Origin of the sequence: Fischerella sp. (assembly GCF_013388695.1) — a bacterium.
In the GTDB taxonomy this organism is placed as follows: Bacteria; Cyanobacteriota; Cyanobacteriia; order Cyanobacteriales; family Nostocaceae; genus PCC9605.
Genome location: NZ_JACAEU010000132.1, coordinates 1 through 41,614, shown reverse-complemented (window position 1 = coordinate 41,614; position 41,614 = coordinate 1). Strand labels below are relative to the sequence as shown.

Sequence of the window (41,614 nt, the reverse complement as noted above, 5' to 3'; positions counted from 1 at the left end):
GCTGAGATTTATATTTTGGATGAAAATTTACAGCCAGTTGCAGATGGTGACTGTGGAGAGTTATACATCGGTGGCGTGGGTCTGGCGCGAGGCTATTTCAACCGTCCGGATTTGACTAAAGAGCGGTTTATCCAGCATCCCTTTGATTCAGATTCTAGTGCACGATTATACAAAACTGGCGACTTGGCACGATACTTGCCAGATGGAAACATCCAGTTTCTTGGCCGCGTTGATGAGCAAGTCAAAATTCGTGGTTTCCGCATAGAGTTAGGAGAAATTGCCGCTGTACTTAATCAACATTCGCTCCTGCAACAAGCGATCGCCATTGTCCGCGAAGACGTTCCTGGAGACAAACGACTTGTAGCATACATCGTGGCGAACTCAGAGCAAATTCCCACTCAAGGCGAATTGCGCCGCTTTTTACAAGAGCAGTTACCCGATTACATGGTGCCTAGTGCCTTTGTATTCATGGATGCCTTGCCATTAAATCCCAATGGTAAAATCGATCATCGTGCTTTACCTGTACCCGATGCTTCGTGTTTTAATCGCTCAACCAGTTTCCTTGCACCCCGCACTCACACCGAGAAAGTCTTAGCTAGCGTCTGGGTTGAAATCTTAGGGGTTGAAGTTGGCATTAACGATAACTTCTTTGAACTAGGTGGAGATTCACTGTTGGCAGCCAAAGTGATTTCTCGGGTGCGTGACATTCTGCAAGTGGACTTGCCTGTGAGTGCTTGCTTTGAGTACCCTACAGTAGCTGATTTGGCAAAGAGCGTTGAAGCCACTTGTCAGAAACAGCAGGGATTACAAGCACTGTCCATACAACCAATTTCACGCAACCAAACCTTGCCTCTCTCTTTTACTGAGGAACTATATTGGTTTCTCACGCAATTGCATCCAGAGGAACCTATCTATAACGAAACCTGCACCATTCGCTTAGGGGGAGGCATTAATTTTGCTGCCTTAGAAAAGAGTCTTACAGAGTTCGTGCGGCGTCACGAAATTTTGCGAACCACCTTTGCAACAGCAGACGGGAAAACCATTCAGGTAATTCATCCTGCTTTTCCTGTCACATTGCCAATAGTGGATCTGCGCCAATTCCCCGATCGGAAACGAGAAGCAGAAGCCCTACGGTTAGCCACAGAATATTTAACGCAACCCTTTGATCTTGCTCAAGGGCCACTTCTGCGCCCGATGTTGATACAGCTGGATGAGGCAGACAACAGGCTATATTTAGCTATACATCATTTGGTGATGGATGGAGTATCAGTGTATAGCATTCTTCTGCCAGAATTGCAAGCACTATACACCGCCTTCGCTAGTAATCAACCTTCACCTCTACCGGAGTTAACGCTCCAGTACGCAGATTTTGCGGCTTGGCAACGGCAATGGCTTCAAGAAGAAATTTTGTTGACTCAGCTAGCCTACTGGCAGCAAAAGCTAGCTAATCTACCCACGTTGCAGTTACCTACTAACCGTCCACAGCTAACAGAGTTAACGTTTCAGGGATCGCAGCAAAGTTTCGCACTGTCCAAGAGCTTAACAGAAAAGCTCAAGATACTAAGTCGTCAAGAGGGAACAACACTCTTCATGACGCTGGCGACGGCGATTAAAACCTTACTTTATCGTTATTCAAACCAAGAAGACATTGCGATCGGCACGGTGACAGCAGGACGGAACCGACCGGAAGTGGAAGGGGTAATGGGAAATTTCCTCAATAATTTAGTTCTGCGTACCGATCTCTCTGGCAATCCCACTTTTCGAGAGCTATTGAAGCGCATACGAGAGGTAACTCTAGAGGCTTATGCTCACCAAGACTTGCCTTTTCAGAAATTAGTAGAAGTACTCCAACCAGAACGTCAATTGGGTCAAAACCCTCTTTTTCAAGTAGCGTTTGTCCTTGAGCCTCCTTTGCCAGAATGTCACGATCTGGGGTGGACAATTAGCCAGATGGATATTCATTCGGGTACAGCCAAGTTCCATTTATGCATTGAAATGGATGAAAGACCCGAAGGTATGATTGGCCGGATAGAATACCGTACCGATCTGTTTGATGCGGATACAATTACCCGCATGATTGGTCATCTCCAGACTTTGCTAGAAGGTATTGTAGCTAATCCCGCACAGCCTATTTCCCAATTGCCTCTACTGACAGCAGCAGAACAACAGCAATTGCTGTTTGAATGGAACAATACTCAAACCGAGTATCCCCAACACAAGTGTATTCATCAGTTATTTGAGGAGCAGGTGGAACGCACCCCTGATGCAGTAGCGGTGGTGTTTGAGGATAAACAACTCACTTACAGGCAACTAAATCAACGAGCGAATCAACTCGCGCACTACTTACGTGGTTTGGGAGTAGGGCCAGAAGTACTGGTGGGTATTTGTGTAGAACGCGACCTAGAAATAATCGTAGGACTACTGGGGATTCTTAAAGCAGGTGGGGCTTATGTACCCGTTGACCCCAATTATCCGATTGAGCGCCTCGCCTCTATGCTGGAGGATGCCGGTGTATCGGTGTTGCTGACTCAAGAAAAATTGCTGTCCAAGTTACCTCAAATCCCCAGGTGCGTATGCATTGATACAGAATGGACTGTAATTTCTGCTGAAAGTGAGGAGAATGTTGTCAGTGGTGTCACCTCTGGTAATTTAGCTTACGTCATTTATACTTCCGGTTCTACAGGTAAGCCGAAGGGAGTTTTGATCGAACATAAGTGTGTTGTAAATCTTTTGGAGGGTCTGCACAAAGCGGTCTATGCCGAATTTCAGGATTCACAACTGCGAGTCAGTTTAAATGGGTCTTTGAGTTTTGATACTTCGGTTAAACAATTTATTCAGTTACTCAAAGGCCATACTCTCTACATAGTGCCGGAAATGGTGCGATTTGATGGGGATGCCTCGTTATCTTACCTGCAAGACCACAAAATCGACGTATTTGACTGCACGCCATCGCAATTGGAACTGTTAATAAGGGCAGGGTTGCTTGGGGGTGATGTACCTAAGTGCGTACTGGTTGGAGGAGAAGCGATCGCCCCTTCTACTTGGCAAACTTTAACCCAAGCTCAAAACATTAATTTTTACAACGTTTACGGCCCAACAGAATGCACTGTCGATGCGACGCTTTGCAAGTTGCAAATGTCTCAAATCAAGCCAATCATCGGTCGCGCGATCGCCAACACCCAAGTGTATATTCTCGACTCTCATTTACAACCTGTGCCAATTGGCGTACCTGGCGAATTGCACATTAGTGGTGTGGGATTAGCACGGGGATACCTTAACAGCCCAGATTTGACAACTGAAAAATTCATCTCCAATCCCTTTAGCCAGCAAGCAGGAGCACGCTTGTACAAAACTGGCGATTTAGTCCGCTACACGAGCGATGGCAACATCGAATACCTCGGTCGCATTGACGACCAAATCAAGATGCGTGGCTTCCGCATTGAGTTGGGAGAGATTGAAGCTACCCTTAATCAAAATCCTGCTGTACAACAGGCACTGGTAACTGTACGCGAAGATGTTCCTGGTGACAAATGCTTGGTTGCCTATGTCGTCCTCAAGCCTCAGCAAAATGCTACAGCGAATCAACTACGGCATTTCCTGCGTGAAAAGCTGCCTAATTACATGATTCCCTCAGCCTTTGTAGTGCTAGAGGCTTTACCTTTAAATCCCAATGGTAAAGTAGATTGTCGAGCCTTACCCGCACCTGAGCGAATCAGACAAGAGGACGCAAAAACCTTTGTTGCCCCCCGAAATCAAATAGAATACCAACTAACCCAGATTTGGGAAGAAGTATTAGGCATTCAAGCCATTGGTATTAAAGATAACTTCTTTGATTTAGGTGGACATTCATTCCTGGCTTTAAACTTATTCGCGAAAATCGAGACGCAATTTGGTAAAAAACTTCCCTTAGCTATCCTGTTTCAATCTGGAACTATTGAGGCTCTTGCTCAAATTATTCACCCAAAAGAGGAATTAGCAACTAGCCAAAGTCAAACTCCAGAAAATTGGTCATCTCTAGTCGCAATTAATCCCAATGGCTCAAAGCCGCCGTTATTCTGTGTTCATGGTCTAGCTGGAGAAGTTCTCTGCTACCGGAATTTGTCATTGCATTTGGGGACGGATCAACCGATATACGGATTGCAACCACAAGGACTTGATGGCAAACGACCCCCCTTAACACGGATTGAAGATATGGCGTCGTACTATATTCAACAAATCCGAACGGTTCAACCTCATGGCCCTTATTTTCTGAGTGGGTACTCCTTTGGCGGGTTAGTCGCCTTCGAGATGGCGCAGCAACTCCACAAGCAAGGTGAGAGGATCGGAATTTTAGTTTTATTTGATTCTTTTCTTCCCAATGTGAAGACGCGCTTACCATTCTTGAAGCGAATTCCGCTGCATTTAAATAATATTCTTCGCGGAGGGTCTGCCTACATTTGGGAAAGAATTCAGCTATGGTATCAGTGGTTAAAGTGTTATATAGAATATGATCTTCTCAAGTTGCATGTGGAAGAAAACCCTCTATCTTCTACACCTGAGCATCTAAAGATTATCGATGCTAACACGCAGGCAAAGAAAGAATATGTTGTCCAAGTCTACCCAGGTCAAATGGTTCTCTTGCTGACTGAGCAAATGAAACGTTACTTTCAACAAACTGTAGGTCTACAATGTGGCCCGGTATATGGCTGGGGTAATTTCGTCACAGGACGACTAGATGTTCTTTCCGTTCCTGGTTTGCATCTAACTTGTCTAGAAGAACCTCATGTACAAGTGCTGGCAGAAAAATTACAGGCTTGTTTAGATCGGGCTTTCGTTGAAACAAGCGGAAGTTAACAACGGCAAAACCCAATACTTAAAGCTAAAGTGTGAAGTATGAAGGGTGAAGATTTACCCTTTTGCCTTCAAACTTTATCTTTTATCCTTCCTATGTTGCGGAAACCGAAAAAGCGTTGGACACCCTCTAACTGGGCAAGTTGGAAGCCTTTTGGTATCGGGGAGCAGTACCCTAACAATTATTGGGAAGTCTTTCGTGCTATTTGGCTGTCGCGCGATCGCCTGCCTTATGCATGGAATATCCTCAACAAGGGAGTTTGTGACGGTTGTGCTTTAGGTACAACCGGGATGAAAGATTGGACTTTAGACGGAATTCATCTATGCAATGTCCGGTTACGGTTGTTGCGGATGAACACCATGCCAGCTTTTGATCCCCAACTGTTAGAAGATGTAGAACAGTTACAAAAGCAAAAAAGTGTGGCATTACGAGAATTGGGACGCCTTCCCTACCCCATGATCCGCCGATGTGGGGAAAAGGGTTTTCGTCGAGTAAGCTGGGATGAAGCTTTAGACGTAATTGCTGCACGCATTCGTGCCACTACACCAGACCGCCTCAGTTTTTACATTACCAGTCGCGGCACTGTCAACGAAACTTACTACGCCACCCAAAAAGCTGTACGGGCAATGGGGACAAATAATATTGATAATGCTGCCCGTATTTGCCATTCTCCCAGTACCGCCGGACTCAAAGCCGCCCTTGGTGTCGGCGCTACTACCTGTTCTTATAAAGACTGGGTGGGTACTGACTTATTAGTCTTCATTGGCTCGAATGTAGCCAATAACCAGCCTGTCACCGTCAAATATCTGCATTACGCCAAAAAAGCTGGGACAAAGATTGTAGTCATTAACACCTATCGCGAACCAGGAATGGAACGCTACTGGGTGCCTTCCATACCTGAAAGCGCCTTGTTTGGTACCAAGTTTGCCGAAGATTTCTTCTTAGTGAACATGGGCGGCGACATAGCATTTTTAAATGGCACAATCAAGCATATGATTGCTAATGATTGGGTAGACCAGTCGTTTAGCGATCGCTACACTACTGGTTTTGCAGAACTAAAAGCCGCACTATCAAATCAATCTTGGGAAGAATTAGAGCAACTTTCTGGCAGCACTCGCGAACAAATGTACACTTTTGCCAAAATGGTTGCAGAAGCCCAAAAAGCCGTGTTTGTCTGGAGTATGGGCATTACCCAGCACGAATGCGGCGAAGATAATGTGAGAGCCATCATCAATTTAGCACTCACCAAAGGTTTTGTTGGTCGCGAAGGATGCGGCTTAATGCCAATTCGCGGACATTCTGGCGTGCAGGGTGGTGCGGAGATGGGTTGTTACGCAACAGTGTTTCCTGGTGGTAAGCCGATCACCCCTGAAAATGCTGCACAGTTAAGCCAGCTTTGGGGGTTTGAAGTACCTGCGAGTAAGGGTTTAATTGCTGCCGAAATGATTGATGCAGCCTACCAAGGACAATTAGATGTGTTGTTCTCCGTTGGGGGCAATTTCTTGGAAGTGCTACCAGAACCCGACTACGTAGAAGATGCTTTAAAGCGCGTTCCTTTGCGGATACACATGGATATTGTGCTTTCCAGTCAGATGTTAGTAGAACCAAGCGATACCGTGGTGCTGTTACCCGCCACAACTCGCTACGAAATACCTGGCGGAGTCACCGAGACTAGCACCGAACGCCGAGTCATTTTTAGCCCAGAAATTCCCGGCCCTAGGGTAGGTGAGGCGCGTCCGGAATGGGAAGTATTCATGGAATTGGCAAGGCGCGTGCGTGTAGAGACGTTGCATGCAACGTCTCTACATTTTGAAAATACATCTATGATGCGACAAGAAATTGCCCGAGTCATTCCGCAGTACGCAGGTATTCAACATTTGCAATCAGCAGGAGATCAATTTCAATATGGCGGTTCTCATCTGTGCTTTGGTTGGAACTTTCCGACAGCAGATGGTAAAGCACACTTTACGGTATTATCTCCACCTCAAAAGGAATTACCAGAAGGCTGCTTTTTAGTAGCAACGCGCCGTGGTAAACAATTCAACAGCATGGTGCAAGAAAGCAAAGATACTATTACTGGCGCAGTACGCGAAGCAGTGTTAATGAATGCCTCGGATGCAGCCAAGCTAGAGTTAAAAGATGGGGATGCAGTAATTCTCAAGAATGAATTGGGACAGTTCAAAGGACGAGTATATATTGCACCCATTCAACCAAGAAATTTACAGGTACACTGGCCTGAGGGGAATGTGTTGCTAGATAAAAGTAAGCGTTCTACAGAAGGTGTACCTGATTACAATGCTGTAGTGCGGTTGGAAAAAATTTGAATAAGTAAATAGACATAATTAAATGTAAGATGAAAGCCTTGTTCGTAGTGAGCGATTTATCGCTCTCTGTAAGAATTTTAAGAGCTAAAGCTCTTACTACAAGCTTTTTGTTTAATTTAGTCTTCCTACGTGATCAAAGCACTCAAGAAAAAGATATTGCGAGAGCAAAAGAATATTGGGAAGACTATAGGAGTAGAGATGACAGGGGATTTATATAGTGACGAGCCGCCGTTGGAAAGTGATTTACATCTACGCCAGATCATTCTGCTATTACAGTGTTTAGAATTGTGGTGGCAAAACCGCAATGACTTTTACGCTGGCGGTAATTTAACGATTTACTACAGTCCACGCCAGCGTAAGTCAGAGGACTTCCGGGGGCCAGATTTTTTTGTCGTGCTGGGAACTGAACGCAAGCCGCGTAAAAGTTGGGTGGTTTGGGAAGAAGAAGGCAAATATCCGAACTTAATTATAGAACTACTATCAAATTCAACAGCAGCGACAGATAAAGGTTTAAAAAAACAGATATATCAAGATATCTTTCGTACACCCGAATACTTTTGGTTTGACCCGAATAATTTAGAATTTGCTGGGTTTATTTTGCTTGGTGGTACTTATCAGCCTATAGAACCCAATCCCCAAGGTTGGTTGTGGAGTCAGCAGCTAAGTTTGTACTTGGGTGTTCATGAAAATAAATTGCGTTATTTTACTGCGGAAGGACAACTAGTTCCTACGCCGGAAGAAGTTGCTGAACGAGAAACACAAAAAGCTGAACGCCTAGCAGCGAAACTGCGAGAATTGGGTATTGATCCAGAGAATTTATGAAACAAAGATAAAATTCATGTAGGGTGCGTTAGACGCACGAGTGTATATGATTTTGACGAAAAACTTTAATGCGTCTAACGCACCGTTCAATTATGGTGCGTTACGGCACAAGCTTCTGAATCATCGCTCAAATCCGATTTTAGCCGTAACACACCCTACTTAACTATGGGGGCTAGGGGGCTAGGCGAGAATGAAATAACCCTAATTTAAGGAGTAATTTAAGGAATTACCTCAAATGCCTTCTTTCCCTGTAAACGATAAATATAAAAATCGCTGTCCAGCGAAAAAATCCGACTGATATTTAATGTCTCGGCAGCAGAGACAAGAGAAGCATCTGCCAAATCCATCGGCACGTCCTGATACTGCTTCATCAGTTCTCGAATTCTTTGCTGCTCATCAATGCCTGATGTATGCAAATAAAGTGCTTTCCGTTCAACAAATTGCCACAGGATATCCTGGGCAAACCAACCTCGTAACTGATGCAAGAAATACATGGCTTCTGTAAAACAGCACCATGTTGTTATCAGGGGATTGGTTATCTTTTGATAGGCTTCGACACAACGATGATGCGCTTCTCCCTGTCCCGCATCAATCAAAGCAATCAACGGTGCAGTATCAGCCAGAATCACGGTCTGCGAATACCCTGCTTGGCAAGCTTAGTGGCGATCGCTTCACCAAAGACAGTTTTCTGGTAGGTCTGAGGAGGTTCAACCTGACTGTTAATAGATCCAATTAGATCTGACAAGGAAGTTGCCAGCGGTTTTTGCTGGTCAACATCTGGCGGCAGCTGTGATGCAATCCAATCAGCAGGTGTCATTCCCTGTGATTGGGCAACAGCTAGCAGGTGACGGTAAACATTCTCTGGCAGGGCAATGAAATGCTCACTCATACGATAAAAGCTTTCTTTGATTCTTCTCTTTTACCATATTTACTCGCTAACCTGAACAGATGAGTTTATTGTTCATACACTCAAGAAGTCGTTTATCTTCCCGTTTGTCTTTTTTTGGCAATAGCCAAGGGAAGAATTAAAAGAAAACAGCCCATTCAAAGGCTTGTTTTCAAAACCTAAAAATCCCCCTTAGTTTCCCATTTCAGGGCATTAAGGGGGATTTTCAAAATCATGAGCGCACAGAGAATAGTCCCTAATTTCACATCTCGCACGCCGATGCAATAACTCGGAGGCTGAGCCTCCAAACCCTCGTTACTAGGTTCAACCTAGTAACGAGAATTCCTGGTAACGAGAATTAAGAGCTTTTGGCTGTCCCAACTACTCGACTACTTCATTTACCGGGAATCTATCAATCAACTGTATGGCACGGTAAGTATTGCGCCGCAAAGATTCTGACAAATACGGTACGTGGGGAATTTGCGATAACAAATCTAAGGTTCGGCGTAAAATCCTTACAACATCACCTTCATCCAAACTGGTGTTATCGCACAGTTCAATCCAATCCATCCCTAGCGCCCATTGTTCCACTAAGGAAATTAACTCAAATTCCAACCAGATAGGTAAAGCCACATTATATCGACGTTGCAGCTGGAACATCTTGCGGCGAATTCCGCGTAGTTTTGCTAAAGCTTCTGCAACTTCGTTGCTGACATCAAAGCGTACTTTGCTGTCTGGACGCGGAGTTTCTGTGACTAAAGCCGCAGCCGCAGCTGCTAAATGGTGTGGATCGAGGTTGTCAAGTTCTCCACTGGCAAGCACTAAACCCAGCCATAATTCATTTTCACCTCGAATTGCTGCCGCTATTTGTCCTAATTGGGTAGGGACTAAATTATCTAAACATTCAAAGTACTGCAAAATTTCAATTAGGTTAAGAAACTCTTCCCAATGTCGCTGGGATTGTTGCTCTATCTGTGCTTGTAACTCTTGAATTTCTGCTTCTAATTCAAAGGCCCGTACCTTGCCTTTAAAAATACTACCGACATTGCCGGCTTTACGTAGGGGGTGAGCCTCAAATTCCTCTTGCAAAGCAGCAACGTGCCGGAGTTGTTCTGCTACCTCTGGTGCTATATGCAGAGAATCATCTGGTTCGGGTATTTGTGAGGCGATCGCGAAATTTTCCTCGTTACCAGGATATGACTGTCCTGGCTTCAATGGCATTTCTGCTGGTGGTAGCAACTCAGGAGGCACATCAATTCGCGGTAATTCTGCATACAAATTTACTACATCTGCCGTTGTGGCCACATACCAACGGTTATCTTTCCCCAAACATACTAAGTAGGGGTTCTGCCCGGAAACTTGAGCTTTTCCTACTAACACCGCAGTGATCGGCGACGATACTGTAATATTTTTGCCCTTCAAGCTTAGTAATGTTCCCGACACGGCAAAGTTTAACATCATTGCTAATTCTTCTTGCCGGGCTTCTAATGCTTGCTCTTGCAGCGTCTTTAACAGTTTTTGTTCTACTTTCAGGCGTTGTCGCAATTTTTCATAGCTAGCAAGTTCGCTTTCCTCCACAGCAGCAATTTGCGTCTGAATTTGGGCTAGTTCTGCTTGTAGTTCAGCAATATGCTGCTGTCTTGGCCGTAAGTGCAAATTCGCCAAATACTGCCCAAAGCTACGTTCTACTAATTCTCTAGCTTCTTCTAAGGTGTGAATCTGCAACAAGTTTAACACCATGCCATAACTAGGCGTAAAATGGCTGACCAAGGGGTCTGGTTTTTTGATTGCCAAAGCTGCTGCATGTTCTGCTCCCTCAAAAGGAGTTTGCAGTGTCACCACATGACCCACTTCATCCATACCACGACGACCAGCCCTACCCGCCATTTGTAGGAACTCAGAAGCTGTCAACATGCGGTGTCCGGTGTCGGTGCGCTTGGAAATACTGGAAATGACTGTTGTCCGAGCAGGCATATTAATTCCTGCTGCCAGTGTCTCAGTTGCGAATACTACCTTAATCAGCCCCTGCTGAAATAGTTCTTCTACCAAAACTTTCCAAGCGGGCAAAATCCCCGCATGGTGTGCGGCTATACCTCGGTACAGAGGGGCAATATGTCCAGAACGCCCTGCTTCTGGGTTGCGGGTTAAAAATTCGTCAATTTGCAGCCGTAATTGCTGTGCCTCTTGCTCATTGACTAGCCACAGATCGCCCACTTCTGCCACAGCTTTATCGCATCCCCGACGGCTAAAAATAAAGTAAATCGCCGGTAGCATGTCCCGTTGTTGGAGATGGCTGAGGATAAAATTTATGCTAGGGGCTTCTGGTTTGCGATTGCCCTTGCCTTTTTCATACTCTTTCCTTCTCCCCTTTTTGAGTAGGCGGGGATTGATTTGAGTATTGTCCTCATTCAATAGCGGAAATACTCCCTTGATATTGCCAAAATGGAATTCCAAGGGAACAGGGCGAAAATCTGAATAAATCAAGTCTGTAGGGCCGTGAACTTGATTTAGCCAATCTGTGAGTTGTTCGCTGTTAGCAACTGTGGCCGACAATGCTACTAGTTGAACTTCACGGGGACAATAAATAATTGATTCTTCCCAAACAGTCCCCCGTTGGCGATCGTTCATGTAGTGGCACTCATCTAGCACCACTGCCTCCACATCTGTTAAGGAGATACCGACCTGCCCAATGGGTGTGCCGTAAAGCATGTTCCGGAAAATTTCTGTAGTCATCACTACAATCGGCGCATCCCGGTTGATGCTGGCATCTCCAGTTAACAATCCAACGAAATCAAAACCAAATTGTTCGCGAAAGTCGCGTAGCTTTTGATTGGAAAGTGCTTTTAGAGGGGTAGTATAAAACACTCGCTTTCCTCGCGCCAAAGCACGATAGATGGCATATTCCCCCACTAACGTTTTGCCCGAACCCGTGGGCGCACACACAACGACAGACCTTCCAGCATTTAGAGAAGCGATCGCATCTAGCTGGAATTTATCCAGTTCAAAAGGAAATATAGAACTGGGATCAACTTCTGGAGACAGGGCAGAATAATTCACTCAATCACAATTGCAACCAGACTGTTTACTATATTATTTCAATCTCTCATGGCGATTCATCCAGAATCACCTCAACAAATCAAACCTTCATAGGTAGTAGCTAAATTATAAATTGTACCATTACTTAGGAAATAGTTGGTGGTTGGTGGTTGGTTGTTGGTGGTTAGTGGTTGTAGAGACGTGCCATGGCACGTCTGTACATTGGTTAGTGGTTATTCCCCCACTCTCCCCATCACCCCATCTCCCCATCTCCCACTCCCCTCACTTCCCCAATTCCTGGGAGCGAATCGTAGCTGCTTTGACTGCCTCAATTAAAGCTGAGCGAAATGCTGAGCGTTCTAATTGGGCAATGCCAGCAATTGTTGTCCCGCCAGGACTGGTAACGCGGTCTTTGAGTTCTGCTGGGTGGATTTTGGTGTCGTGCAATAACTGCGCTGTTCCCAAGACGGTTTGTAAAGCTAGTCGATAAGCGATCGCTCTGGATAAACCTGCGGCAACTCCGCCATCAGCAAGTGCTTCTACCATTAACGCTACGTAAGCAGGGCCACTACCCGATAGTCCAGTGACTGCATCCATCAGCGATTCGGGAACTTCTACTACTTCCCCTACCGCAGAAAACAGCTGCCGTGCTATTTCCAGATGATTGGCATGGGTATAAGCGCCAGGGGTGATGGCGGTGATGCCTGCACCTACTGTTGCGGGTGTATTGGGCATGGCGCGAATGACTGGCAATTGGGGAAAAGCTGCTTCGAGATGAGTTAGAGGTACACCTGCCAACACAGAAACTACTAGCGGCGAATATCCTTTATCGATGACATCTGCTAACTCTTGGGCGATCGCACTGAATACCTGAGGTTTAACCGCCAAACACACCACTTCTGTTGCTTGTTTGAAAACCAGGCAGTTATCAGCTGTCACAGCCACATTGTACTGATGCGCTAGAAAATCCTGACGTGCAGACTGCGGTTCACTAACCATCACTTCTGATGGTTGATAAATTGAACGAGCAATAAGGCGGGATAATAAAGCTTCTCCCATTACCCCGCCACCAATTAAACTAAATTTGATTGTCATTGGTCAATGGTCATTGGTCATTGGTGAGCCAGCGCGGTCTTGGGGGTCTCCCCCATGAGCGACTGGTGAACCCGTAAGGATCATTGGTCATTAGATTTTGAACTAATGACTCATGACTCATGACTAATTCTAGTTCATTGCACCATGCGATTAGGTTCATTTCCCCAAGTCGGATTTGGAGTTGTTGCAGGGCGTGGGGTACGCACTGGTGGTTGAGGTACTTCGTGAAGAACTCCGCCTTGAGTGCTAACTTGCACACAGCTGGGTGTAAACAAAAAGATGCTTTCGCCAATGCGCTCTTGATGTCCATCAAGAGCATAAGTGCCACCCGCAACAAAATCAACCGCTCGCTGCGCTTGATCTGGGTCCATAATCGTCAAATTTAATACAATTGATTTCCGCTCTCGCAATGCTTGAATAGCTTGCGGCATTTCTTCAAATGTACGCGGTTCTAGGACTAAAACTTCTGAAATACCATTAATTGCACCTGGCATACCAATCACATTGCTCATCGTCTTTGAAGAAGCTGTTGCTACATCTGGATTCATTGTAGGCACTGGTTCGCGCCAACGTCGATTTGCAGAGGTAGGTTCTTGTGGGGGTATTGGTTGCTGATTTTGTTCCTGATAAAGATTCTGGTAGCTTTCTGTATCAGGTTCTTCTTCATAGTACTCGTATTCTACTTGCTCATTTAAACCAACAAAATCTCTCAGTTTAGAGAAAATATTGTTCATAGTGTACGCTCCTGGTGCAAATCACCCTTATTGATATGGCAACAATTGATGCAGCCGAGTTACGCCGCTACAGAGGGCGGACAGTTTAGCAATTCTATAGTTGTTTGTAGCATATACTACGGCTTTTGCTGATGAACGGACGCCCCCCAGAACGTCTATGCATAGCTTGCACGCAATAATGAGTCCAGATTATAGCCTAACTATTTTTGTATGCAAAGTTGCCTACACATTATATTTTCTGTGTGTTTGCCTTTGTCAATCCTCAATCCTTTGTACGCTCGCCAACCAGCGTTTTCTAATTTTTTTTACATGCAGGAAAAAAGTAATTTCGTTTGCATACTTTTCTTAACCAAAGTTTATTGGGGATTGGGAATCGGGCCGAAGTGAATTGGGATTTAACGTTATCTTTGCCCTATGCCCCATGCCCCTTGCCACTTGCCCCTTGCCCATCACCTCATGTCCTCCTTTCCTTGTCACTTACTAACCAAGTTTAAATACTCAAAAAAATGTAGAGATGCTTCAAATAGAGCATCTCTACAACGGTCAACAATTATTCTCTGCGATACTGTGCGTTTGTGCGAGGATCTCAAATGTGCGATCGCTTACGGGGTACGCTCTCCAAACAAAATAGTTCCCAAGCGCACCATCGTTGCACCTGCTTGTACTGCCAGTTGGTAATCACTAGACATTCCCATTGACAAATGCCGCACTTGAATGTGAGGCCAGTTTTGTTCGCGGATTTCTTGTGCTAGTTCGTGCGTACGATTAAATACATCAAGGATTTCCGCATCATTCAACCCTAAGGGCGGAATTGTCATCAAACCTTGAATTTGTAAATTTTTGCATTGATTAAGTGTTGGTAGGTCAGCTAAAAGTTGAGGTACACTCCAGCCCGATTTACTGGGATCGGGGAGAATTTTTACTTGCAAGCACACATAAGGACTTACTCCTAATTGTTGTGCCAATTGGTCTAAGCGCTGTGCAAGCTTCAAATTATCTATTGAGTGAATCCACTGAAAGTTTTCTAAGGCCTTTTTGGCTTTATTGCTTTGCAAATGTCCAATAAAGTGCCAAGTAATATCTGATAAGTCTTGTAACTCTGCTTGCTTGCCAATCGCTTCTTGAATGCGATTTTCACCAAAATCCCGAATTCCTGCTGCATAGGCAGCGCGAATCACATCAGTTGGTACTTGCTTAGTGACAGCTATTAACCGAACCGAAGCTGGTAGGTGTGCGCGCACGGTGGCAATACGTTCGCTAATCGAACTGCTCATTGGAATGTGCGTTGGAAAATACTCTGCAATTGATCGTAATCTTGAGCTTGTCCACTGCGACGCAGATTACGCAAGCGATTTTCTAGTAACATTCTCGCCTCAGTACGTCCTATCGGCTGAAACTTGAGACCTTTAGCATCAGTTGTTACCAAAAAAAATAGACGTTGAGCATACAGTGTAGTGAATAATTCTTGGTTTTCATCCACCATACAGATCCTATAAAGCAAACCCCAAGTTGGATGATTTATGTAAGTTTCTGAGCTTTCTGGATTCATTTAATACTTGAAGGTAAGAATAGATAGTATGTTTTCGCAGTTGAATGCCAACATTGGTGAGGGTGATACTTCCATTGAACTGGAATATTTACTCCAAATGCGAAATCAGCCAACTTTTGGCACAATAGCGTTGGTAAAGATGTCGATGTAATTGGCAACAGACAGCGAAAATGGCAGCAGCTAAGGCATATTGCCGTCCTAACTAAATTACAACTGCCATTTGGGGCAACAACAGGGGACATTAAGAGTTAGAGACACAGAAATAGAGTTTCCCCATTCTCCCCTCTTGTTGATTTTATTCTCTCCTTGTTTCCCCTCTACCCATGCTGCCATAATTGCCGCCGTTTGTTGTACAAATTCACAAACAGCTTACCAATAGACTTAGGGCAAGGGTCAAGGGGAAAAAGTACGGGAAAAAATAAAAGAGATAGTAGACTTCTTGCGTAAGAACATCCCTCTTTGCCTATTCCCCATTACCCGTTATCCTTCGGAGGAAACGCCGAGTTCCCCATTCTCAAGATAGATCCTATTTCAGTTCCCAGTTGCATCATTAGATTTCGCTATTACGTCATAAGTCCATAGTTAATACTTAATACTTAATAATCAAGAGCCAACAGTCAAGGTTTGCTGAGTTGGAATAATTTGGTGGGTATTGGTGATTGGGGATTGGGGATTGATGATTGGGGATTGGTGATTGGGGATTGGTGATTGGTGATTGGGGATTGGGAGAAGATTCTTCTTATTTCCTAATACCTAGTCCCCAGTCCCTAGTCCCTAGTCCCTAATCCCCAGTCCCCAGTAGTGCTTTTAGTTGTGCCTGAGCTTTGTGCAGAGATTCATGCCATTCTCGCTCGGGATCGCTGTCTGCCACAATTCCTGCTCCAACTTGTCCCCAGACGGTGTTGAGTGAGGGAGTGGGGGAGTGCAGGAGTGCAGGAGTGCAGGAGTGGGGGAGTTGTTTTAACACTTCCCCCCCTTTCCCTCTCGCTCCTAATCCCCACTCCCTCTCCTTCGGTAGAGAGGGAGCTAATAGCAGGGTGCGAATTAAGATATTTAAGTCTAAGTTACCCCGCCAATCTAAATAGCCGCAGGAACCATAGAACAGGCTACGCCGTACAGGTTCTAGTTCCTCAATGATTTCCATACAACGGACTTTTGGGCAACCTGTGATTGTGCCACCGGGGAACATGGCGCGAATTAAATCAATGGTACTAAGATCGCTTCTTAAGATACCTTTGATATTGCTGACAAGATGCATGACGTGACTATATCGCTCAATCGTCAGCAATTCATCAACTTCCACACTTCCCCATTCACATACACGCCCTAGATCGTTGCGCTCTAAGTCCACGAGCATGATGTGTTCAGCACGTTCTTTGGTGTTGCTAAGTAAATCTGCTGCGAGTTGTTGGTCTTTTTCTGGCGCGATCGCACGCGATCGCGTCCCAGCGATCGGTCTAGTAGAGACGCGAAATTTCGCGTCTCTACATCTTTGTGACTGTACCAATCTTTCTGGCGAACAGCTAATAACTTCTCCCCAAGGTGTTCGGAAATAGCAAGCAAAAGGAGAAGGATTGATCTGCTGCAAAACACGGTAAATTTCCCAACCAGAAGCGGTTGTTTGTGCTTCAAACCGCAGCGAGAGATTGGCCTGAAAAATGTCTCCAGCCTGAATGTATTTTTTTGCAAGGTTGACTGTTGCTTCGTATTCTTCTTGAGAAGTTTGGAAATGGGGAGTAACTGTGATGGGGTGATGGGGTGGTGGGGTGGTGGGGTGGATTTTCTTCATCTCCCCATCTCCCTGTTCGAGTTTCCTCTCTAACTCATCCAACCCACTTGTACTACTGGCAGCTAACCACAAAACTTGTTCCCAGCGATCCAAAACCGCAAAACACTCTGGTTCGTACCAAAAAGCTACTGGAAATGGCAAGGAATCAGATTTTGTGTAAGGTAGCTGTTCAATTTCCCAGGCAATGTCGTAGCCCAACCAACCCAGCCAACCGCCTGTGAAAGGGAGAGAGGAGGAGGGGGTGAGAGGGAGAGGGAGAGTGTTTTCTTTTCTTGCCAGTAACTGTTCAAGAAAGGGAAGAACTTTTCCTAGTGGTGGAGTCCATATTTGGGGGTGTCCATCCACATACCGAGGAGCGCCTGCACAGATAGAATAACGAGCGAGTTGAGAATTATTTGTTGATGCTAGATAGGGGCTTTCTAGTAGAGTAGCAATTGTAGATGTGTGGTTGTAACCAAATAATGCGGCGAAAATATCAGAACCAGTACGCTTTTCTAAAGGGAGCGATCGCCAATACCAACATTGCGTCATATTCTTGCAATTTAAATTAAAAATAACATAGAAAATAATTTATGATTAATATTGCTTTCATTGTTTAGTTTTTGCTAGCAAATTAGTCATTTTAGAAACTAACAAAGTAGTAAATCCCCAAGCAGCATGAAGATTATTTCTACTGAAATTCCTGAGGTTCTCATCATTGAACCTCAAGTCTTCCAAGATGATCGCGGGTTTTTCTTTGAAAGCTACAATTATCAAAAGTTTACTGATATAACTGGTAATTTAATTAACTTTGTTCAAGACAACCATTCTTGCTCCAAACAAAACGTCTTGCGTGGTTTACACTACCAAATTCAACAACCACAAGGCAAGCTAGTCCGAGTCGTGATTGGTAGTATATTTGATGTTGCCGTAGATATTAGAAAAAGTTCCTTAACTTTTGGTAAGTGGATGGGTTGTGAACTCAGCGCCGAAAACAAACGCCAAATTTGGATACCGCCAGGCTTTGCTCATGGCTTTGTTGTCCTTTCAGAATTTGCTGAAGTCCTCTATAAGACTACAGACTATTATGCTCCTCAATATGAACGGTGCATCCTCTGGAATGACCCCAATTTATCGATAGATTGGCATTTGTCTGGACAACCAATCTTATCTGCCAAAGACCAAGCAGGTAAATTTTTTAATGAAGCAGAGCTTTATACTTAACCGTAAAAATAGTCATTCTTTTAGCTTGAGCTTAAAGAGATATAAAATGGGAACACACATGGCATATTGTATCAGAAAAATACAAAATTTTTTCTAAGAAACGTCTTAAAAATCTGAAGAAAAAAGCGCCTTTGTTGTAACAAAGGCGATCGCTAAACGCTGATGCCCAGAAGGTAAATTAAATACCAAAAAACGCCAAACTAATGATATGGTTTTCATAAAGCCTCTTGGAGGTGCAAAAATCCACAAGCACAAGTAGGCTAATGAGTAAATCAATTCTGCTAATCGGCAGTAACGGTCAAGTAGGCAAAGAATTACAACAAAACCTCATCACCTATGGAAAAGTCATCACTCTTGCACGCCCCACCATAGATCTTGCCCAACCCGATACTCTCCGCAGCGCGATTAGAGAAAACAAACCCCAAGTCATCATCAACGCCGCTGCTTATACCGCTGTTGACAAAGCTGAAAGTGAACCGGAATTGGCAAAAGCCATTAACGCGACAGCACCTGAAATCCTCGCTGAAGAAGCTAAAAAACAGCAAGCTTTCCTAATTCACATATCTACTGATTACGTTTTTGATGGCAATAGCTGTCATCCCTATCAGGAAACCGACGCGACTAATCCCTTAAGTGTTTACGGTCAAACTAAACTGGCAGGAGAAGAGGCTATTCGCCAGACATACGCTCATCACCTTATTCTTCGCACAGCTTGGGTATATGGGACTTTTGGCAAAAGTAACTTTGTCAAAACTATGCTGCGGCTAGGAGGAGAAAGAGAAGAAATTCGTGTAGTCACCGATCAAATTGGTAGTCCAACTTGGGCAAGAGACATAGCAGCAACCATCGCCCAATTAATACCCCTATTGAGTTCAGAAATTGCTGGAACCTATCACTACACTAATAGCGGTGTAGCTAGCTGGTACGACTTTGCCATTGCCATTTTTGAAGAAGCCCAACAGCTAGGCTACCCTGTGAAAGTGGAACGAATTATTCCTATCACTACCTCTGAATATCCTACACCCGCTCGCCGCCCTAGTTACTCTGTTCTTGTTTGTGCCAAAATAGCGGCGGTTCTGGGAAATCATGCGCCCCATTGGCGAGAAAGACTCAGAAGAATGTTGAGAGAGTTAGTAGTTAGTGGTTAGTAGTTAGTAGTTAGTAGTTAGTTGGTTATTGACCACTATCTACTAAGCTGATGTGCATTTAAGTTGCATAATCAGGGCGGGCGAGACGCCCACCCCACAAGAGTTTGATTTTTTTGAGAATGCAAATTAAATGCCTTTTAGCTTATCTACTATCCACCACCCACTATCCACTAACCACTATCCACTAACCACTATCCACTAACCACCAACCAAGTTTATGAAAGCACTGATCCTTTCTGGCGGTAAAGGCACTCGTCTGCGCCCTCTCACCTACACGGGGGCAAAACAACTTGTACCTGTTGCCAATAAACCTATTTTGTGGTATGGCATTGAAGAGATGGTTGCCGCTGGGATTACTGATATTGGTATTATTATTAGTCCGGAAACAGGGTCAGAAGTAAAAGCTAAAACAGGAAATGGCGATCGCTTTGGGGCAAAAATTACATATATATTGCAAGATCAACCAGCAGGACTTGCCCACGCCGTGAAAGTTGCCCTTCCCTTCCTTGGCGATTCGCCTTTTGTAATGTACTTGGGCGATAACCTCATTCAACAAGGTGACTTAAGTTATTTTCTCAAAAAATTTACTGCTCAACAGCAAGATGCCCTGATTCTTTTGCGTCAAGTTAGCAATCCTAGTGCTTTTGGTGTGGCTAAGGTAGATGAGACAGGGCGAGTATTGCAGTTAATCGAAAAACCCAAACAACCGCCTTCTAATTTGGCATTGGTAGGAGTTTATTTCTTTTCTCATATTATTCATGATGCGATCGCCTGTATCCAACCTTCTCTTCGGGGTGAGTTGGAAATCACCGATGCTATTCAATGCCTTATAGATCAACAAAAGCAAGTTTTAGCCTGCCAACTAGAAGGGTGGTGGCTAGATACTGGTAAAAAAGATGACTTATTAGAAGCGAACCGTCTCATTCTTGATACTTACTTAAACACAGAAATTTTAGGAGAAATTGATGCTCAAAGTCAGGTAATTGGGCGAGTCCAGATTGGGGCTGGATCTAAAGTAGTTAACTGTACTGTTCGCGGGCCAATTGTAATTGGTAGCAATTGTTATTTAGAAAACTGCTTCATCGGCCCTTACACTAGCATTGCCAATAATACCAGGCTCATCGACACTGATATAGAACATAGTGTGGTTTTAGAAGGTGCTAGAATAGCTGGAATTCATCAACGTATTATTGATAGCGTGATTGGACAAAGAGCGCAATTGACAGTTGCCCCCCGCCGTCCTAAAGCTTTGCGATTTATGATTGGTGATGACTGTCAAATTGAACTGACGTGATTTACTTTTTAACAGTTAACTATTATTCAACTAATCTTGTTGCTAAATTAATTTCTTCTCTACCAAATAGCAAAAATCCAGATTACAAAATAGTTATCATCAATAACTCTCCTGATGATGATTCTATTTATCAACTCAAAAATGAATCTGTACTTATTCTTAACGCTACTAGTAATTTAGGTTTTGGTAGCGCCTGCAATTTAGGACTAAAATTTATTTATGCAGAAGATCCACAAGCAATTGTCTGGATAATTAATCCAGATGCTTATTTATTAGAAAATACATTAGATAAAGTTCAACCATTTTTTGATTCGCATCCTGAAATTTCGATTCTCGGTACAATTGTTCATACTCCTGTGGGTGAAGTTTGGTTTGCAGGTGGTCGCTTTATTGACAATACAGGGGCGATTTTGACTCAAGATTTGTTAACAAATACAAATACAGATTATGTTTTATGTGATTGGATTACAGGCTGTAGTCTGATAATTAATCTCAGCAATTTTCATGAATGTCCTTTGTTCGATTCTGCTTATTTTCTTTACTATGAAGATTTTGATTTTTGTCAAAGATATGCTCAGCAAGGACATTTAATAGCTGTTACCAAGCAGTTTGGTGTTTTACATCAGCCTTCTTCAATTACTAATAAGTATGTTTTCATAAAAATTAAACACAGTACCTATAGTTATTTATTAACTTTAGAGAGGTACACAAGTAAATTGGTTTTTAGCTTGAGATTAACTCGGCTGATTTGCCACGCCTTTGTCTTGATGTTTATTAAACCTCAGTTTGGATTGGGAAAATTTTACGGCGTGTTTATGTATTGGCGAAGATAAGCTAATGACACTTTTTTAAAGTATATTGCTCCCGCAAAAGTTGGTATTTTATGTATGTACAACCACAGACGCACAATCAATAAAAGTTTTTCCTCTACCTTCCCCCCTCTTGTAGGGGGGAATGAGGGGGGTGTACACAAATAAATTCCAGAGTATGTAAATGAGCAAATTATTAATTAACTTATCGGTTATATTTTCGCAACCTACGGGTATAAGTAACTATGCTAAGAATCTTTTCCCTTATTTAAAATCTTTTAACCCTACTCTCTTAACTGCCGTAAATTACCCAGAATTTCACTGTTATTCAATTCCAGATCATCTTACTCCCGCTCATGGTACAAAAGGCCATTTTGACCGCTTAGTGTGGACGCAGTTTCAATTGCCACAAATCTATCAAAAGCTAAAATCTCACCTCATTTTTTCTCCACTCCCGGAAGCACCTTTATATTCTAATTGCTGTTTTATCGTGATGGTTCACGATGTCATTCCGTTACGGTTTCCTAAGCGCTTTTCACCCCTTACACCCTACTTTCGCCACTATATTCCCCAAGTTCTCCGGCAAGCGCAACACATTATCTGTAACTCCCAGGCTACGGCGAGAGACATCGTTGACTTTTATGGCATTCGTGCTAACAAAATAACGCCAATACCCTTGGCGCATGATGCGAATCATTTTAGACCTGTTCAGATCCCCACAACCCCCCTTGAAAAGGGGGACTATATTCCCGCCTTTTTACAAGCAGATGAAAATTATTGTCCCTATTTTCTCTATATTGGCAGACACGATCCCTATAAGAATTTACACAGACTCCTTGCTGCTTTTGCAGGGCTACCGAATTATCGCGATTACGAACTGTGGTTAACGGGATCGCCAGACAAACGCTACACTCCTCTTTTACAAGCGCAAGCAGAGGAACTGGGTATAGCAAAGCAGATAAGATTCCTAAACTACGTTCCCGATCGCGAATTGCCAACGATTATAAATGGTGCGATCGCTCTCGTTTTCCCCAGTCTTTGGGAAGGTTTTGGTTTCCCTGTTCTAGAAGCAATGGCTTGCGGTACTCCCGTCATCACTTCCAACCTCTCCTCTTTACCAGAGGTTGCTGGCGATGCTGCTATTCTCATCAATCCCTATGACTATAGAGAAATTACAGAGGCGATGTCTAAAATTGCTACTGATAATCAACTACGCGATCGCCTTTCCGCCGCAGGGATCAGCAGGGCAAACCAATTTAGTTGGCAAAAAACAGGACTAGCAACGGCGGAAGTATTAAAGCAATTTCTTTGAACACAAGAGATCGGTTAGTAGTTGGTAGTTAGTAGTTGGTAGTTAGTAGTTGGTAGTTAGTAGTTGGTAGTTAGTAGTAGCCCTTTGGTGGTGCAATCCTAAACAATAAATTTTCTTCGTGTCTTGGTGTCTTGGTGGTGAAAAATAAATTTTATTTAACCACCAAGACACTAAGACACCAAGTCGAATCAGGAAAAACAGGCAATGAAAGCAGATTTTTCACCCACCTTGAGAGGGCTGGTAGTTAGTAGTTTCCCACTAACTACTAGCCACTAACCACTAACCATTTTTATGGCGTTCCTACTGCCCCAGAGTAAATTAAACCCCGTTGCATATCCATTGTCAGAATAGCCCCGTCGCGAATCACCTCCGTTGCCTTCTTGACGCCGACAATCACAGGTACACCGAGACGCAAGCCAATAACTGCTGCATGACAGGTGAGACTATCTTCTTCAGTAATAATACCGCCTGCTTTGCGAATTGCCTCGACAAAATCGGCGTTGGTACGAGGCGCAACCAAAATATCCCCAGGATTAAAGTTACTTGTATCCATGCCAGTGTAAGCTACTCGGGCGCGACCGCTGACCGAACCTTGTCCAAGTCCAATTCCCTGACCTAAAACGGCAGTTACAACCTCTACCTTAATCAAATCAGTTGACCCAGAAACGCCTTGGAGTGTACCAGCAGTCATCACCACCAAATTTCCCTCAAAGACCAGCTTGTTTTCCAAAGCAACGTTAATAGCTGCTTGGAAAGTCTGACCGGCGGAAGGCAGTTCTAATACTAACAGTGGTTTGACGCCCCACACCATTTGCAGTTGCCTTGCTACATTCACATGGGGCGTTACAGCCAAAATCCTTGTGCGGGGACGGAATTTAGAAACGTTGCGAGCGGTGGCTCCGGTTTGCGTTAAGCTCATAATTGCCGCAGCCCCTAGCTGTTCAGCGATTTGCCCCACTGCTTGGCTAATGGCGTTGGGAATGGAATGTTTCCTATCTCTGACCTGACTGGCGTTGGTATTTTGTGCCGCTTCTTGCTCGATTCTTTCGGCAATGCGTGCCATCGTTGCTACTGCTTCTACTGGGTATTTACCGACGGCGGTTTCATTGGAAAGCATTACCGCATCTGTACCATCTAAAATCGCATTTGCCACATCCGATACTTCCGCACGAGTCGGACGAGGGTTACTAACCATACTGTCTAACATTTGGGTGGCGGTGATGATGGGAATCCCCAAGCGATTGGCAGTGGCTATTAGCCGTTTTTGCAGCATGGGTACATCTTCTGCTGGCAATTCTACGCCCAAGTCACCCCTAGCAACCATCACACCATCACACAAAGCCAAAATCGCTTCCATCTGTTCAATGGCTTCGTGTTTTTCTATTTTGGCAATCACTGGCACTTGCTTACCCGTGCTGGAAATTAGTTCTTTAATTTCCATCACATCCTGCGGGTTGCGAACAAAGGAAAGCGCTACCCAGTCAACACCTTGATCTAGACCGAACATCAGATCTTCGCGGTCTTTGTCGGTCATGGCTTTAACGGAAAGGTATACTCCAGGAAAGTTAACGCCTTTGTTATTGGAGAGGGTTCCACCGACGGTGACACGACAGTGCAGATCGCCTTTTGTGCGGTTAATATCTTCTACCTGCATTTCGACTCGGCCATCATCAAGGAGGATTCTTGCGCCGATGGGAACTTCCTCTGCTAAATATTCATAAGTGACGCAGCTAATTTCTTGGCAACCAACAACAGGGCGATTTGTCAAGGTGAAGCGATCGCCTTTTGCCACTACTATCGATCCATTTTCAAATTTCCCCAAGCGAATTTTTGGTCCTTGTAAGTCTTGGAGAATACCAACAGGTTGATTCAACTCAAAAGCTGTCTGCCGAATTAAGCGAATATTGCGCTGATGGTCGGCATGAGAACCGTGGGAAAAGTTCAGTCGCAGCGTTGTTGCACCAGCTTCAATAATAGCTTTAAGCATTTCCGGGCTGCTGGTAGCAGGGCCAATCGTGGCGACAATTTTTGTTCGGCGTACAGAGTCTTTTAATTGCATAGAGGCTGAATCTAAGGGGCTACTCAGGGAATTATGATGTAGCGGGAGGGATAAATGCTTAGAGTCTCGTCTGGCATCATACCGTTATTTTGCACCTGATATGCGAATATATCGATAAATCTTGCTACACAAAACTTTAAAACCTTATTATTTTTCAGAGCGGAATTTAGTGTCGTTAATTTGCCGCTTCTATATACCAAATGGATAAACCCCAAGAAACCCTGTTGCTTGTCTGTCATTATAGGCTGGTTGAGTTCGTCAGCCACAAGGTTGTACAGCTTGGCTTTGCTATGGCAATTTTGGGGGAATTCCATACCCGCAAATGCGTGGCTCTTGACCAAGTCCCAATTGCCAAGGAGGATAGCTATGTAGGTAAATCTAAGCATGGGCTAATCAGAACTGCTCTTGGGTAGCCTGTCAATGCTATTAGCAACGTTTTCCTGAATTTTGACTTCATTTGTAGTCTCTCAGGAAAGCTGCTAATCTCCGAGACTGCCCTCTAACTTAATTAGTGCAGCGTGCTGGAAATAACTAACCAGTGAAACAAAGTAACAATGCTTAATTTACAAGCTTTCTTACCTTTTCATAGCTGCCTTCTTGTACTAACAAAATTTTGATTTTACTAAGGAGTTCACAATGCTGACGTCGGAGGCAAAGAAGCCACTGACAGTCCCCCAAAAACTGACAGTTCCTCCCAAAGAATTATTGGCGTCTCCCGGTGGTTTTAATCCAACACTGCTAATGTTTTTAGCAGCTGTGGCGATCGTTGTGGTATCTTGCTTTGGCTACTGGGTTTGGCATTGGCCGCATTGGATATCCTTTGTGATGAATATTGTCGCCCTACATATTTCTGGGACGGTAATTCATGATGCCTGCCACCAGTCTGCTCATCGTAATAAGATCGTTAACGCGATGCTAGGGCATGGTAGCGCTTTGATGCTGGCTTTTGCTTTTCCAGTGTTTACGCGGGTGCATTTGCAACATCACGCTCATGTCAATGACCCAAAAAATGACCCAGATCATTTTGTTTCTACGGGTGGGCCCTTGTGGTTAATAGCAGTGCGTTTTTTCTATCACGAGGTGTTTTTCTTTAAACGTCGTCTCTGGCGTAAGTATGAACTTCTAGAATGGTTTTTCAGCCGTTTGTTTGTAGTGGCAATTGTTTTGCTCTCTGTTCAATTCCACTTTTTGGGTTATATTTTGAATTTTTGGTTCGTACCTTCTGGCATAGTTGGATTAGCATTGGGACTATTTTTTGATTATTTGCCCCATCGTCCTTTTGTTGAGCGCGATCGCTGGAAAAATGCTCGCGTTTATGCCAACCCAATTCTCAATATCCTGATTCTGGGACAGAATTACCACTTAATTCATCATTTGTGGCCTTCTATTCCCTGGTACAATTACCAGCCTACATACTATCTCATGAAACCTCTGTTAGATCAAAAAGATTGTCACCAATCTTTAGGATTGCTACAAAAAAAAGACTTTTTCGATTTCCTTTACGACATCTTTTTAGGAATTCGTTTTCATCGTCAAAAACCAACGGAAAAATAGCAAAACAGGCAAGACAAGCTAATGGCTAATCTATTGATTAGCAATCAAGCAATTAGCCATTAGCAGCCTCTAGACTGACTATATATACATGCAGTCGTAATTATTAAGTCGTTGGGCAAAATTAAATTCATTCGTGGAGATAAGGAACGCTTAACAGGAAAAAAAGGTGTGTAATTAATTGTGTTTGAGTACATAATTCAAGCTTTAATTTCCGCATAAGCATTGGAACAGAAAATGGCGTGCTAGGTTAGTAGTACAAGAGTACGCTAATTAATCAGGTGGACGACATAATGGTTATCCAAAATCAAATCCGCCGTTTATTGAGCATACACAAGAGTATCAAGTGTGTAAGCGAAAAAACAGCCCATGCTTGGTGGAATAATGTAAGTCTAGCCATCACACTATTGTGTTTTCTTCCGGTTGGAACTGCCACCGCAGTTACCAAAACCAAAGTAATGTCCTTAGGAGATTCTCTATGTGAAGGCAATATTGCTGTTCTGCGGAGTGCGGTGGCACAAACCAAACTTGGGTCTACCATAGACTGGGTGGGAACTAAAAAAGACGGCGCATATCAAGACCCCGATCATGAGTGTCATGGTGGTTGGTCGGCGGCGCAGGTGTTGCAAAAACCGAAATCAAATGTTCGTCTCCCGTCATGGGAAGGAAAACCAGGAAGCATTCGGGACTGGGTTCAAGCGACCAAGCCTGATGTGGTGCTGATCATGCTTGGCACAAATGATTTCTTTGGTAGTGATGTACGAGGCGATAACACCTCAGAATTTCTTACACAATCCCTTCAAGGAATTATCGATGATATCTTGTTATTACGTCCCAAAGCCAGAGTTGTGGTCGCCTCAATTCCTCCGTTTAAATGGGATATTCGCGATGGTGTTGATACTAGTCAAACGAGAACTACAGCCAACGCATTTGTGAAGCAGCATGTCAAGCAGCTGTCTGCACAGGGCAAGCGCGTCTACTTCCTAGATATGAACGGTGCAATACTTGCTCGATTGAAACAGGGCGATATTTTTAGTAGCGACGGTCTCCACTTTAACGATTCGGGCAATAAGTTCATAGCACAGGAGTGGATACATGCTCTTAAAACGGTACTTCAAGGTAGATCAACACCCATTATTCCGACAACTTCTAAAAACGACTAACATCAACAAGCGCGTCATTTTTTTTCCTGTGCTATGAAAACGCCTGAATGCCCAATATTTCGAGTACTTCGTTAGTTAGACTCTCTATTTCCAAGGTAGCAGCTGATGCCTTAGTGCCGAAATTTTGAGCGATCGCGTTGGTATATTTGTGCATCTGGTTTGGTTATAAAGGTTGGGATAAACTCCAATCAGGACGCAGATTTTGAGCATGACGCAAATAGGTATGGTAGACTGAAGCGGAAACTGGGAAATAGGCGTGAATTAAAAATCGGATGCAGCGCTCTAAACTACCCTCAACATACATTTGCTGTACATCCAACATAGCGACATTATCCCAGTAAGGACGTTGGCGAGCGATCGCAGCAGGAAAAATCGCATCTAAATCGCGTGTCACCGTAAAGGTAACACTAATAATATCCGATGGATGCAGGTGATTTCGTTTTTCCAACTCATCTAATAATTCCATTACTGCTTCTCGCATTGCTTCCACCGTATTTTCAGTAACGGTAGTTGCGCCGCGAATAGACCGCATTCGCCACTCCACCAATTTATCCTCCTTAAGTTACTCAAGAGTCAAGAGTCAAGAGTCAAGAGTCAAGAGTCAAACAATTTGTACTATGGACTATGGACTATGGACTTTTGACTTTTGACCATTTATGGTCGATACAACCACAAAGGCAAACCACTAGTAGACATTTCAAACTCTAGCCAGTCAATTCCAGAAGCCAATCCGGATGAAACCTGACGAGTCCCTGGCAATAAACGACTCAACAAAGGTTTGCGTTCTTCCAGCGTAAAGACGGGTGTTTTTTCTGGGTCAAGACCAACAAGTTCTGCTGCCCAACGACGGGCATCTTCCTCTGTTCCTAACCTGTCTACAATACCCAATTCTAAGGCTTGCTGACCAGTAAATATACGACCGTCAGCGAAACTTCTGACAGTGTCTACCCCTAAATTTCGTGCCTCAGCTACCGTTTGCACGAACTGTTGGTAACTAGTGTCAATCAATTCTTGCAAAATATTTTGTTCGGGTTCAGTCAATTCCCGGTCAAATGCCAAAATATCTTTGTAGGGGCCAGATTTAATGACCTTAAAAGAAACCCCTATTTTGTGCAGCAAGCGTTCCAAGTTGTTACCACGCAAAATCACACCAATACTACCTGTAATGGTACCTGGGTTAGCCATGATGTGTTCAGCACCCATACCAATGTAGACACCGCCAGAAGCAGAAATATTGCCAAAGCTGGCTATAATTTTTACTTTTTCACGCAAACGCTTCAAGGCGCTGTAGATCTCTTGAGAATCGCCTACCGTGCCACCAGGGCTATCAATACGTAGCAGTAAAGCTGGAAATTTCTTCTCTTCTACGGTTTCTAGGGCTTCTAAAACTCTTTTACGAGTTGCACTGGCGATCGCACCAGTAATTTCTATTCGAGCAATTTGTTTGCGAAACCTAGGCTTAAAAGGCCAAATCATGAGCAGTCAAAAAAACCTCTAAATTGTATATACAATTATATTCTTTGTACGCTATTACTCTTGCCTACTCATCAACTTGCTTTACACTAGCCCAGAACGAGAAGTAGTAAAAAATTTAGTTTTCTTGTTGAGGCGGATGAAGAGAGTGGGGATGGGGAGATGGGGGGAGAGTTTGATGCTTGATCCCTAATTTCCAAAAATACAAATTACCAGCACAATAGCTTAACTGTTAGGTACGAAAGTTTTCGGCGATTAAACTTGTCGTTATAGCCAAAGTATAGAAGGTTGTTTCTGTCGAACAAAGTTTTCGTTTAAAAGTTAACGGGACAAAATTTTGGACTACTGACTATTAATTATTAATTATTGACTAAAATTAAATAATTTTAAAATCTAAATTTATTAATAATAATTAACCTAAGAATAATCCTACTCTAGCTCATCGCTGCTTTTTCCTATTGCAGGGAATAAGCTCCTTAAAAATTATGCCCAAAACATAAACTTAAACCGAGTGGTCAGTTCTGGGTAATTACCGTAGAATTTGACACCTGTAGTAGGCATAAGTATCAAACAGCGCTCCTACAAAGCTACAGGTCAAACTAATGACGATTAATCCTCTTAGGGCAGTGCCACTACCAAAGATGACGAGAAACTGCAATATATGAGTGGCGATCGCTTCTGTTATCCCTTGTAAACCAGGAATATAACCGATTAGCGATACAATCAGTAGTATGGCACCGACGAGGAACATAGGTGCGACAAAACTAAAAATTATCGTTAGCAGTAGCGAACGGAGAAAGTTAATCCAAATCGTCATGAAAATCTGGCTCCCTGATTTAAGAGGACAATAGCCGTTTCCCTGAGTCGTCATTTTCTACAATTTCTACAATAAGTGCGATCGCTCCACAGTGGGCAAGATTTCAACATTCTTAAGTTTTTATTAAAATACCTACATACAATTTTCTCAGAGTATTGTCAAACCCAAAAAGCCACTCACTCCAGATAAATCCAGAAATATCAAGCTTTACGCTGATAATTATAAGTCTGCCTATAGTCAAAATGCGGCTGATTGCAGTGTTAATTTCTGAGATGAGATTTAAACTTAGTTAACCAAAAAGGGGAGAGTGGAAGAGTGGGGGAGGGGGAGAGTGGAAGAGTGGGAGAGGGGGAGAAATAACTACTAACTACTAACCACTAACTCTTGACTAATGACTAATGACTAATGACTAATGACTAATATTCGCTATTCTAAATGCAGTTACCGAGTTAGCTAGTGAACATTGAGCGAGACTACATCCAAATCTAGTTTGGGAACATGGGGTCAGCGGTTGCTGGCAGCGATTTTTCTGGGTGGACAAGTAATCGTCCACCTCCTCAAGGGCAAAATCCATCGGCGCAATACTCTCGAACAAATGGCGGTAGTTGGGCCGGATTCGCTGTTTATTGCCCTATTGACGGCTGTTTTTGTAGGTGCGGTATTTACCATTCAGGTAGCGCGGGAGTTTATCACCTTTGGTGCAGGAAACCTTGTTGGTGGAGTGCTGGCGGTGGCACTCACACGAGAACTTGCCCCTGTTCTTACCGCTGTGGTTTTGGCAGGACGGGTTGGTTCGGCATTTGCAGCAGAAATTGGCACAATGCGGGTGACAGAACAAATTGATGCCATGTTGATGTTAAAAACCGATCCGATTGATTATTTAGTTATTCCCCGCGTGCTGGCTTGCCTTTTAATGATGCCAATTTTAACCCTTCTGTCTTTGGTGACAGGGATGCTGGGAGGGTTGATAATTGCAATGAATATATACAATCTGTCTGATACGCAGTTTCTAGACTCAGCCCGTAACTTTCTTGGCAGTTGGGATATTATTAGCGCCATTATTAAGGCGTGTTGCTTTGGAGTTTTGATAGCCGTAATTGGTTGCAACTGGGGCTTGACAACAACAGGAGGAGCCAAAGGTGTGGGACAATCAACCACAACTGCTGTTGTTACCGCCTTGTTGATTATCTTTATTAGCAATTTCTTTCTTTCTTGGTTAATGTTTCAAGGAACTGGCAGTGCGTTATTACAAGGGTTTTAAAAGTAGTTAGTAGTTAGTAGTTGGTAGTTAGTGGTAAACAACTAACCACTAACTACTAACCACTAACTCTTAAAATAAGAATAATGTCCACTAACCAAACAGGATTTGAGACTGTGACTACTTCGCAAGCGCCATTATCAGCATCTACTGTGGAACTCAAGCCCAGTTACAACATACCTGTGGTGTTAGTGATTGGGGCGATTCCATTGCTGTTGGTGCAACCTTGGATAGGTGGCGCGATCGCACTATTTGGGTTGTTTCTCATGTTTCAGGCAGTAACACTGCGTTTGCAATTTACTGCTACTGATTTAGATATTTACAGGGGCGAAAAATTAATTAGGCGCTTTCCTTACCGAGAATGGCAAAACTGGCGTATATTCTGGGACAGGGTTCCGATACTGTTTTATTTTAAAGAAGTTAAAAGCATTCACTTTTTGCCAATCATATTTGATCCTAACACCCTTAAAATTTGCTTAGAACAACGCTGTCCGCGCATTTAGTAATTAGAAAACCAGACGCCTTGCGTCTGGTTTTGGGCAGAGCATGCTGAGTATTTATGTTGTAAACTCAGGATTCGAGACTTTTAAAGCTCGTAAATTGTATATTGCTTAAAGCTTTTTAATTGTGTCATCGGAATTAGATTATCGTTTATGAATCCAGAGGAATATCAAACTCCACAACCAACAGATGAATCTTTAGAACCAACAAAAGCAGAAAGTTCTACAAATGAGCAAACGGAAAATTCATCTGTTGAATCTGTGGTGGAAGCCACAACGCAAAATTCTATAGTAGATGCACAATCTGCTTTGCCCATTACTAGTGCAGAAGCTACAAGTCCTGTAGATGAGTTTGTGGCGCAGCTAGATGAAGAAACACCTGCACAAGGGTCACAAATAGAACCAAAATTTGAAGAAAATCAACAAGAAGCGCAAGCAACGCAACGACTTGCCGAATTGAAACAACAAGAACAAGACCTCAAAGCAGAAATTGCTAATTTGCAAGCTTCTTATAAAATCCTTCAGGGGCAAATAAATGAAACGCAAATAGCGATGGGGAAACTTGTACAAGAGTCGCTTTCGCAATTAGAACAACGGAAACAATCGTTGCAACTTTCTATAGAACAATTGGAACGGCGTCAAGAACGCATTCGCAACGAGATGCGAACGACGTTTGCAGGTGCTTCTCAAGACTTAGCCATTCGAGTGCAAGGTTTTAAGGATTATCTCACAGGTAGCTTACAGGATTTGGCGGCAGCGGCAGAACAATTGCAGTTGGTATCTAAACCGAAACCAGAACCAGAAAAATCAGTAATCAAAGAAGTAAAACCCGCTGAACCTCTGCCAGGAACACCACAATTTGCTCAACAGCAGTTCCAAGACACTACAAAGCAAATTCGTCGCCTGATTGACCAGTACCGTAATAAACCAGATTACTACGGGCCACCGTGGCAGCTGCGCCGTACCTTTGAACCAGTCCACGCTGAACGAGTTTCCAACTGGTTCTTCAACCAAGGTGGACGCGGTGCTTTGCGAACTATGGGTAGTAGGTTGCAAAATATACTTATAGCTTCAGCAATTATCTCTATACTAAATCATTTGTATGGCGATCGCGTCCGTACTTTGGTTTTAGCCAATACACCAGAACGTTTGGGTGAATGGCGACGCGGCTTGCAGGACTGCTTGGGAATTGGTCGTCCAGATTTTGGGCCGGATCGGGGAGTAGTATTATTTGAAGCACCAGAAGCAGTGGCACTAAAAGCCGAACGCTTGGAAAAATCTAATCAACTCCCTTTGATTATCATTGATGATTCTGAAGAGTTAATTAGTTTGGCACTGTTACAATTTCCCTTGTGGTTAGCCTTTGCCCCTGACCCCAAAATGATGAGAAGTTATGAAGATGATTTTTAAGGGTTAATAGTTAGTGGTTAGTAGTTAGGGGTAATTTTTGACAACCAACAACTAACAACTAACAACCAACAACCATCAACCAACAATCAACAATTCAAAATATGACTATTTGGTTAAGTTTGTGTGGGGCTATTCTGCTTGTAGCTTATTTACTGGGTTCGGTTCCCACCGGTTACACATTAGTGAAACTGTTGAAAGGCATTGATATTCGTGAAATTGGTTCTGGTTCAACAGGGGCAACCAATGTGTTAAGAACATTGGGTAAAGGGCCTGGGGCGTTTGTTTTATGCATTGATTGCCTTAAGGGAGTATTAGCAATCTTCCTTGTTTACTGGGTATTCAACTTTGCTCAAAGTCAAAATTTGATTCCCCCGAATGTAAATGCCGAAGTCTGGCAATCCTGGATGGTAACTTTAGCCGGGTTCGCAGCAGTACTTGGACACAGTAAATCAATTTTTTTAGGATTTACAGGTGGTAAGTCGGTTGCTACGAGTTTGGGGATTTTGTTGGCGATGAATTGGCAAGTAGCTTTGGCAACAGCAGGAGTGTTTGCTATCGTTGTAGCGATATCGCGGATTGTTTCTTTGAGTTCGATTTTTGGTGCGATCGCTGTTTCGATTTTCATGGTAATTTTGCATCAACCGCTACCTTATATATTATTTGGCGTTGCGGCTGGTTTGTACGTTATTTTGCGGCATCGTAGTAATATTGAGCGGTTAATAGCGGGTACTGAACCAAAATTAGGACAGAAAGTACAGACAGAAACTGAAGAAAGTGCAAGTCCGGCTAGTTAAATGAATAGAAATAATTTGATGTAACCCCATTTCTAACCCCACCCCTAACCCCTCCCCGCAAGCGCGGAGGGGAAAATGTGTTTGGCGATATTAGCAAATTTGTACAATATTTTTATCAGCCACTGGTGACTTCTCATGGTTAAGGCAAACATCGGAAACAAACTCACTCTCGAAGAATTTCTGACGCTGTCAGAAGGAGATGTAAACTATGAGTTTATCGATGGTTATGCAGTACCTAAGGTGTCTCCCAAATATTTTCATTCGACCTTACAGACAGCTTTATTAATCCTCATACGTGCATGGTGCAAAGGTAAAGGTAGAGTCGGTTCAGAATGGGCAATTATCTTAAAGCGTAAAGGTCAAGATTGGGCACCTGTACCGGATTTAACTTACATTTCCTACGAACGTCTACCCAAAAGCTGGAGGCGAAATGAAGCTTGTCCTGTTCCTCCAGAATTGGTAATTGAAATTATCTCTCCAGACCAAACATTCAAGGAATTTGAAGACAAAGCGAAGGATTATTTTGCTGCTGGTGTGTCGCGAGTTTGGGTTGTAGATCCGGAAGCGATGAGTATTAAGGTATTTTTTTCGGTGGAATCAAGTCAAGTTTATACAGATAATATGCTGATAGTGGATGAGTTACTTCCAGGTTTGGAATTAACAGTTAGGCAGGTTTTTGAAGAGGCAGAATTACTGTAATTCGCCTTTGGAAAATATTAATGTCAAGCATATTTTTTATTGCCCCTTCTATAATTTTTACGCATGAAAACTCAATCCCCAATCCCTAATCTCCAATCCCTTTTACCCTAATTCAACTGCTCCCAAGGCTCGAAGGTTGGCTCTTTGGTCTTCCGTCAAGCCAATAACACCAGTGATGTTCATCCCCTCATAAGGTTTAGGAATCTTCAAAGATAAAGGTGGTTTCAATTCATCATTGTGCATATTTCTTAGCCGAATCATCCCATCATGAATACCAGTGGCAATTAACTGTCTATCGGGACTAAAGGCCACTGATAAGACCTCATCAGCATCTTCCTGAAAGGATTTAATGAGTTTATCTTCATGAATATTCCATAAATGTACAGATCCATCTTGAGAGCCACTGATGAGCGTATGTCCATCAAGACTAAAAATAACTGAATGTACCCAATTGTTATGTTCCGTTATAGTTTTGATGCACTCACCTTTTGACATTTCCCAGATCTTGACAGTGCAATCGTTACTACCACTGGCCACTATCTGGCCATCCGGACTAAAGGCGATCGACCTGACTAAGTTCTCATGACCGTGCAATATCTTGATGGTGTCGCCTGTCTGAACATCCCATATCCTGATCGTGTGGTCATCACTACCGCTAGCAAGTAACTGTCCATCGGGACTAAAAATAACTGTTCGTACCCAATTCCCATGACCACGTAATATTTTCGGAGGTGTACCTCTATGAATATCCCAAATTCTGACAGTGTTGTCATCGCTACCACTGGCAAGTAGCTGACTATCTGGACTAAATGCAACCGATCTAACCCAGTGATCGTGATCTTTAAGAACTCGGAGGCATTGTTTACCCTTACTGTGCTTAAGTTCCCAGATTCTGATCGTGTGATCGTCGCTACCGCTAGCAAGCAGCCGACCGTCTGGACTGAATGCCACAGACCAAATGCGACTGGTATGTCCTCTGAGAGTAATTGCAATCTTGCCAGTATGGATATTCCAGATCCTGACAATCTTGTCTTCACTACCACTGGCAAGGTATTTACTGTTGGGACTGAAAGCAACTGACAAAATCCAATTAGAGTATCCCCTCACCGTACTCAGACATTGACCAGTTTGAGCATCCCAGGTTCTCACAGTTTGGTCATCGCTGCCACTGGCAATTTGCTTTCCATTCAAGCTAAAGGCAACTGACCAAACTCGATTATCATGACCATATAAAATGTTGCGGCATTGACCTGTTTGAACATCCCAAATTCTGACGGTGTTGTCATCGCTACCACTAACTATTTTTTGCCCATCGGGACTAAAAGCCACCGATCTCACCCAATTTTCATGACCGAGAAATTTTGTACGACATTTCGTTGTCCGAATATCCCAGATTCTGACAGTGTTATCATCGCCACCACTAACAATTTGCCGTCCATTGGGACTAAAGGCTACTGACCTCACCCAGTTCTCATGTCCTGTTAGGGTCTTGAGGCATTTACCTGTGTTCACATCCCAAAGTTTGATGGTTTTATCCTCACCAGCACTGGCAAGTAATCTACCAACAGGACTAAAGGCTACTGACCAAATCTTACCAACATGTCCTGTTAAGGTCTTTAAATACTCACCACTATTAACATTCCATATTTTGACGGTTCCATCTTCACTAGCACTAGCAAGTAGCTTGCCATCATAACTAAAGGTGACTGAACGTACGCAACTAGTATGTCCTTCTAATGTACAAAAGAACTTACCAGTTTTGATATTCCATATCTTCACAGCTTGGTCGTCACTTCCACTGGCAAACATTTGACCATCAGGACTAAAGGCGATCGAGCGAACCCAGTGGTTATGTCCTTTACAGATAGAACGTCTTTGTCCCTGAAAAAGGCAAATTTCGCCATTAGAAGAACCGATCGCAAAAAACTCTCCACTAAAAGCAACTGATAAAATACTGCCGAAGGGTTCTTTAAAAAGAGAATCATCTAAATAAGCACCCGTAAGGTTCGTATTTTGAAGGTTGGCATTGGTTAAATCAGCACCTTGAATAACAGTATGGCTTAAATCTTGACCCGCTAGAGCCTCTGGATCGATTTGCAAAAGAAGTGTTACAGCATATCCAGCAAGATAACCGACTTCCTTTTCCGCTTTGCCTCGTGTAGCTTTAATTACCGCCATCAGACGCTCAGCAGCGGTTTTCGAGCGGTCAAGCATATGTTCGAGTAAATCGAGTACAGCCTTTGTTAAGTCTCTTTGTCTGTTTGTTAGTTCTCCTAGTCTGAAAGCATTAAATAAACGGTTTAGCGATACAGTAGAAAATTCTTTGAGTGGTGCAATGGGTATGACTTTACCTTGTTCGTCTACTTGACGTTGAAAATAAGAAAACCAAGTATATGCTTGAGGAGGAGCATTTTTGTCTATATTTAACGACTCTGTTGCCAAATCGACAAAGTCAGAAGCTAAAACTCCCAATTGTGCAGCAAGTTTATAAGCGATAAAAAACTCTAGGAAGGAGCGATGAGCTAGCTCGTAGTCACCATCTGCATTTCGAGTCAACATAGACTGACCCATCATGTCATAGCTCCAATGATCGATCTCTTCTGGCTCCTGTACAATAGAACCAAACAATCGGCGAATTCGGTCTGGAAACTTGCGATAGTTCAGCTGCATTTGATCGGTGACGAACATTTCCCAAGACAGTTCGCAGAGGAAATAAAGCTTGTCCGCTGGAGAAGTAAACGTGCGCTCTGCTTTGATATCCCGAGCCATCTTTTCTCGAACAGCTAATAAATAGATGTGAGACAGATCTACTGGCTGATCTGCCTCAATTTTAGGCAGCGCATCCAGGATCAAATCAATCATCACAGGTCGTCTAGCTAAATCCAAGAGTTTATGATTTCTTGTGACCTGTTCTACGATCGCGTCCCTTTCTCCTTGAGTTTTATGTTGGAGACGAGAGCAAAGCATTTGACGAATTTGTCCATCACTGAGTGTTTGTAGTTCTAACACCTCAAATTGAGGGCCTAGTTTCCTAGTTGAGGTTGGCTGTTCTGTGTCAATAGAATCTAATAAAGCTGCATTCAGGAGAGAGCGACCTTTTTCTATCTTAGGAAGATGCTCAGCACGGCAGGTGAGAATAACCTTGGCTCCTGTTTCTACAACCTTAGCTAGCTCCCAAAAGTTATCAATTACCTTGCGACGATCTACCTTACCTGCCATTTCATCAAAACCATCGAAAATGAGCAGGAGCTTGCCCATACTATTAAGTTGTTTAAAAACTAAATTAGTGAGGGGGATATTGTGGATGGAAAAAAAGAACCAAGCTAGAACATTCTCTACATTAAGTGCTTTAGTATAGTCCCGCAGAGGAATAAGTAGGGGCAATCTTGGTCTGGGAGTGCCTTGTTTCTTTGCTTCCTGATAACGTTTTAAAGCAGTCCAAGCATAGTGAAATGCAAACCAGGTTTTGCCAGTACCGAACTCTCCCAGAACTGATATGTGTTTTTTGTCTGGATCGTCTAGCCAGCGATCTATATAGCCATCAATCCAGCCATCTGCCTCAGCGTAACGACTGACTATCGGTTCTCCTGTAACTGGGTTAATTCCTTCTTGTTTAACACAGGCTAAAGGAACATAAGTTTTGTCATTAATGCCCCGCTTCCTCAGTTGTTCTTCTAACCATTTAAAATATTGTGTAAAGTTGACGCCCTCGTCTATGACTTCATCGAAGGTGTAACAAAATAGTTCCAGTTCTCTCTGTTTTCTGTACTCTGCGATCGCCTCACTAGCAGCATGACTAAATTTAAGTTCTTTTGTTTCTCTGTACTCTGCGATCGCTTCGCGCACAGCCCGACTAATACGAAAATCTGCAACTAGCCATCCTTCATTTGGCTTGTACTCTTTTACTGCTTGACATAAACCGTCAAGGTGGTTCAGGTTAGCTTCACCTTCAACACCGCGTGCCAGGATGCGATCGTATCCCCCTCGTTTGGGGATATGGACGATCATCTCAAAATAGTCCTCTTGCCTTCTGCCACCAGGTATCAATTCATAACCCAATGCCTCAAACCAAGCTCTCATTTTCTTTTCAAGCTCACAAGCCTCTTTAGAGTTTTGACTCGTTTCATGTCCTTGAGGAAAGAAGCTTTGCTCACCTTGAGTTTGGAAATTTAAGTATGAAGATGGGGACGACCAACCGACCTCAGATAAATCTGACTGACTCGATGGTTGAGACACAAGGATGGCATCATCCACACCCAAGTCTATATTCTGGACTTGCAAAGATGCGTTGTGGCTTAACAATGCTCTTTGTAGAGCGGCACGAAAATTTCTTTTGCTGACTTCTTCTCCCAAAGCCTCTGAAAGCAACTTCCAGAACTTATGGCTCACGTCTCCCTTCAAATAATTAGGTTTATAGGGTGAGCCTTTTGCCATCTTTTCATAAGTCAAACCCTCCCAAGATCCGCGCAGTACAGTCAATTCTGGGTCAGTCAGCCTCCTACCTTTAGCTTTGTACACTGCTGACTCTACAATCTCGAGAACGTCTTGAAAATTCATGAGACAGTGGAAGGTGAGGATTTTTTATCATGATAAAGCATGAATTGACCTATTTATATATTTATAAGTATATATACTTATAAATATAGGTTATTCATAAACATATCTTTATGAATTTTTTAATTTCTTTCTGATTCTCTTTAAGCTGAAATGATAGTAATGCTGTTAGTATTCGACTCATGCTCAAACTGGTGGTTGTCACTGATACTCTTTGACAATTATTTTACCAACTGTTTTTAATAAAAAAGCATGTAAATTCATGTTCAATAAGGATTGTGTTATCATGGGAAGTTATGTTTATGAAGAATTGTATGGCAGCAGAAAACATTTCCTATCAATTTCCCCTGGTGATGGGATGCTAATGGATTTGTCAGAAGACAAGCATCCAACGCGATTATATGGATGGGGATACACGGGGGAAGCTTTGAATGTAAGCAAAGAAGGGACTTATTTTGGGTTTGTCGTTGATGGTCAAACTGATGTGATTTCCTATCACGCAGGGTTTGAGCTAGCCTTTACCCTTACCAAAGGCATGTACTTTTGTGTCCCTGCTGGGCCTTTGTCTATTCGTGGTGGATGCGGGATCGCGATCGCAAGTTTGAACTACCGTGGAATGTTCATGGTTGGGGGGCCGATTGAGGAAAAAGGTAGGTTGCGTTACATGGATGGTTGCTCTGATTCCCTGTTGATTCCACCAACAATTAAAGGCGATCCCTGTCTTAACCACTTACACTTTCCACCTGGTATTAGCCAGACGCGACACACTCATCCTTCCATCAGAATTGGCGTAGTTACAAGCGGTGAAGGACATTGCGAAATCCCAGAAAATGAAGATGGAACTGGAGAAGTTATTAAAATACCCTTGACTCCAGGTCAAATATTTATTATTCCACCCGAAGGTCATCACAGCTTTTTTACTAAGGACAGCACGCTAGATATCGTTGCATACCATCCAGATAGTGACATCGGGCCAACCCATGACGATCATCCGATGGTGAACCGAACCTATGTCAATGGCATATCGGCTAGGAACATTGAGGAAATTAGAACGAAAGCTATACTCTAAGATAACCTAATGACCATATTCATACTTTAACATACTTTGGCAATCAAAAATAAACATGATCAAACTTGATTTTTCATAAATTACATTGTATGCTGGATAACAAGTCAGGCTAAAACCCTGATTTGAACAATTGAGATAGAGTAGCCCCATGCTGGAAGGACTTTTCGGGACTCTGCAAGCATATCTACCCAGGGAGTATCAAGGTTCAATACCGCGCACACTGATTGTAGAATGCCGCATGATGAGGGGTGGTAGGTCTCCAGAGTTCTTAGTTACAATAGTGGGGCATCCGAACAAAGATTTTCGATTCCAGAAGGCAGACATAGACACATATATATTGAGACGTCAGCTGCTGTTGAAACCTTGCGGTGTGGTGTTAATGGAGAATCGGCTTACTGCGATCGATTGCTTAGAAGCCGGCTTGCTGAACATTTTTCAGACCACTGGTTTTGGAGATGTAACGCTTACATTTCAGAAGGGCTTTTTTATCTGTAAAGTGGCATTCTCTTATCGAAGAATCTTAGAGGCTGCCTAAAAATCTATAGTTTTGCCCCTTCAGACACCAAGCAGTAAGACAACTGATGGTGAATATTTAAAAAATGAATAAATTGTCTGACTGTCCAAAGAGAGTTGGATACCAACCCAGGGACTAGTTTACGTGGAGTAACACGCAACTAGTCTCTTTTTTTTTCAAAACAACGTCTACACGAGGTTATTTCCTATGGACTGTAAATACAAAGACCACCCTTTTCCCCCTTGCCGATTTGAACAACATCCTCGCAATCCTAATATCTATTTTTGCCCCCACTGCCGAGAATCATACGACGTGAGGGAAGTTGGAAATAAATTTCCTACCTGGCTGCTGTTAATCATTGCAATAGTCATTTTAACGATCGTTGTTGGTAATCCTAAATCTGTTCAGCTTCGTGAGGATAATCCTCCCACTCCCACTTATAACCCTGGTGAGGTGGAGTAGGACTGCTGCATTCGTCTCTCCCTTTTACCCTAGTCAAAGATTTTGTTTACTGAGGACGCAAACCATGAAAACTAATTTTACAGATGACTATAACTTGCTGTTCAAACTCGCTACTAAGGGACTCAAGTATTTTCTGCTGAGTCTACTTGGTTTTGCGATCGCCTATGTTATGTCTACTGTTTTTGGTGTTGTTCCTATTGTTCAAATGCTGCGGTCTGCTATTCTATGGCAATGGTTGTTACGTATATTCCTGTTCATCTTCTGTTTATTTGCGATCGCCATGATTATAGATTCTTGGAAATAATATCATGCGATCGCTAGCGTATTCAGCATAAACTGACCGGCGTTGCTGAATCAAGATATGAATTTACAATTCACGGGTATGTAGAGACGTAGCATTGCTACGTCTCTACAATGATTTGGCATCGAACTACAAAAATGTATGCACACATAATTCAT

Annotated in this window: 34 protein-coding genes; 20 read left to right on the top strand and 14 right to left on the bottom strand. The window is 43.2% G+C overall.

Features of this window, described 5'->3' with window-relative positions; all coding sequences use genetic code 11:
• Window positions 1-15 precede the first annotated feature (15 nt).
• The 3 genes from HXY43_RS17790 (at window position 16) to HXY43_RS17780 (ending at window position 7,977) form a co-directional block, all read left to right on the top strand.
• Window positions 16-4,833 (top strand): non-ribosomal peptide synthetase, encoded by a 4,818-nt coding sequence (locus HXY43_RS17790; RefSeq protein ID WP_290885434.1) that lies wholly within the window; start codon window positions 16-18, stop codon window positions 4,831-4,833.
• 93 nt (window positions 4,834-4,926) lie between these two features.
• The gene (locus HXY43_RS17785; RefSeq protein ID WP_290885439.1) at window positions 4,927-7,155 is read left to right on the top strand and encodes an FdhF/YdeP family oxidoreductase; all 2,229 of its coding nucleotides are present in this window, start codon (window positions 4,927-4,929) and stop codon (window positions 7,153-7,155) included.
• 198 nt (window positions 7,156-7,353) lie between these two features.
• On the top strand, window positions 7,354-7,977 hold the full coding sequence (locus HXY43_RS17780) for a Uma2 family endonuclease (RefSeq protein WP_290885431.1): 624 nt from the start codon (window positions 7,354-7,356) through the stop codon (window positions 7,975-7,977).
• Window positions 7,978-8,195: 218 nt separating this feature from the next.
• Here HXY43_RS17780 and HXY43_RS17775 read toward each other — a convergent pair whose 3' ends face one another.
• The 7 genes from HXY43_RS17775 to pipX all read right to left on the bottom strand — a co-directional run bounded on the left by HXY43_RS17775 (window position 8,196) and on the right by pipX (window position 15,277).
• Window positions 8,196-8,606 (bottom strand): type II toxin-antitoxin system VapC family toxin, encoded by a 411-nt coding sequence (locus HXY43_RS17775; protein ID WP_290885428.1) that lies wholly within the window; start codon window positions 8,604-8,606, stop codon window positions 8,196-8,198.
• The gene (locus HXY43_RS17770) at window positions 8,603-8,866 is read right to left on the bottom strand and encodes a hypothetical protein (protein WP_290885425.1); all 264 of its coding nucleotides are present in this window, start codon (window positions 8,864-8,866) and stop codon (window positions 8,603-8,605) included. Before HXY43_RS17770 ends, HXY43_RS17775 begins: the two co-directional genes overlap by 4 nt.
• Before the next feature lie 378 nt (window positions 8,867-9,244).
• Window positions 9,245-11,920 carry an RNA helicase gene (locus HXY43_RS17765; protein ID WP_290885422.1) on the bottom strand — a complete coding sequence of 892 codons (2,676 nt, stop codon included), beginning with the start codon at window positions 11,918-11,920 and terminating at the stop codon, window positions 9,245-9,247.
• Between the two features lie 261 nt (window positions 11,921-12,181).
• Complete coding sequence (proC, locus tag HXY43_RS17760; protein ID WP_026735255.1) at window positions 12,182-12,994, bottom strand: pyrroline-5-carboxylate reductase; 813 nt, start codon at window positions 12,992-12,994, stop codon at window positions 12,182-12,184.
• Window positions 12,995-13,128: 134 nt separating this feature from the next.
• Window positions 13,129-13,728, bottom strand: coding sequence for a cell division protein SepF (locus tag HXY43_RS17755; protein WP_026735254.1), 600 nt, complete (start codon window positions 13,726-13,728; stop codon window positions 13,129-13,131).
• A 602-nt stretch (window positions 13,729-14,330) separates the two neighbouring features.
• Window positions 14,331-15,002: a YggS family pyridoxal phosphate-dependent enzyme gene (locus tag HXY43_RS17750; protein ID WP_026735253.1), complete on the bottom strand. Its 672-nt coding sequence runs from the start codon at window positions 15,000-15,002 to the stop codon at window positions 14,331-14,333.
• Complete coding sequence (gene pipX, locus HXY43_RS17745) at window positions 14,999-15,277, bottom strand: transcriptional coactivator PipX (protein ID WP_290885415.1); 279 nt, start codon at window positions 15,275-15,277, stop codon at window positions 14,999-15,001. Before pipX ends, HXY43_RS17750 begins: the two co-directional genes overlap by 4 nt.
• Before the next feature lie 28 nt (window positions 15,278-15,305).
• Here pipX and HXY43_RS17740 point away from each other — a divergent pair, with 28 nt between their 5' ends.
• Window positions 15,306-15,428 (top strand): hypothetical protein, encoded by a 123-nt coding sequence (locus HXY43_RS17740; protein WP_269321073.1) that lies wholly within the window; start codon window positions 15,306-15,308, stop codon window positions 15,426-15,428.
• A gap of 630 nt (window positions 15,429-16,058) precedes the next feature.
• Here HXY43_RS17740 and HXY43_RS17735 read toward each other — a convergent pair.
• Complete coding sequence (locus HXY43_RS17735) at window positions 16,059-17,597, bottom strand: anthranilate synthase component I (RefSeq protein WP_290885412.1); 1,539 nt, start codon at window positions 17,595-17,597, stop codon at window positions 16,059-16,061.
• A gap of 126 nt (window positions 17,598-17,723) precedes the next feature.
• Between HXY43_RS17735 and rfbC the strand changes: the two genes are divergently transcribed.
• The 5 genes from rfbC (at window position 17,724) to HXY43_RS17710 (ending at window position 22,832) form a co-directional block, all read left to right on the top strand.
• The gene (rfbC, locus tag HXY43_RS17730; protein ID WP_290885409.1) at window positions 17,724-18,269 is read left to right on the top strand and encodes a dTDP-4-dehydrorhamnose 3,5-epimerase; all 546 of its coding nucleotides are present in this window, start codon (window positions 17,724-17,726) and stop codon (window positions 18,267-18,269) included.
• 263 nt (window positions 18,270-18,532) lie between these two features.
• Window positions 18,533-19,417, top strand: a complete 885-nt coding sequence (gene rfbD, locus HXY43_RS17725) for a dTDP-4-dehydrorhamnose reductase (RefSeq protein ID WP_290885406.1) — start codon at window positions 18,533-18,535, stop codon at window positions 19,415-19,417.
• A gap of 217 nt (window positions 19,418-19,634) precedes the next feature.
• Window positions 19,635-20,711, top strand: coding sequence for a glucose-1-phosphate thymidylyltransferase (locus HXY43_RS17720; protein ID WP_290885403.1), 1,077 nt, complete (start codon window positions 19,635-19,637; stop codon window positions 20,709-20,711).
• The gene (locus HXY43_RS17715) at window positions 20,708-21,544 is read left to right on the top strand and encodes a glycosyltransferase (protein WP_290885400.1); all 837 of its coding nucleotides are present in this window, start codon (window positions 20,708-20,710) and stop codon (window positions 21,542-21,544) included. Before HXY43_RS17720 ends, HXY43_RS17715 begins: the two co-directional genes overlap by 4 nt.
• Window positions 21,545-21,704: 160 nt before the next feature.
• Entirely contained in the window at window positions 21,705-22,832 is a 1,128-nt protein-coding gene (locus tag HXY43_RS17710) for a glycosyltransferase family 1 protein (protein ID WP_290885397.1), read from the top strand.
• Window positions 22,833-23,121: 289 nt separating this feature from the next.
• Here HXY43_RS17710 and pyk read toward each other — a convergent pair whose 3' ends face one another.
• Complete coding sequence (pyk, locus tag HXY43_RS17705; RefSeq protein ID WP_290885394.1) at window positions 23,122-24,891, bottom strand: pyruvate kinase; 1,770 nt, start codon at window positions 24,889-24,891, stop codon at window positions 23,122-23,124.
• Between the two features lie 200 nt (window positions 24,892-25,091).
• Between pyk and HXY43_RS17700 the strand changes: the two genes are divergently transcribed.
• From HXY43_RS17700 to HXY43_RS17690, 3 genes are all read left to right on the top strand, one after another.
• The gene (locus tag HXY43_RS17700) at window positions 25,092-25,304 is read left to right on the top strand and encodes a hypothetical protein (RefSeq protein ID WP_290885391.1); all 213 of its coding nucleotides are present in this window, start codon (window positions 25,092-25,094) and stop codon (window positions 25,302-25,304) included.
• A gap of 223 nt (window positions 25,305-25,527) precedes the next feature.
• A complete protein-coding gene (crtR, locus tag HXY43_RS17695) occupies window positions 25,528-26,445 on the top strand; it encodes a beta-carotene hydroxylase (protein ID WP_290885388.1) in 918 nt (305 codons plus the stop codon).
• 278 nt (window positions 26,446-26,723) lie between these two features.
• Window positions 26,724-27,605, top strand: a complete 882-nt coding sequence (locus HXY43_RS17690) for a GDSL-type esterase/lipase family protein (RefSeq protein ID WP_290885385.1) — start codon at window positions 26,724-26,726, stop codon at window positions 27,603-27,605.
• A gap of 31 nt (window positions 27,606-27,636) precedes the next feature.
• Here the strand turns inward: HXY43_RS17690 and HXY43_RS17685 are convergent, their stop codons facing one another.
• The 4 genes from HXY43_RS17685 to HXY43_RS17670 all read right to left on the bottom strand — a co-directional run bounded on the left by HXY43_RS17685 (window position 27,637) and on the right by HXY43_RS17670 (window position 29,895).
• Window positions 27,637-27,759, bottom strand: a complete 123-nt coding sequence (locus HXY43_RS17685; protein WP_290885382.1) for a hypothetical protein — start codon at window positions 27,757-27,759, stop codon at window positions 27,637-27,639.
• 9 nt (window positions 27,760-27,768) lie between these two features.
• Window positions 27,769-28,137, bottom strand: a complete 369-nt coding sequence (aroH, locus tag HXY43_RS17680; protein WP_290885436.1) for a chorismate mutase — start codon at window positions 28,135-28,137, stop codon at window positions 27,769-27,771.
• 122 nt (window positions 28,138-28,259) lie between these two features.
• Window positions 28,260-29,081, bottom strand: a complete 822-nt coding sequence (gene sppA / locus HXY43_RS17675) for a signal peptide peptidase SppA (RefSeq protein WP_026735240.1) — start codon at window positions 29,079-29,081, stop codon at window positions 28,260-28,262.
• A 526-nt stretch (window positions 29,082-29,607) separates the two neighbouring features.
• Window positions 29,608-29,895, bottom strand: a complete 288-nt coding sequence (locus HXY43_RS17670; RefSeq protein WP_290885378.1) for a hypothetical protein — start codon at window positions 29,893-29,895, stop codon at window positions 29,608-29,610.
• A gap of 463 nt (window positions 29,896-30,358) precedes the next feature.
• Between HXY43_RS17670 and HXY43_RS17665 the strand changes: the two genes are divergently transcribed.
• From HXY43_RS17665 to HXY43_RS17645, 5 genes are all read left to right on the top strand, one after another.
• Window positions 30,359-31,156, top strand: coding sequence for an MlaE family lipid ABC transporter permease subunit (locus HXY43_RS17665; protein ID WP_290885375.1), 798 nt, complete (start codon window positions 30,359-30,361; stop codon window positions 31,154-31,156).
• Window positions 31,157-31,239: 83 nt separating this feature from the next.
• Window positions 31,240-31,656 carry a DUF3119 family protein gene (locus HXY43_RS17660; RefSeq protein WP_026735236.1) on the top strand — a complete coding sequence of 139 codons (417 nt, stop codon included), beginning with the start codon at window positions 31,240-31,242 and terminating at the stop codon, window positions 31,654-31,656.
• Between the two features lie 150 nt (window positions 31,657-31,806).
• Window positions 31,807-33,063, top strand: coding sequence for a DUF3086 domain-containing protein (locus tag HXY43_RS17655; RefSeq protein ID WP_290885372.1), 1,257 nt, complete (start codon window positions 31,807-31,809; stop codon window positions 33,061-33,063).
• A 101-nt stretch (window positions 33,064-33,164) separates the two neighbouring features.
• On the top strand, window positions 33,165-33,857 hold the full coding sequence (plsY, locus tag HXY43_RS17650; RefSeq protein WP_290885369.1) for a glycerol-3-phosphate 1-O-acyltransferase PlsY: 693 nt from the start codon (window positions 33,165-33,167) through the stop codon (window positions 33,855-33,857).
• 135 nt (window positions 33,858-33,992) lie between these two features.
• Window positions 33,993-34,556: a Uma2 family endonuclease gene (locus HXY43_RS17645; protein WP_290885366.1), complete on the top strand. Its 564-nt coding sequence runs from the start codon at window positions 33,993-33,995 to the stop codon at window positions 34,554-34,556.
• 102 nt (window positions 34,557-34,658) lie between these two features.
• On the opposite strand, the gene HXY43_RS17640 is transcribed toward HXY43_RS17645, so the two are convergent.
• The gene (locus HXY43_RS17640; protein ID WP_290885362.1) at window positions 34,659-39,113 is read right to left on the bottom strand and encodes a pentapeptide repeat-containing protein; all 4,455 of its coding nucleotides are present in this window, start codon (window positions 39,111-39,113) and stop codon (window positions 34,659-34,661) included.
• 283 nt (window positions 39,114-39,396) lie between these two features.
• Here HXY43_RS17640 and HXY43_RS17635 point away from each other — a divergent pair, with 283 nt between their 5' ends.
• The 3 genes from HXY43_RS17635 to HXY43_RS17625 all read left to right on the top strand — a co-directional run bounded on the left by HXY43_RS17635 (window position 39,397) and on the right by HXY43_RS17625 (window position 41,459).
• Window positions 39,397-40,179, top strand: a complete 783-nt coding sequence (locus HXY43_RS17635; protein WP_290885360.1) for an AraC family ligand binding domain-containing protein — start codon at window positions 39,397-39,399, stop codon at window positions 40,177-40,179.
• Between the two features lie 721 nt (window positions 40,180-40,900).
• Complete coding sequence (locus HXY43_RS17630) at window positions 40,901-41,155, top strand: hypothetical protein (RefSeq protein WP_290885357.1); 255 nt, start codon at window positions 40,901-40,903, stop codon at window positions 41,153-41,155.
• Between the two features lie 64 nt (window positions 41,156-41,219).
• Window positions 41,220-41,459, top strand: coding sequence for a hypothetical protein (locus HXY43_RS17625; RefSeq protein WP_290885354.1), 240 nt, complete (start codon window positions 41,220-41,222; stop codon window positions 41,457-41,459).
• The last annotated feature ends 155 nt before the right edge of the window (window positions 41,460-41,614 follow it).

What these genes read in the sequence shown, in the direction of transcription:
- HXY43_RS17785 (WP_290885439.1), top strand. Translation starts at nt 4,927, where the DNA reads ATGTTGCGGAAACCGAAAAAGCGTTGGACACCCTCTAACTGGGCAAGT.
- HXY43_RS17780 (WP_290885431.1), top strand. Translation starts at nt 7,354, where the DNA reads ATGACAGGGGATTTATATAGTGACGAGCCGCCGTTGGAAAGTGATTTA.
- HXY43_RS17770 (WP_290885425.1), bottom strand. Translation starts at nt 8,866, where the DNA reads ATGAGTGAGCATTTCATTGCCCTGCCAGAGAATGTTTACCGTCACCTG.
- proC (WP_026735255.1), bottom strand. Translation starts at nt 12,994, where the DNA reads ATGACAATCAAATTTAGTTTAATTGGTGGCGGGGTAATGGGAGAAGCT.
- HXY43_RS17755 (WP_026735254.1), bottom strand. Translation starts at nt 13,728, where the DNA reads ATGAACAATATTTTCTCTAAACTGAGAGATTTTGTTGGTTTAAATGAG.
- HXY43_RS17750 (WP_026735253.1), bottom strand. Translation starts at nt 15,002, where the DNA reads ATGAGCAGTTCGATTAGCGAACGTATTGCCACCGTGCGCGCACACCTA.
- pipX (WP_290885415.1), bottom strand. Translation starts at nt 15,277, where the DNA reads ATGAATCCAGAAAGCTCAGAAACTTACATAAATCATCCAACTTGGGGT.
- HXY43_RS17740 (WP_269321073.1), top strand. Translation starts at nt 15,306, where the DNA reads ATGTTTTCGCAGTTGAATGCCAACATTGGTGAGGGTGATACTTCCATT.
- HXY43_RS17735 (WP_290885412.1), bottom strand. Translation starts at nt 17,597, where the DNA reads ATGACGCAATGTTGGTATTGGCGATCGCTCCCTTTAGAAAAGCGTACT.
- rfbC (WP_290885409.1), top strand. Translation starts at nt 17,724, where the DNA reads ATGAAGATTATTTCTACTGAAATTCCTGAGGTTCTCATCATTGAACCT.
- rfbD (WP_290885406.1), top strand. Translation starts at nt 18,533, where the DNA reads ATGAGTAAATCAATTCTGCTAATCGGCAGTAACGGTCAAGTAGGCAAA.
- HXY43_RS17720 (WP_290885403.1), top strand. Translation starts at nt 19,635, where the DNA reads ATGAAAGCACTGATCCTTTCTGGCGGTAAAGGCACTCGTCTGCGCCCT.
- HXY43_RS17710 (WP_290885397.1), top strand. Translation starts at nt 21,705, where the DNA reads ATGAGCAAATTATTAATTAACTTATCGGTTATATTTTCGCAACCTACG.
- pyk (WP_290885394.1), bottom strand. Translation starts at nt 24,891, where the DNA reads ATGCAATTAAAAGACTCTGTACGCCGAACAAAAATTGTCGCCACGATT.
- HXY43_RS17700 (WP_290885391.1), top strand. Translation starts at nt 25,092, where the DNA reads ATGGATAAACCCCAAGAAACCCTGTTGCTTGTCTGTCATTATAGGCTG.
- crtR (WP_290885388.1), top strand. Translation starts at nt 25,528, where the DNA reads ATGCTGACGTCGGAGGCAAAGAAGCCACTGACAGTCCCCCAAAAACTG.
- HXY43_RS17685 (WP_290885382.1), bottom strand. Translation starts at nt 27,759, where the DNA reads ATGCACAAATATACCAACGCGATCGCTCAAAATTTCGGCACTAAGGCA.
- aroH (WP_290885436.1), bottom strand. Translation starts at nt 28,137, where the DNA reads ATGCGGTCTATTCGCGGCGCAACTACCGTTACTGAAAATACGGTGGAA.
- sppA (WP_026735240.1), bottom strand. Translation starts at nt 29,081, where the DNA reads ATGATTTGGCCTTTTAAGCCTAGGTTTCGCAAACAAATTGCTCGAATA.
- HXY43_RS17670 (WP_290885378.1), bottom strand. Translation starts at nt 29,895, where the DNA reads ATGACGATTTGGATTAACTTTCTCCGTTCGCTACTGCTAACGATAATT.
- HXY43_RS17660 (WP_026735236.1), top strand. Translation starts at nt 31,240, where the DNA reads ATGTCCACTAACCAAACAGGATTTGAGACTGTGACTACTTCGCAAGCG.
- HXY43_RS17655 (WP_290885372.1), top strand. Translation starts at nt 31,807, where the DNA reads ATGAATCCAGAGGAATATCAAACTCCACAACCAACAGATGAATCTTTA.
- plsY (WP_290885369.1), top strand. Translation starts at nt 33,165, where the DNA reads ATGACTATTTGGTTAAGTTTGTGTGGGGCTATTCTGCTTGTAGCTTAT.
- HXY43_RS17645 (WP_290885366.1), top strand. Translation starts at nt 33,993, where the DNA reads ATGGTTAAGGCAAACATCGGAAACAAACTCACTCTCGAAGAATTTCTG.
- HXY43_RS17640 (WP_290885362.1), bottom strand. Translation starts at nt 39,113, where the DNA reads ATGAATTTTCAAGACGTTCTCGAGATTGTAGAGTCAGCAGTGTACAAA.
- HXY43_RS17635 (WP_290885360.1), top strand. Translation starts at nt 39,397, where the DNA reads ATGGGAAGTTATGTTTATGAAGAATTGTATGGCAGCAGAAAACATTTC.
- HXY43_RS17630 (WP_290885357.1), top strand. Translation starts at nt 40,901, where the DNA reads ATGGACTGTAAATACAAAGACCACCCTTTTCCCCCTTGCCGATTTGAA.
- HXY43_RS17625 (WP_290885354.1), top strand. Translation starts at nt 41,220, where the DNA reads ATGAAAACTAATTTTACAGATGACTATAACTTGCTGTTCAAACTCGCT.